Origin of the sequence: Parafrankia soli (genome assembly GCF_001854695.1) — a bacterium.
Taxonomy (GTDB): domain Bacteria; phylum Actinomycetota; class Actinomycetes; order Frankiales; family Frankiaceae; genus Parafrankia; species Parafrankia soli.
In genome coordinates, this window is sequence record NZ_MAXA01000036.1 from 57672 (window position 1) to 115342 (window position 57671).

General features: G+C 73.2%; 41 protein-coding genes (1 of these 41 only partly in view). 17 read left to right on the plus strand and 24 right to left on the minus strand.

Annotated features, from left to right (window positions below; genetic code table 11):
• The 3 genes from BBK14_RS05060 to BBK14_RS05070 all read right to left on the minus strand — a co-directional run.
• A protein-coding gene (locus BBK14_RS05060; protein ID WP_071060034.1) for an MMPL family transporter crosses the window boundary here: on the minus strand, positions 1-1531 show its 5' portion. The gene continues 1058 nt to the left of window position 1, outside the view; 1531 of the gene's 2589 nt are visible here — the first part of the coding sequence; it begins with the start codon at positions 1529-1531; the stop codon falls past the left edge of the window.
• A 446-nt stretch (positions 1532-1977) separates the two neighbouring features.
• Positions 1978-3678, minus strand: a complete 1701-nt coding sequence (locus BBK14_RS05065) for a GGDEF domain-containing protein (RefSeq protein WP_071060077.1) — start codon at positions 3676-3678, stop codon at positions 1978-1980.
• Positions 3679-4080: 402 nt separating this feature from the next.
• Positions 4081-5217 carry a cysteine--tRNA ligase gene (locus BBK14_RS05070; RefSeq protein ID WP_241831146.1) on the minus strand — a complete coding sequence of 379 codons (1137 nt, stop codon included), beginning with the start codon at positions 5215-5217 and terminating at the stop codon, positions 4081-4083.
• 457 nt (positions 5218-5674) lie between these two features.
• On the opposite strand from BBK14_RS05070, the gene BBK14_RS05075 reads away from it, so the two are divergent.
• Positions 5675-6745 carry a glycosyltransferase family protein gene (locus tag BBK14_RS05075; protein ID WP_041253654.1) on the plus strand — a complete coding sequence of 357 codons (1071 nt, stop codon included), beginning with the start codon at positions 5675-5677 and terminating at the stop codon, positions 6743-6745.
• 96 nt (positions 6746-6841) lie between these two features.
• Here the strand turns inward: BBK14_RS05075 and BBK14_RS05080 are convergent, their stop codons facing one another.
• Positions 6842-7606 carry a TetR/AcrR family transcriptional regulator gene (locus BBK14_RS05080; protein WP_071060035.1) on the minus strand — a complete coding sequence of 255 codons (765 nt, stop codon included), beginning with the start codon at positions 7604-7606 and terminating at the stop codon, positions 6842-6844.
• Positions 7607-7723: 117 nt separating this feature from the next.
• Between BBK14_RS05080 and BBK14_RS05085 the strand changes: the two genes are divergently transcribed.
• Positions 7724-10114 carry an MMPL family transporter gene (locus BBK14_RS05085; RefSeq protein ID WP_071060036.1) on the plus strand — a complete coding sequence of 797 codons (2391 nt, stop codon included), beginning with the start codon at positions 7724-7726 and terminating at the stop codon, positions 10112-10114.
• Here BBK14_RS05085 and BBK14_RS05090 read toward each other — a convergent pair.
• The 6 genes from BBK14_RS05090 to BBK14_RS05115 form a co-directional block, all read right to left on the minus strand.
• Positions 10074-11507, minus strand: a complete 1434-nt coding sequence (locus BBK14_RS05090) for a glutamine synthetase family protein (RefSeq protein WP_071060037.1) — start codon at positions 11505-11507, stop codon at positions 10074-10076. The genes BBK14_RS05085 and BBK14_RS05090 overlap by 41 nt on opposite strands.
• Positions 11504-13354, minus strand: coding sequence for an IucA/IucC family protein (locus BBK14_RS05095; RefSeq protein ID WP_071060038.1), 1851 nt, complete (start codon positions 13352-13354; stop codon positions 11504-11506). Before BBK14_RS05095 ends, BBK14_RS05090 begins: the two co-directional genes overlap by 4 nt.
• Complete coding sequence (locus BBK14_RS05100; RefSeq protein ID WP_071060039.1) at positions 13351-14766, minus strand: lysine N(6)-hydroxylase/L-ornithine N(5)-oxygenase family protein; 1416 nt, start codon at positions 14764-14766, stop codon at positions 13351-13353. Before BBK14_RS05100 ends, BBK14_RS05095 begins: the two co-directional genes overlap by 4 nt.
• The gene (locus BBK14_RS05105; RefSeq protein WP_338045422.1) at positions 14766-16430 is read right to left on the minus strand and encodes an IucA/IucC family protein; all 1665 of its coding nucleotides are present in this window, start codon (positions 16428-16430) and stop codon (positions 14766-14768) included. The genes BBK14_RS05100 and BBK14_RS05105 overlap by 1 nt, the downstream gene beginning before the upstream one ends.
• Before the next feature lie 116 nt (positions 16431-16546).
• The gene (locus BBK14_RS05110) at positions 16547-18013 is read right to left on the minus strand and encodes a pyridoxal phosphate-dependent decarboxylase family protein (RefSeq protein WP_071060040.1); all 1467 of its coding nucleotides are present in this window, start codon (positions 18011-18013) and stop codon (positions 16547-16549) included.
• Complete coding sequence (locus BBK14_RS05115) at positions 18010-19428, minus strand: diaminobutyrate--2-oxoglutarate transaminase family protein (protein WP_071060041.1); 1419 nt, start codon at positions 19426-19428, stop codon at positions 18010-18012. The genes BBK14_RS05110 and BBK14_RS05115 overlap by 4 nt, the downstream gene beginning before the upstream one ends.
• Positions 19429-19795: 367 nt before the next feature.
• Between BBK14_RS05115 and BBK14_RS05120 the strand changes: the two genes are divergently transcribed.
• Positions 19796-21133: a type III PLP-dependent enzyme gene (locus BBK14_RS05120; protein ID WP_071060042.1), complete on the plus strand. Its 1338-nt coding sequence runs from the start codon at positions 19796-19798 to the stop codon at positions 21131-21133.
• A gap of 558 nt (positions 21134-21691) precedes the next feature.
• Here the strand turns inward: BBK14_RS05120 and BBK14_RS05125 are convergent.
• The 4 genes from BBK14_RS05125 to BBK14_RS05145 form a co-directional block, all read right to left on the minus strand.
• Complete coding sequence (locus BBK14_RS05125; protein ID WP_071060043.1) at positions 21692-23356, minus strand: TAXI family TRAP transporter solute-binding subunit; 1665 nt, start codon at positions 23354-23356, stop codon at positions 21692-21694.
• A gap of 206 nt (positions 23357-23562) precedes the next feature.
• Complete coding sequence (locus BBK14_RS34640) at positions 23563-24144, minus strand: class I SAM-dependent methyltransferase (protein WP_241831147.1); 582 nt, start codon at positions 24142-24144, stop codon at positions 23563-23565.
• 613 nt (positions 24145-24757) lie between these two features.
• Positions 24758-25201 (minus strand): ATP-binding protein, encoded by a 444-nt coding sequence (locus tag BBK14_RS05140; protein ID WP_071060046.1) that lies wholly within the window; start codon positions 25199-25201, stop codon positions 24758-24760.
• Positions 25202-25466: 265 nt separating this feature from the next.
• Complete coding sequence (locus tag BBK14_RS05145) at positions 25467-27893, minus strand: SpoIIE family protein phosphatase (protein ID WP_071060047.1); 2427 nt, start codon at positions 27891-27893, stop codon at positions 25467-25469.
• A gap of 557 nt (positions 27894-28450) precedes the next feature.
• Here BBK14_RS05145 and BBK14_RS05150 point away from each other — a divergent pair.
• The 5 genes from BBK14_RS05150 to BBK14_RS05170 all read left to right on the plus strand — a co-directional run bounded on the left by BBK14_RS05150 (position 28451) and on the right by BBK14_RS05170 (position 39191).
• Positions 28451-32665 carry a HAMP domain-containing protein gene (locus tag BBK14_RS05150; protein ID WP_071060048.1) on the plus strand — a complete coding sequence of 1405 codons (4215 nt, stop codon included), beginning with the start codon at positions 28451-28453 and terminating at the stop codon, positions 32663-32665.
• A 139-nt stretch (positions 32666-32804) separates the two neighbouring features.
• The gene (locus tag BBK14_RS05155) at positions 32805-33449 is read left to right on the plus strand and encodes a response regulator (protein ID WP_071060049.1); all 645 of its coding nucleotides are present in this window, start codon (positions 32805-32807) and stop codon (positions 33447-33449) included.
• 140 nt (positions 33450-33589) lie between these two features.
• Positions 33590-34429: a hypothetical protein gene (locus BBK14_RS05160; RefSeq protein ID WP_071060050.1), complete on the plus strand. Its 840-nt coding sequence runs from the start codon at positions 33590-33592 to the stop codon at positions 34427-34429.
• A 106-nt stretch (positions 34430-34535) separates the two neighbouring features.
• The gene (locus BBK14_RS05165) at positions 34536-37532 is read left to right on the plus strand and encodes a protein kinase domain-containing protein (protein WP_083390725.1); all 2997 of its coding nucleotides are present in this window, start codon (positions 34536-34538) and stop codon (positions 37530-37532) included.
• 204 nt (positions 37533-37736) lie between these two features.
• Entirely contained in the window at positions 37737-39191 is a 1455-nt protein-coding gene (locus tag BBK14_RS05170; RefSeq protein WP_071060052.1) for an MFS transporter, read from the plus strand.
• Here the strand turns inward: BBK14_RS05170 and BBK14_RS05175 are convergent.
• Positions 39161-39844 carry an alpha-ketoglutarate-dependent dioxygenase AlkB gene (locus BBK14_RS05175; protein WP_071060053.1) on the minus strand — a complete coding sequence of 228 codons (684 nt, stop codon included), beginning with the start codon at positions 39842-39844 and terminating at the stop codon, positions 39161-39163. The genes BBK14_RS05170 and BBK14_RS05175 overlap by 31 nt on opposite strands.
• Before the next feature lie 103 nt (positions 39845-39947).
• Here BBK14_RS05175 and BBK14_RS05180 point away from each other — a divergent pair, with 103 nt between their 5' ends.
• On the plus strand, positions 39948-40415 hold the full coding sequence (locus BBK14_RS05180) for a MarR family winged helix-turn-helix transcriptional regulator (protein WP_071060054.1): 468 nt from the start codon (positions 39948-39950) through the stop codon (positions 40413-40415).
• A 48-nt stretch (positions 40416-40463) separates the two neighbouring features.
• Here the strand turns inward: BBK14_RS05180 and BBK14_RS42005 are convergent, their stop codons facing one another.
• From BBK14_RS42005 to BBK14_RS05205, 5 genes are all read right to left on the minus strand, one after another.
• On the minus strand, positions 40464-40904 hold the full coding sequence (locus BBK14_RS42005) for a metal-sensitive transcriptional regulator (RefSeq protein WP_275078445.1): 441 nt from the start codon (positions 40902-40904) through the stop codon (positions 40464-40466).
• Between the two features lie 75 nt (positions 40905-40979).
• Positions 40980-41492, minus strand: coding sequence for an STAS domain-containing protein (locus BBK14_RS05190; RefSeq protein WP_071060055.1), 513 nt, complete (start codon positions 41490-41492; stop codon positions 40980-40982).
• Positions 41493-41683: 191 nt separating this feature from the next.
• Positions 41684-43285, minus strand: coding sequence for an allophanate hydrolase (locus BBK14_RS05195; RefSeq protein ID WP_071060056.1), 1602 nt, complete (start codon positions 43283-43285; stop codon positions 41684-41686).
• An 11-nt stretch (positions 43286-43296) separates the two neighbouring features.
• Positions 43297-44040 carry a biuret amidohydrolase gene (gene biuH / locus BBK14_RS05200; protein WP_020458328.1) on the minus strand — a complete coding sequence of 248 codons (744 nt, stop codon included), beginning with the start codon at positions 44038-44040 and terminating at the stop codon, positions 43297-43299.
• A 79-nt stretch (positions 44041-44119) separates the two neighbouring features.
• On the minus strand, positions 44120-44845 hold the full coding sequence (locus BBK14_RS05205; RefSeq protein ID WP_071060080.1) for a GntR family transcriptional regulator: 726 nt from the start codon (positions 44843-44845) through the stop codon (positions 44120-44122).
• Between the two features lie 338 nt (positions 44846-45183).
• Between BBK14_RS05205 and BBK14_RS05210 the strand changes: the two genes are divergently transcribed.
• Complete coding sequence (locus tag BBK14_RS05210; protein WP_083390726.1) at positions 45184-45942, plus strand: alpha/beta fold hydrolase; 759 nt, start codon at positions 45184-45186, stop codon at positions 45940-45942.
• A 79-nt stretch (positions 45943-46021) separates the two neighbouring features.
• Here the strand turns inward: BBK14_RS05210 and BBK14_RS38725 are convergent, their stop codons facing one another.
• Positions 46022-46171, minus strand: a complete 150-nt coding sequence (locus BBK14_RS38725; RefSeq protein WP_020458332.1) for a hypothetical protein — start codon at positions 46169-46171, stop codon at positions 46022-46024.
• Positions 46172-46413: 242 nt separating this feature from the next.
• On the minus strand, positions 46414-46815 hold the full coding sequence (locus BBK14_RS05215) for a hypothetical protein (protein ID WP_071060082.1): 402 nt from the start codon (positions 46813-46815) through the stop codon (positions 46414-46416).
• A 79-nt stretch (positions 46816-46894) separates the two neighbouring features.
• Here BBK14_RS05215 and BBK14_RS05220 point away from each other — a divergent pair, with 79 nt between their 5' ends.
• Positions 46895-47125: a hypothetical protein gene (locus BBK14_RS05220; protein ID WP_195905892.1), complete on the plus strand. Its 231-nt coding sequence runs from the start codon at positions 46895-46897 to the stop codon at positions 47123-47125.
• A gap of 1031 nt (positions 47126-48156) precedes the next feature.
• Here the strand turns inward: BBK14_RS05220 and BBK14_RS34655 are convergent.
• Complete coding sequence (locus tag BBK14_RS34655; RefSeq protein WP_241831148.1) at positions 48157-48585, minus strand: FmdB family zinc ribbon protein; 429 nt, start codon at positions 48583-48585, stop codon at positions 48157-48159.
• A gap of 49 nt (positions 48586-48634) precedes the next feature.
• The gene (locus BBK14_RS05230; RefSeq protein ID WP_241831149.1) at positions 48635-49426 is read right to left on the minus strand and encodes a 5-formyltetrahydrofolate cyclo-ligase; all 792 of its coding nucleotides are present in this window, start codon (positions 49424-49426) and stop codon (positions 48635-48637) included.
• A 456-nt stretch (positions 49427-49882) separates the two neighbouring features.
• Between BBK14_RS05230 and BBK14_RS05235 the strand changes: the two genes are divergently transcribed.
• The 6 genes from BBK14_RS05235 to BBK14_RS36665 all read left to right on the plus strand — a co-directional run bounded on the left by BBK14_RS05235 (position 49883) and on the right by BBK14_RS36665 (position 57047).
• Entirely contained in the window at positions 49883-50887 is a 1005-nt protein-coding gene (locus BBK14_RS05235) for a UTP--glucose-1-phosphate uridylyltransferase (protein WP_071060058.1), read from the plus strand.
• Positions 50888-51341: 454 nt separating this feature from the next.
• Positions 51342-52616 carry a molybdotransferase-like divisome protein Glp gene (gene glp, locus BBK14_RS05240; RefSeq protein ID WP_071060059.1) on the plus strand — a complete coding sequence of 425 codons (1275 nt, stop codon included), beginning with the start codon at positions 51342-51344 and terminating at the stop codon, positions 52614-52616.
• Positions 52613-53149 (plus strand): cyclic pyranopterin monophosphate synthase MoaC, encoded by a 537-nt coding sequence (moaC, locus tag BBK14_RS05245; RefSeq protein ID WP_071060060.1) that lies wholly within the window; start codon positions 52613-52615, stop codon positions 53147-53149. Before glp ends, moaC begins: the two co-directional genes overlap by 4 nt.
• Positions 53146-53799 carry a MogA/MoaB family molybdenum cofactor biosynthesis protein gene (locus BBK14_RS05250; protein WP_071060061.1) on the plus strand — a complete coding sequence of 218 codons (654 nt, stop codon included), beginning with the start codon at positions 53146-53148 and terminating at the stop codon, positions 53797-53799. Before moaC ends, BBK14_RS05250 begins: the two co-directional genes overlap by 4 nt.
• Positions 53796-54428, plus strand: coding sequence for a GNAT family N-acetyltransferase (locus tag BBK14_RS05255; RefSeq protein WP_071060062.1), 633 nt, complete (start codon positions 53796-53798; stop codon positions 54426-54428). The genes BBK14_RS05250 and BBK14_RS05255 overlap by 4 nt, the downstream gene beginning before the upstream one ends.
• Before the next feature lie 675 nt (positions 54429-55103).
• Positions 55104-57047: a gephyrin-like molybdotransferase receptor GlpR gene (locus BBK14_RS36665; protein ID WP_071060063.1), complete on the plus strand. Its 1944-nt coding sequence runs from the start codon at positions 55104-55106 to the stop codon at positions 57045-57047.
• The last annotated feature ends 624 nt before the right edge of the window (positions 57048-57671 follow it).

A 57671-nucleotide genomic window follows, 5' to 3' on the forward strand; every position in this document is an offset into this window, starting at 1 on the left:
TGGACACGCCGGGCGGCAGCACGTCCGCGCGAAGTCGGGCGACCAGATCGGACGCGGCCTTGTCGCTCGGGCCGGTCGTCGGGACCACGCTGATCACCGCGGCCTCCCCGGACGGGGCGATCACCGGCGGCTCGACGGCCGTGACGCCCGGGACCGCGGCGACCTTCGCGACCAGGCCCGGCAGCTCCGGCGCCGGCAGCTGCCGCAGGTCGACGGCCAGCAGCAGCGGGCCGTTCTCGCCTGGTCCGTACTCGGCGGAGATCAGGTCGTAGGCGCGCCGCTGGGTGACGTCGGTCGGCGCGCTGCCGGCGTCCTGGGGCCAGGTGCGCATGGTCAGGACGGGTGCGCCGAGGGCCAGCAGGAAGATCAGTGCGGCGAGCGCCCACGGGCGGGGACGAGCGCCGATGCTCGCGGCCCACCGCGCGGTCAGGGTCCGCTTCGGCTTCGCCGGCGTCGCGTCCGAGCCGGTGCCGGAGTCAGCACCGGGGGCCGAGCCGATGCCCGCCGGCCTCGTGGAACGGGCGACGAACAACTCGGCGTGCGCCCGGCGGCGCAGCACCCGCAGGTCCGCGAGACCGCACAATGCCGGAACAAGGGTGACCGCGACTGCGACGACCGCGATGACAACGGACGCCGTCGTGAAGGCTGTCGTTACGTATGTGTTGAGACCGACCAGTCGCAGGCCCGTCAGCGAGACGATCACGGTGAGGCCGGCGAAGACGACCGACATACCGGCCGTCGCGTTCGCCCGCCCCGCCGCCTCCGCCACAGACAGGCCGGACCGCAGCCCCTCGACATGCCGGGTGACCAGGAGCAACGCATAGTCGATGCCGACGCCGATCCCCACCATCGACGCGAGGGTCGGGGCGATCGTGCTGACGGTCGTCGTCGCCGCGATCAGGGTGATGCCGGAGGCCCCGACCCCCAGCCCGATCATCGCCACCGCGATCGGCACCCCGGCGGCGATCACCGAGCCGAAGGCGATCAGGAGAATGAGCAGCGCGACCCCCACGCCGATCGCCTCGGCCCGGCCGTCGACCGACTGGAGGTTCTCCGAGATCTGGCCGCCGATCTCGACCTGCAACCCGGCGTCACTCGCCGGGGCGGCCGCCGCGTAGACGGCGTCCAGGGCATCGCGCCCGCCGAGCTGGGTGACCGGCTTCGAATAGTGCACAGTGAACAGCGCGGTGTCACCGTCACGGGACAGTTCCGGCGGGCTCGCGACAATGGCGGACGGCACCTTGCCGAGCCGGGCACCGACGCTGGCCAGGATGGCCGGGTCGAGCTGGGCCTTGTTCGTGCCGTGCAGCACGACGCGCGCGTCGGCGCCGGCCAGGGTCGGGAAGCTCTGGCGCAGCAGGTCGGTGCCGACCTGCGAGGCGGTACCCGGGGCGTCGTAGTCGTCGCGCGGCTGACCCCCCGAGCCCGCGGCCAGCCCCAGGGCCGCGACCAGCACGGCAAGCCATATCCCGACAACCCGCCACGGCCGGGTGGCCGCGGCCGCGCCGATCCGGTACAGCAACCGGGACATCCGTCCTCCTCGACTCCGCTGGGCCCGTCGTCTCCGCTCGGCCGTCGCCCCTGCTGGGCCGTCGTCTCCGCCGAGTCGCCAGGTCTCCGCCGGCCGGGATACGCGACGGCCGGGGTGGGCGATGGCCGAGATGGTGATAGATGAGGGGGGTGGTGCACGGCGGTCGCGTGCACCAGTGGGAAGATAGGCGGGGTTTCCATGGCACGGTGGGCAGGAACCCTGCGCGAACACTATGTCGCCGAATGCGCCGTAATCGGGCGAATCGCCCACATCGGCTCGCCCGCTGGGAGGCGGGACGCATGCGGGCACGTCGCGCGCTCGCGATGTCATGAACACGACGCCCGCCAGTGCCTCCCGGCCTCTTGCGGTGCGGCGGCTTCTGCCGCCACCCGGTAGGCGCTCTGCGGTTCCGCGGAACCCCAGGATCGACCGTGGCCCGAGTCGGGTCACAGTGCTTCGGAGGCTCCGCTCACCGCCAACTGGTCGTCGCCGCCGGCCGGGGGGAGGGCACGGCCGCTGACGGCCACCCGGTCGCGCCCGGCGCTCTTCGCCGCGTACAGCGCGTCGTCGGCGGCGCCGAACAGGTGGAACGGGTCGGCGGCGTGGGTGGGCACGGCGGCCGCGCCGACCGAGACGGTCACCGCGATCACCTGCTCCCCGCGTACCTCGGACTCGTCCGTGTCCACACCGTCGGCGTTCCCGCCACCGGCCGGCCCGCTCCGGGCCGACCCGGCCAGCCCGCCGCCTTCCAGCCCGCCGCTGCCCGTAGACGCACTGCTCGGCGGACCGCCGTCCGGCGGCGTGGGATGGTCTGTGGTGGTGCGGGTGCTGATTCGGATCGGCTCGCTGCCGACCTGGCGGCGCAGGCGCTCCCCGACGGTGGCGAGGTCGGTCTCGCGCAGGTTCGTGACCAGCACGGCGAACTCCTCGCCGCCGTAGCGACCCAGGACGTCACCGGGCCGGGTCGCCGCCTGTAGCCGGTGGGCGACCTCGACGAGCACGCCGTCCCCGACGAGATGACCGTACCGGTCGTTGATCGCCTTGAAGTGGTCGACGTCGACCAGGAACAGGCCGAGCCGGGTGCCGTCGCGCAGTGCGCGGTCCACCGCCGCGGACAGCTCGCCTTCCAGGTGCCGGCGGGTGTGCAGCCCGGTCAGGACGTCGGTGATCGCGGCTCGATGCTGGTCGGCTACCAGACCCGCCATCCGGAAGATGATCAGAATGAACATCGCCGCGCTGGCCACCGCCACGACGACCAGCCCGCTGGTCTCCCCGCGCACGCACTGCACCGCGAGCACGACCGGGGCCACCAGCGCCGCGGCGGTCAGTGCGAGCAGACGCGGCACGGAGAGCACGGCGCCGGGGCGGGTGCCACCCACCTCGAGGCGGCTCATGCTCGGGTGTAGCGCGGCCGCGCCGAGGAACAGTGCGGTGGCCAACCAGAGGACGTCCAGCTCACCGCCGACCCGGTAGTCGCCGTCGAGCTGGCGCGGCACATAGCGGGCGTCGGTGGCGAGGACCGCGGCGAGGTGGGCGGCGAGCAGGTAGAAGGCCGGTGGGCGTCGGCCGCCGTCGAAGAACAGGCGCAGGCTCGCCGCGAAGAGGGCGAGATCGCCCACCGGGTAGGCCACCGAGGCCAGGCTGACCAGCGGGGACTGATCAAGCGCCAGTCGCGGGGCGACCAGGTAGACCCAGGAGACCAGCGCTCCGGCGACGGCCATCATCAGGCTGTCCAGGACGCCGGCCACGCCGCCCGGCCGTCCCCGCCGCCGGGCGAGGATCATCAGGCCGGCCATCAGCAGGGGATAGCGGGCCAGGTGGCAGGCGTCCCCGATGCCGGGGAAGCCGTCGGCGCCGGGTCCGTCGCGGGAGCCGGCGAGGATCGCGTCGCCGAGCACGGAGATCGCCTGGGCGGCGGCGAACAACCACCAGGGCAGGCTGCCCGCCGGCCCGTGGCGCCGCCTGCCCACGGCGACCGCCACCACCGCCGAGCCGCTGACCAGCAGGTAGAGCGCCACGCGCGGCCCGGACGTCCCGCCGGCGGCCGGGAGCGCGCACGAGGCGGCCACGAGGACCAGCCCGCCGGCCAGGTACCAGACCCAGCCACGGTCGGCCGGCGCACCCGCCGTGGGTCGGGCCGCCGTCACCGAGGACCTGGTGTCGCCGGCCACCGCGCGCCGGACGGGAGTGACCGGGCCATGTTCAGCGTCTCCGATACGAATGCCGGATCTGTGCGGGGCGCCGGTTTCCAGGGGCGCCGAGCCCGCGGGTGCGGGGTCCGTGCGTGGCGGGTGCGCGGGGTGCCGGCCCGGGTCGGGGGCGGGCTTCTCCCGTCGATGGCGATGCGGACGCGCGCCGCGCCGTCGCTCCGCGTGTCGGGTCAGCCGGCAGGGAGGTTCGACTTGGCGGGTCCGGACCCGTGACCCGTTTCGGAACCGTATCGAATGGTAGCTCTTCGTACACGCTCGTTTGACGGGCGGTGTGAGCTTTTGTCTGATTCTTGTTCCTGTGAGTTCGTTTCCGGCCGGGCCTGGTAGGCCCGGCTCCCCTCAGGCGAGCCCGAGGACGGAGATGAACCGCCGGGCCGCGGCACCGCCGGAGTCCAGAGCGATGGCCTGGGCCCGGACGGTGTCGAGATCGTCGAGCAGTGCGGCGTCGACCTCGTCCGTGGCGGAGGCGTCCCGGACGGCACCGGGGCGGCTGGCTGCGGAGTAGAGGAGGTCCAGGCCGGCCTCGGCCTCGTCGAACGCCGCCTCGTCGAAGTCCCAGTCGTCGTCCCGGGGGCGCACCAGGCAGAGCAGCCGCACCGCGGCCGGGCTGTGCCTGGTCAGCAGGTCGTCGACGAAGGTCAGGTTGCCCAGCGACTTGGACATCTTGACCCCGCCCGAACGGACGGTCCCCGGCCGCAGCCAGGCCCGCGCGAACGGTTGCACGCCGGTGGCGCGCTCGGCGAGCAGCGCCTCCACGGCGTGATGGGGGTAGCGCAGGTCGGCGCCGCCGGCGTGCAGGTCCACGCTGGAGCCGAAGGTCGACAGGACCATCGCCGCGCACTCGGCGTGCCAGCCGGGCCGGCCGGGGCCCCACGGGCTGGGCCAGCTCGGGTACCCGCCGTCCGGCCGGGCGGCGCGCCAGACGGCGACGTCGAGTGGGTCGTCCCGTTCGGGGTCGTGCGGGTCGTCGTTGTACTCGGCGGCGAGGGCGATCGCGGCCGCCCGGTCGAGGCCGGCGCGTTCGGCGGCCTCGGCTGTCCGGGCGTAGACGCTGCCGCCGCGCTCGTAGGCGTGGCCGGCGCGCAGCAGCGCCGTCGCCAGCTCGATCACCCGGGTCACGGCCGCGCGCGCGGTCGGCTCGTGGTCGGGTGGGCGGATGCCGAGTGAGGTCATCGTGCGGTCGAAGGCGAACCGCTGCAGCGACGCGATCTGGTCGAAGGGCAGGCCGGTCCGGCGTGCCTCGTCGAACATCGCGTCGTCGACGTCAGTGATGTTGCGGGCCAGCTCGACCGGGACCCCGACGTTGCGCCACACCCGGATCGCCAGGTCCGTCCACAGATAGGTGGCCGCGTGGCCGAGGTGGGTGACGGCGTACGGGGTGATGCCGCACACGTAGACCCGGGCTCGGCCCACCACCGGCAGCGGCGCCCCGCCGAGCCGCAGCACGGGGCGCATCGGGTTCAGTGCGACATCCATCGCCTCAGCATGCCACCGCGGTGCCGGGCGGACACAGGCGTCGTCCGGACCGCCCCCGGGTAGACCTGTCGGTATCCGCCCTGGGCGGACCCGGCCGGCGTTCCGTACCCCCCGTGGATGGCGGGAACACGGGCCAACCCGCAGGAGCGTGACGAGGATGACCAAGGGGACTCGTCCGGGGGAGTGACGATTCGTCGCGCAACATCCATACTTTGGGGCTCGCCGTTCGGTTGGTCTGGGGGCCGGTCGATCCCGCGGTGGGCGGCCGAGGAAAGTCGTAACGACCCAGGGCCTGGAAGGACGCCCTGTTGACCCGGGGACGTCTGCCCGGAAAGCTTCGCCCAGGTGGTTCGTGCTGTATGGGAACCACCATGTGTTCCGCCGCTCACGTCTGCGCGGGCGTGACCGGCCTGGGGGGTTGGTCGTAACCAAGAAAGGCCTCGAGAGAGGGGCGTCCGTGCGAACGCTCGAACCCACCACCCTCGACCTCGACGCGATCGAGGTGGACAAGCTCAACAAAGGCGTCACGCTCAGTCTGCTGATACCCGCTCGCGGGCCTGAGGCGGCGCGGACGCTGGGAACCATCGTCGCGCTCAACCGGCAACGCTGGATGCAGGAACGCAGTGTCCTCGACGAGATCGGGGTCATAGTGGACCCCTCCTCGGACGGAGACGAGCACGATCTCGTCCGGATCGCGACCGAGGCGGGCGCGAGCTGGGTCGTGCGCGGCCAGTCCGTCCTGGAGCTCCACGCGGGGCGGGAGGCGGCCACGACCGGAGGCAAGGCGGGTGCGATGCGCAGTCTCGCCTACCTTGCGTTCGGAAATCGCCTCATATTTCATGACGCGGACCTCGAAAGCTACGATCCCGCCACCGTAGGTGTTCTCGCCGCCGCCGCGACGGCTGGCAACGCCCCGCTTTTCGTGAACGGAAGCTCGCGCAGGGTCACCGGGGACGGTCAACCCGGCGGACGTACGACCGAGATGCTGCGCTCGCTGCTCTCGAAACAACTCGCGCGCTATGTGCCGTCCATCACGCGGGCAATCCAGCCGTTGATCGGGGAGTTCGTCATCGACGCCGACGTCTTTGCGGCGCTCGCGTTCTCCCGCGGCTACGGGGTGGAGACCTCGCTGAAGGTTCTGGCTCTCGACCTTCTCGACTACTCGGACTGTCTCCAGGTTGAGCTGCCGATCAAGTATCAGGTTGGTCAGCACTACCACAACCTGGTCAAGCAGTTCCATGAGATCAGTTTCACAATCGACGTTCTCGAGGCGTACTTCCAACGCCGCCGGGTCGATCCGCACGTCGCCATCTGGCAGATTGCCGACAACTACGACCTCCTATTCCCGGGGCGTACGTACGCCCTGCACCGACCGCCGGGTTACGACGACATCGACTTCGTCCCGCGGCTGGGCTTCTACCAGCCGCTCGCGACGTCGTCGGCCTACCAGGCCCGGCTGCCCGAGATCAAGAGTGCTCGCCGTGTCGCACTGGACACGCTGAGCAGGCGGATGCGGGCCTCCGCCTGACCCCTCCAGCCTGAGCACGCCCGCGTGAACCCGCGGGCCTGAGCGGGCTGGCCTGAGTACGCCGGCCTCGGTGCCGGCCTGGTCGCCTCCCGGCGGTCAGGCCCGCACCGGGGTGGCCGGCCCGGCGGCACCGTCCGCGCGGGCGATCACGGCGTGGTGGTCGATCGGGGCCCGGTGGCCGGCCCGGTCCAGCGCGCCGAGCATCTGCTGGTCGAAGAGCTCCTGGCTGCCGGCCAGCGGTTCCGGCATGTGCCCGAACAGCTCCAGCGCGATCAGCCCGTGCAACTGGGTCCACACCGACATGCAGGCCGCCGTCCCGGCCGGGGAGAGATCGGCGCAGTCCCAGGCCAGCAACTGCTCGCGCAGGCCGGGCGACAGCTCGACCTCCAGCACGGACGGGTCGATGTCGCCGGCCGCGATCGCCTCCGCCATGCACCGGAACATCACCGCGACGGACCGCTCGAGCTCGTTGATGAGCGCCTCGCTGTGGTCGGTGAGGTCGGTCGGCTGCGGGCCGAAGATCAGCGTGTACTCGGTGGGGCTGTCCTTCGCCCACTGGCGGTGGGCCCGGGCGACGAGGAGCCAGCGCACCGCCTGGTCGTCAGTGGGCGCCGTGGCGAAGGCGGCTTCGAGCGCGTCGGCGAGCGAGGCGTACGCGTCCTGGGCGAGCACGGAGATCAGCGCGGCGCGGCTGTCGAAGTACCGGTAGAGCGCCGAGGGTGTCATCCCCATCGCGCGGGCGACGGCTCGCAGTGAGAGGGCGGCGGTGCCGTGCTCGGCGAGCTGGGCGTGGGCGGCCGCCTTGATCTCCTGGATCGTCGCCTGGCGGACTCGTTCGCGGCGGGGGGCTGTGCTCGTCACAGCGCCATGCTGGGCTCAGTGGTGAGCGGTGTCAACTTTCGAGAACAGGGGTCTTGACGGTGACCGGTGTTTGCGAACACTGTTCTCTCAAGCGATCGGTTCTCTCGGGAGGGTTCCGTGTTCACGGCAGTAGCCAAGCTAGTCACCCGCCGGCCACGACTCGTGCTTCTGGTAACCCTTGCCGCGCTCCTGGGCGCCGGGGTGCTGGGAATGGGCGCGTTCGGCAAGCTCGAGTCGGCGGGGTTCGACGACCCCGCCTCCGACTCCAGCCGGGCCGCCGACCTCGTCGACACGAAGTTCGGTGGGGAGCCGAACCTCGTCCTGCTCGTCACGGCCCGCGCCGGGGCCCCGGGTACGGACCCCCCGGCCGTCGACACCCCCGCGGTGGCCGACGCCGGCCGTCGCCTCGCCACCGAGCTGGCCACCCAGCCCGGGGTGACCAACGTGTCGTCCTACTGGACGGGGGCCTCGCCGCTGGTCTCCGACGACGGCCGGGCCGCGCTGGTCCTGGCCAGCGTGGACGACGACCACGAGTCCGACCTCGTCGCGAAGTACGAGGACCTCTTCGAGGCCGGCCGGCCCGGCGGGCCCGACGCCGACTCCCCGGTCACCGTCCGCCCCGGCGGCGCGGCGACCGTCGGAGAGGACATCAACGGCCAGGTGGGCGCGGACCTGGCCGTGGCCGAGTCCATCGCGATACCGATCACGATGGTGCTGCTGGTGATCGCCTTCGGCGGTCTGCTCGCCGCGCTGCTGCCGCTGGGGATCGGGCTGGTCGGCATCCTGGGCGGCTTCGCGTTCCTGTCGGTCGTCGGTGGTCTGACCGACGTGTCGATCTTCGCCGTGAACCTGACCACGGCACTCGGTCTCGGCCTCGGTATCGACTACGCGCTGCTCATGGTCAGCCGGTTCCGGGAGGAGCTCGCCGCGGGCCACGACCGGGCCACGGCGGTGTCGACCACGGTGCGCACGGCCGGCCGCACGATTCTGTTCAGCGGCGCGACGGTGATCGTCGCGCTCGCGGTGATGCTGGTCTTCCCGCCGTACTTCCTGAAGTCGATGGCGTACGCGGGCATCGCCGTCACCGCGGTCGCCGTGATCACCGCCGTGACGGCGCTGCCCGCCGTGCTCATGCTGCTCGGCCCGCGGGTGAACGCGCTGCGCGTCGGCGGCCTGATCGGACGGCTGCGCCGCCGCCGGGGTGAGTCCTCGGCCGTTGCGGGAGTCCCGACCGCCACGAGCGCCGCGGCGGGTGGGGGAGCGCCCGGGGCGGAGCGGGAGGTGCCGCGGGAGGCCGTCGAGTCGCCGTTCTGGCGGCGGGTGGCCACCACCGTCATGCGCCGCCCGCTGCTGACCGGGCTGCCCGTCGTCGCCCTGCTCCTCGCGCTCGGCGCGCCGTTCCTGCACGTCGAGTTCGGCACCCCGGACGACCGGGTCCTGCGCGAGGACGCCTCCAGCCGGGCCGTCGGGGACGTCCTGCGCGACGACTTCTCCTCCAACGACGCCGGGGCGATCGTCGTCGTCCTCACCGGCCCGACCGAGCGGCTCGGTGCGCCGGGCATCGCCGACTACGCCACGGAGCTGTCCGGGCTCGACGGCGTGGCCCGGGTCGACAGCTCCGCGGGCATCGTGCTCGACGGGCGGGTCGTCGTGCCACCGGGCCCGACCACCGAGCGGTACGCGGCCGAGAACGCCGCCTACCTGCGGGTGGTGCCCTCGGTGGAGCCGCACTCCGACGAGGCCCAGGCGCTGGTCGGCGTGATCCGGCACACCGCCACCCCGGCGGGCACCCAGGCGCTGGTCGGCGGTCCGCCGGCGGTGCTCGTCGACGGCAAGGCGACCATCGGCGACCGGCTCCCGCTGGCCATCGGCCTGATCGCGCTGGCCACGTTCGTCCTGCTGTTCCTGTTCACCGGCAGCGTGCTGCTGCCGCTGAAGGCGATCGTGATGAACGGGCTGACGCTGACCGCCGTCTTCGGTGTGGCTGTCTGGATCTTCCAGGACGGTCATCTCTCCGGGGCGCTCGGCTTCACCCCGGGCCCGCTGGACACGTCCATGCCGGTGCTGCTGTTCTGCATCGCGTTCGGCCTGAGCATGGACTACGAGGTCTTCCTGCTCTCCCGGATCAAGGAGGAGCACGACGCGGGCGCGTCGAACACCGAGGCGGTCGCCGCCGGCCTCGCCCGCACCGGTCACCTCGTGACGACCGCCGCGGCGCTGCTCGCGGTCACCTTCCTCGCCTTCGGGACGTCCTCGGTGCGGTTCATGCAGATGTTCGGCCTGGGCACGGCGCTGGCGATCCTGCTGGACGCCTCGCTGATCCGCGGGGTGCTGGTGCCGGCGTTCATGCGGGTCGCCGGGGAGGTCAACTGGTGGGCGCCGAAGCCGCTGCGGGCGCTGCACGCCCGGATCGGCCTCAGTGAGGGCTCCGGCGAGGGCTCCGGCGCTGGGCCCACCGCCGAGGGAGTCAGTAGCGTTCGAAGCCCCGCCGGCGCTCCCAGTCGGTGACCGTCCGCTCGTAGCCGGCCAGCTCGACGTCGGCGGCGTGCGCCAGATGGTCGACGACCCGCTCGCCGAACGCGGCCCGGGCCGTGGCGCTCTCCCGCCACGCCCGGGCCGCGTCGCGTAGCGAGGCGGGCAGCCGCGGCACGTCCGGCGCGGCGAAGACGTTTCCCGCACGCGGCGGCGGCAGCGGCAGCCGGTTCTCGATGCCGTGCAGCCCGGCGGCGAGCATGCCCGCGATCGCCAGGTAGGGGTTGGCGTCGCCGCCGGGCACCCGGTGCTCGATGCGCAGCGACCGGCCGCGCCCGACGACCCGGATCGCGCAGGTGCGGTTGTCCAGGCCCCAGGAGATCCCGGTCGGCGCGAAGCCGCCTGGCGCCAGCCGCTTGTAGGAGTTCACGGTGGGCGCGTAGAGCAGGGTGAGCTCGGCCATGCAGGCGAGCTGCCCGGCCACGAACCACCGCATCAGCTCCGACATCCCGGCGTCCGGGCCGGCGCTGTCAGCGGGCGCGCCGGCGGCGAGGACGAAGCCGCCGTCGGCGGCGCGCAGTGAGAGGTGGACGTGGCAGGAGTTGCCCTCACCCTGGTCGTACTTGGCCATGAAGGTCAGGGCACGCCCGGCCGCGCCCGCGATCTTCTTCGCGGTCGTCTTGTAGAGCGCGTGCCGGTCGCAGGTGCGCAGCGCCTCGTCGTACCGGAAGACGATCTCGTACTGGCCCGGGTGGACCTCGGCCCGCGCCGACTCGACCGGTGCGCCCGCCGCGGCCATCGCCCGGCGGATCGACCGGACGAGATCGTCCATCCGTTCGGTGCCGGCGAGCGCGTAGTCGACGTTGTAGGAGCTGGCCGGGGTGAGCCGGGCGTAGTCGCGCCGGGCGGCCTTGCGGTAGGCCTCCTCGAACACGAGGAACTCCAGCTCGGTGCCGGCCAGCGCGCGCAGCCCCAGTGCCGCCAGCCGGTCCAGCTGCCGGCGCAGGACGGTCCGCGGCGCCACGTCCACCGGCGTCCCGTCGGGCCAGACCGCGTCCGCGATCACGATCGCGGACTCCGGGTGCCACGGCGCGTGCCCCAGCGTCGACAGGTCCGGGACGAGCCGCAGATCCCCGAAGCCGCCCTCCCACGGGTCGTAGGCGTAGCCGGGGCCGGTCTCCATCTCCACGTCGACGGCGTGCAGGTACGCGCACGCCCCCAGGCCGTCGCCGCCCAGCACCTCCTCGCGGAAGTACTCCGGTGACAGCCCGGTCCCCACCAGCCGGCCCTGCAGGTCGGGCACGGCGACGATCACCTCGTCCACGTCACCGAGCAGCGTCGCCAGGCCCGGGTGCTCCGCCGTGTCGTCCGCCGCCGTGTGGTCCGCCCGCGTGCCGTCGGCCCGGGTGTGGTCCGGTTCGGGGGTCACCCGTGGCTCCGCCGCGGTGGGGCGAGCACCAGCGGGTTCGCCACCGTGCCGTGCAGGACGTCGAACTGGGCGTCCCGCCCGGAGCGGTCGTGGAAACCCGCCCCGGCGAACTGCTCCCGGTTGAGGCAGACCCGCTCGAAGGACGGGGCCAGCAGGTCGACCACGGCGAACCGCTCGGCGTACTCCGGGTGGGCCTCCTGGTAGTCCTCCACGGCGCCGCGGACGAGCGACCAGAACTCCTCCTCGGGTACGCCGAGATGGTCGGCGGCGATCACCGAGAAGTAGCGGAAGTGGCCGGCGAACACCGCCGAGAGCACCGAGTGGGCGAGCATCCGGCCCGGCCAGTGGCGGCACAGCGCGCCGGCGCCGCCGTCCGTCGCCGCCCGCTCGGGGAACTCTCCCTCGACGAGGTCGATATCCGCGCCGAAGTCCTTCACCGCGATCCGCCGCGGGATCCCACCGGCGTCGAACACGCAGATCACGTTCTCGCCGTGCGGGGTGAACGCCACCCCGTACACGTACAGGTAGTGCAGCAGCGGCGGGAGCAGCGCGTCCAGCAGCGCGGCGAGCCACCGCGCCGGCTCGAGCCCGGAGCGGCGGACGAGCTCGGCGGCCAGCGACTCGCCGTCCGCGCCGACGGTGAGCAGGCAGGCCATCGTCCGGGCCCGCTCGTCGGGGGCCAGGAAGGACGCGACCGGCTCCCGCCAGAGCACCCCGAGCAGCTCGTGCAGCCGGTAGGGGGCGTCCGGCACCGCGTCGAAGGCGGGATGCGCGACGGTGGCTCCGGCGATCTCGGGCAGCACGACGACGCCGGTGGCCCGCAGCACCGGATCACCGTGGGCGAGCGACACCAGCCACGCCGAGACGGCCGGTCCGGCGGTGGCGTCCGCGGCGGACATCCCGCGCCACACCAGCGTGTTCCGGATCATCAGCGCGAGCTTGACGTCGCGCCGGCCCGGGGTGTCGATGTTCGCCACCGTGCGCACGGACTGCAACGGCAGGTAGCGGTCGGGCGCCTCGCCGAGGTCGACCAGCTGCCCGGTGGCGAGCGGGCCGGCGAACATCGGCGCGACCACGTTCTCCCACTGCCACGGGTGCACCGGCAGCCACACGTACCGCTCGGCCAACGCGGCGGCGTCCGCCCCGGCGGTGGGCTCGAGCGCGGCGCGCAGGACCGCGCCGAACTCGGCTCTGGTGGCGGCGGAGAGCTCGGCCTCACGCAGCCCGGTGGCGCCCAGCCCGGGGCCGGTGACGAGCCGCGCCAGCTCGGCGTGGGCGGCCACCCAGCGCAGCCGGAACGGGCGGCGCGACTCCGGGACGTACCGCGCCGCGTCGGCCGCGTCGAACCCGAGCCGCCCCTTGTTCGCGATCATGCAGGGATGACCGGTCTGGTGCCCCTCCAGCTCAAGGTGGGAGAGGTCGGCGAGCGCGCGGGCCGGCAGGGCCGTCCGCAGGATCTCGGCGTCGGCGCGCTGGGTGGCCGTCACCTCGCGCACGACATCGGTCAGGACGTCCCCGGACCAGCCCAGGCCCTGCCGGGTGTCGAGCAGGAACCGGGCCGGGTCCCAGGCCGGCTCGCCGTCGCGGCGCAGCGTCGCCGGGTCGGGCCACCAGGTGCCGAACGTGCCGCGCCGGGCGGTGAACGTGTACGTGACGGGGCCGCACTCGATCCGGTACGGCGCCGGCGCGCCGCGCCCGACCGGCGGCGGGGTGCGCGGCGGGGACGCCGGCTCGGCCCGCGGGACGAGCAGCTCCTCGTAGGCGAGCTCCGCGATCAGTCGGGTGAGCAGCGCCAGCCCGGCAGCGCGCCACCGCCCCGCGGCGGCTGTGGGAAGCCCGGTGGTCAACGGCCCGCTCCGCCGACCTCGACGGGCCGGGCCGGGGCGGTGCCCGCGGCGGGCCCGCCGGGCGACTGGGGCCGGGCCGGGGCGCCGAAGGTGGTGAACGCGGCCGGGCGGGGCAGGCGGTGCGCCCGGCCACCGGTGAGATCGTCGAGGATGACCGCCGCCCGCCAGGCCCCCAGCCCGAGGTCGGGCGCGCCCACACCGTGCGTGTGCAGCTCGGCGTTCTGGACGTAGATCCGCCCGCTCACCTCCGGCTCGGTCGCGACCCGGTACCGCTCGTCGACCTTGAACCGGCCGCCGGCGTCGAGGTCGAGCAGCCCGGCCACCGGGTCGAGCAGCGCCGGCCGGCGGGCCGCGTAGCCGGTGGCCAGCACGACCGCGTCGGTGTCGACGGCGAACTCCCGGTGCTGGTCCCGGTGCCGGCAGCGCAGGCGGTAGCTGAGCTCTCCGCCGCCGTGGGTCACCCCTTTCACCGACACGTTCGGCAGCAGCAGGGCGTCCGCCTCGGCGCCGCCGATGCTGCGTTCGTAGAGCAGGTCGTAGATCTCGGCGATGGTCTGCGCGTCGACGCCCTTGTACAGCTGCCACTGGCCGGGGACGACGGCGTCCTTCGTCTCCTGGTCGAGTCCGTGAAAGTAGCGGACGTGGTCAGGAGTGAACTGTTCCAGGCCCAGCTTGGAGTACTCCATGGGGGCGAAGGCCCTGGTCCGGGTGATCCAGGCCAGCGAGTGCCCCGTCCCGGGCTGCGAGCGGAGCAGGTCGAGGAACACCTCGGCGCCGGACTGCCCGGAGCCGACGACGGTGACGTGCCGGGCGCCGTCGAGCTGGTCGCGACGTCCCAGGTAGTCGGCCGAGTGGAACACCCGGGGGTCGGCCACGGTGGCGAAGGCCTCCGGGACGGTCGGCTCGGTGCCCACGCCGAGCACCAGGTTGCGCGCTGTCACGGTCACCGGGGCCGGCTCGCCGGCGTGGCTGACCGTCACCCGGAACAGGGCGGCGTCGGGATGCCAGCGCACCGCGTCGACCCGGGAGCCGAACCGCGTCGACCCCAGGGCGTGCGCCACCCAGCGGCAGTAGTCGTCGTACTCGCGGCGCGGCAGGTGGAAGCGTTCGTAGAGGTAGAACCGGAACAGCCGGTCGTGCTCGCGCAGGTAGGACAGGAACGACCAGCGGCTGGTCGGGTCGATCAGCGTGACCAGGTCGGCCAGGAACGGCACCTGCAGCGACGTGCCCTCGAGCAGCAGCCCGGGATGCCAGCGGAACGCGTCCTGCCGCTCGAAGAAGGCCGTTCGCAGCCCCGGCACGCCGTCGGCGAGCGCCGCCAGCGACAGGTTGAACGGGCCCAGCCCCACGCCGAGCAGGTCGTAGGGCGCGCCGGCGGACGCCTCAGGCCCGGCGGCGGGGGAGGGTGACATCACGGACGGACCTCCACTAGCGGATTGGGAATCTCCACGTAGACGGACTGGCTCGCCACCGGCCCCACCAACTCGTCCCGGCCGTCCACGCACATCCGCAGGTTGGCCTTGCAGGGCAGGGTGGGCGCGTCCAGCAGCCGTTCCAGCAGGCCGTGCCGGGGCAGCTCCGAGCGCAGCGCGAGGAGCGCGTCCCGCAGGCCGCGCAGCAGGTCGGGCTCGTCGGCGATCCCCGCCGCGCCCAGCGCCCCGATGACAGCGAGGGCGTTGTTCACGACGGCGTAGTAGACGACCCGCTGCTCGACCAACTCGTCGTCGAACACCGCGGGCAGGCCGTCGCCGAGGCCGGGGACCTCGCGCCGCGCGGCGTCGGCGTGCGAGGCGGCCAGGTAGTAACCCTGGCTGTCGCGGTACCACCCGGCGATCGGCCAGCCCCGCTCGTCCAGCGAGACGAGGGTGTTCTGCAGGTGGGCCTCCAGTCCGACGCCGCGGCGCAGGCAGAGGTCGAGCACCGGGATGACGAGCACCCGCAGGTAGCGGGCGAACCACTCGCGGGCCACCGGCCCGGTGGGCGCTGATCCGGCCAGGCGGCTGATCAGCCCGGCGAGCATCGACCGCCGCGAGCGCCCGGGAGCCCCCGGCTCCAGATCCGGCCGGTCGGCCACCAGCGCCGCGGCGCACGCGACGCGGTCACCCGCGCTGAACGGGTTCGTCCGCAGAGTGCACTCCAGGCCCTCGGCCCGCACCCCGGCCCAGGACGGCTCCGGGACGAGCCGGAAGGCCGGGTGGCGGGCCCGCAGCCACCCGTCGAGGGCCAGCCGGGCGTACCTGGCCATCTCGGCGCCCAGATCGAGCTCGTCGCGGTGCAGCTCGCGCCGCGAGTTGGTGATCCGCATGCCCAGCGAGAGCTTGAGCATGACCGGCGCGTCCGGCCGCCAGACGGTGCGCAGGGACGCGGTCGGGAACCAGGGCGGGCCGGTCGGGCCGAGGTCCACCAGCTGGCCGTCCGCGAGCAGGCCGGCGACCTCCGGGCGGGCGGGGACGGCCCGCGCCTGCCAGGGATGGGCCGGCAGCGCCCGGTACCCCGGCGGTAGCGCCGGGCCGCCGCCGCCGCGCAGCGACGCGAGCAGCGCGGACGGGTCCGGGCCGCCGTGCCGGACGATGTCGGGATGCGCGGCGAACCAGTGCAGCGGGAAGGAGCCGTCCAGCTCGGGTGAGTACCGGGCGCACTCGGCCTCGGGCGCCTCCCCCCGGTTCTTGGCGGCGGGGTGGAACGGGTGCCCGGTGACGAGGGCGCGTTCCGCGGCGAGGAAGGGCTCGGCGGGCGCGCGGCGGGGGAACGCGATGATGCGCGCGATCCACTCGGCCGAGTCGAGGACGCGCGCCAGCGCCGTCCGCGTGGCCGCGGCCGGCGACCCGTCCCCGGCTCCAGCTCCGGTCGCGGCTGCGGCCTCGCGGATCAGGAGCGCGGCGAGCAGGCTGGCGTCGAGCGGGGCGCCGCCCAGCCGCGGCCGGCCGAAACGGTGCCAGCCGGTGGCGGAGCGGTAGGTCAGCGCGACGTCGACAGTGAGCCCGGTGGACGGCAGCGCCAGCCGCAGCTCCCCACCACCGGGGACCGGCGGCGGCCCGAACTCCCGGGTCCAGCAGCGCAGCAGCACCTCGGTCACGACCTCGTCCGCAGCATCCGCCGGAGCCCACGTGCCTACCGGAGTCCTCATGCCTGCCGGAGCCGTCGCGGACGTCGTGGACGTCGTGGACGTCTCGGCGGGACCGCTCGGGCCGGTCACGCCGCCGGCTCGGCGGCCAGCCGGTCGCCGGTCGCGGCGACGAGGGCGAGCAGGGCGGTGACGTCGGCCGGCGTCGCGGCCGGGTTCAGCAGCGTCAGCTTGAGGTGGACTGCGCCGTCCACCCCGGCCGTGGTCCGCCCGACGACCGCCGCGCCCTCGGCGAGCAGCCGGAGCCGGATCGCCGCGTTCAGCCGGTCCAGCGCCTCCTGGCTTCCCGTCTCCCGGTCGTGGACGTCGTGGACGTAGCGGAAGAGCACGGTGCTGAGGGTCACCGGTGCCGAGAGCGCGAGCCGCTGGTCCGCCTCGATGACGGCCGCGGCGTGCCGGGCGAGGCGGTGGCAGGCGTCCACCAGGGCGCCGAGCCTGTCCCGGCCCAGCGCGCGCAGGGTCACGGCGATCTTGAACGCGTCCGGCCGGCGGGTGGTGCGAAGCGACCGGCCCAGCAGGCTCGGGTAGCCGGCGGCGGTCTCGTCGGCGGGGTTGAGGTAGGCGGCCTCGGTCTCCAGCCGCTCCCACCCGCGGCCGGACGGGGTGAGGAAGATCCCCGCGGGGGCCGGTTGCCATCCCAGCTTGTGCAGGTCGAGGGCGATCGAGTCGGCCTCGGCCAGTCCGGCGAGCAGCCCGGACAGCCGGTGGGAGAACAGGGCGCCGCCGCCGTGGGCCGCGTCCACGTGCAGCCAGCCGGGTGCAGGGTGCGCACGCACCGCCGCGGCGATCTCGCCCAGCGGGTCGATGGCGCCCGCGTCCGTCGTGCCCGCCGTCGCGACGACGAGGGCGGGCCCGCCGTGGCCGGCCAGCGCCGCCCGCAGCGCGCCGACGTCCATCCGGTGCGCGCCGTCGACCGGGACGGTGACCACCTCGCCGAGCCCCAGCAGCTCGGCGCCGCGGCGCACCGAATGGTGGCCGGCCGCCGAGCAGAGGACGGCGACCCGCGGCCCGCCGCCGCTACCACCACCACCGCCACCGGGGCCCTGGGCGCCGATCAGCAGCCCCATCAGGTTGGACTCGGTGCCGCCGGTGGTCACCGTGCCCACCGCGCGCGCCGGGTCCAGGCCGGCCAGCTCGGCCAGCGCGGCGACGACCTCCGTCTCGACCGTCGTCGCGGCCGGGGCCTGGTCCCAGGAGTCCAGCGACGGGTTGAGCGCGCTGACCGCGAGATCGGCGGCTACGGCGACGGGCAGCGGCGGGCAGTGCAGGTGCGCCGCGCAGAACGGGTCGGCGGGGTCGGCTGAGCCCGCCGAGAGCATGCGGGTGAGGGCGTCGAGAGCCGCGGCCTCGCCGCTGCCCGCCGCGGTGAGCAGCCGCCCCCCGCCGAGCGCGGCCAGCGCCACCCGCCGGACGGCCACCGGCCCGCCGGCCGGCAGCGGGCCGACCCGGTCGCGGCGGCCCGCGTCGAGCGCGCCCAGGGCGACGCCGAGCAGGTCCCGCAACTCGTCGGCCGGGCGGTGACCCGGCCTGGTCATCCCGCCTGCTCGGTCGCCGCGGTTGCAGTCGCTGCGGTGACAGTCGCCGCGGAAACGGACTCCGCGAGGATCTCCAACGCGAGGTCGGCCTCCTCGTCGGTGACGGTCAGCGGCGGCAGCAGCCGCAGGACGGCGTCGTCCCGGCCGCCGAGCTCGATGATCAGACCACGGGCGAGGCACTCGGACCGGATCGCCGCGGCGAGGCGGGGGTCCGCCGGGCGCGCGCCGATCTCGTCCGGCGCCGCCTCGGCCGAGACGACCTCCAGCCCGAGCATCAGGCCCCGCCCGCGCACGTCGCCGATGAACGGCTTGCCCCGGGCGATGCTCTCCAGGCCGGTCAGCAGCCGCTCGCCGGCCGCGGCCGCGCGCTCGGCCAAGGCCTGCGTCCGCACGAGCTCGAGTGTGGCGCGCCCGGCGGCCATGGCGAGCTGGTTGCCGCGGAACGTGCCGGCGTGCGCGCCCGGAGCCCAGGTGTCCAGCTCGGCGCGGTAGGCGACGACCGCCAGCGGCAGGCCGCCACCGATCGCCTTGGACATGACGAGCATGTCGGGCACCACCCCGGCGCGCTCACAGGCCCAGAACGTGCCGGTGCGCCCGACCCCGGTCTGCACCTCGTCCAGGATGAGCGGGATGCCGCGGCGAGTGGTGAGCTCGCGCATCGCGCGCAGCCAGGTGTCCGGCGCCGGGATCACGCCGCCCTCGCCCTGCACCGGCTCGAGGATCATCGCCGCCGGGCTGGTGATCCCGCCGCACGAGTCGTCGAGCAGCCGCTCGACGTAGCTGGCCGAGATCTCCGCGCTCGCCGCGCCGCCGACCCCGAACGGGCAGCGGTAGGGGTAGGGGAACGGCAGCCGGACGACCGCCCCGGCGACCGGCAGCGGCTCCTTCGCGGCGACCTTGCCGGTCACGGCGAGGGCTCCGGACGTCATCCCGTGGTAGGCGCCGGTGAAGGCGAGCACGTTGTGGTGCCCGGTGACCGTCTGCGCCAGCTTCAGCGCCGCCTCGACGGCGTCCGCGCCGGTCGGCCCGCAGAACAGCAGCTTCGGGTCCTCCCGCAGCCCGGGCGGCAGGTCGCCCACCAGCTCCTCGGTGAACGCGTCCTTCTCCGGGGTGGCGATGTCGAGGGCGTGCAGCGGGGCACCCGAGCGCAGGACCCGCTCGATCTCCTCGACGACCACCGGGTGGTTGTGGCCGACGGCCAGGGTGCCGGCACCGGCGAGGAAGTCCAGGTAGCGTCGTCCGTCGGCACCCACGATCCAACAGCCCGCCGCCTCGACCGGCACGATCGGCAGGGAGCGGGCGTAGGTGCGGGCGGCCGATTCGCGGGCCTCCTGCCGGGCCAGGATCGCCGGCGCCACGGCGGGATCCGCGCCGTCGGGGCCGACGCCGACATCGGCTGGCGAGATCGTCGTCACGGGCGATTCCCCTTCGAACGGGCCGGGTCAAGGAAGGTTAACTTAATTCATTCCCGATCCCCGGCCTGTGAACGAGCAGAGGTCTTCCTCTCGTGGCTGCCCTCGTGGCCGCGGTTACCCGTACGAAAATGTTGCCCTTCGTAAGGTTACGGTCGCCCAGGGCTGGAAACGGCTCGTTTCCGGTGACCTCCGGTTGGTCGTACGTCACCCTCGGCGGCCCGTGGCAGCTGCTCGTAACGTCGCCGGGCTTGCGCGTTGCGCATCAACCCCGTCATCGTCACATGTCGGGACGTCGGACGTCGCGCGGGAACCGGGCCGAGCGGGTGCGGTCCTGGTCACGGGCGCACGGGCGCCGGAAGGGTGCGCCGTGCTGGATCTCCCCATCTCCGCCGCGCCGCTGCGCGCGCTCGGCCCCGATCGGCTGCCGGCGGCGGTGCTCGCGTGCCTGCGGGAGTGGCCCGCGCGGCGCGGAGAGATCGGCGGCTACCTCTACTCGCCGGCGGTGGCCGCGGCACGGGCCGCCGAGCTGCGCCGACACCTGCCCGACTGGGCGGAGCTGCTCTTCGCGGTCAAGGCGAACGCCTTCCCCCCGATCCTCGACGCCCTGCTCGCCGGAACCGCGAACACCGACGCCGGGGCCGGGATCGACGGGTTCGAGGTCTCCTCCGCGCACGAGCTCGCCCTGGCCACCGAGGCCGTGGAGCGCGCCCGGCGGCGGGGCGCGCTGCGGGCGGCCGGGCAGCACCCGTCCGGCGGGGCGCGGCTGGTGGCGTCCGGGCCGGGCAAGTCGGGGAGCCTGCTGCGCGCGCTCCTCGGCGCGGAGCCGGCGGGGGGCGCCTCGGTCGACGTCGTCAACGCCGAGAGCCCGCTGGAACTGCGGCGGATCGACGCCGTGGCGGCGGAGACGGGGCGGCGGGCCGCCGTCGCGCTGCGGGTGAACCCGGCCCGCGTCGGCCTCCCCGGCTCGCTGCGGATGGGCGGGCGCCCGACCGCCTTCGGAATCCAGGAGCGGGACGTGCCCGCAGCGGTGGAGCTCGCCCGCTCGCTGCCGTGGATCGACCTGGTCGGCTTCCACGTTCACGCGGTGTCGGGGAACCTCGACGCCGCCGCCCACCTGGACTATGTGCGGTGGTGCCTGGACTTCGCCGTCCGGCAGGCCCGCCTGGGCGGGGTCGACCTGCGGGTGGTGGACGTCGGCGGCGGCTTCGGAGTGCCCTTCGAGCCCGATCGGCTCGGCGAGCGCCCCTTCGACCTGGGCGTCTTCGGCGCCGGCCTGGACCGGCTGCACCCCCCGGCCGGCGTCCAGGTGGTCTTCGAGCCCGGCCGGGCGCTGGTGGCCGACTGCGGCTGGTACGCGGCCGAGGTGACCGACGTCAAGGTGGTCCACGGCGGCGCCTTCGCGGTTCTGCGTGGCGGCATCCACCACTTCCAGCTCCCGACCTCCTGGGAGATCGTCCACAACTTCGCCGTCGTCCCGCGGGGCGACTGGCCGCGCGGCTGGCCCCGGCCGGAGGTGACCGCGGGCCGGGTGACCGTGGTGGGGGAGCTGTGCACTCCCGAGGACACCCTCGCCCGCGACGTGACCGTCGACCGGCTGCGCGCCGGGGATGTCGTCGTCTTCCCGATGGCCGGCGCCTACGGCTACGAGTTCGCGATGCACGAGTTCCTCGGCCACCCGCGCGCCCACCGCATCGTCGTGGACTAGACGGGTACGGGAACCGGACTTGTACAGGTCAGGCCGCGGCGCCCGGTGATGCGTGGCGGCTGGGTGAGTCCTGGCTGTCACTCAACCGCCGCGGTTGCTCGGCATCGTGCTAGCGGCGATCTTCAGATCTGCCGGCACGGCCAGCACAGGCCCTATCGCTGTTTTCGGTTCCGATGTTCCTCAGACCCCGAGAACGCGAACCCGACCTACCAGGGTGGGGTCGGGTTCGCGCCGAACCTGGTGACGACGCCTACCCCGTCACTGTGAAGACCTTCGAGAACGACAGCGAGCACCCGCCCGCATCCTCGGTGACGAGGACTTCGTATAGGCCGGGTGGCGTACTGCTGTGGGCGAAGAAGCTGGTCGTCCAGGTACCCGCGTCCGAGACGATTGGATCTTCTATCGGGTTGTCCCCGGGCCCGCGGAAGATAGTGCCTGGGGGGCGGAGGGCGAGGTGCCCACACCGGCTACCAGACTCGCTGTGCCCACCTGCCCCGATACGGCGACGCCGGCGGACCTGACGCTGATCGTCCCCCGAGGCGGGCGCTTCGTCGTTGATCAGGAGGTCGGGCAGCGCGGGCTGATGCCTGCGGACTGGTAGTACTTCTTGGCTCCGGGATGCAGGGATACGAGGCAGTAGAAGGGGCTGGTTCCTACCGTCTGGGCGCCGGTCCGGAAGCCCTGGCCTCCGCCGTCGGGCCACAACACGCGTTCGAAGGCGGTGCGCTGCTCGATCAGCGCTTGTGCGACGTATCTGACCAGGTCCGGGTCCGCGGCCTCGTTCGCCACGATCCCGTTGGGCACGGCGACCGTGGACGTCGTCCTGATACCCGGATAGTCCTGTGGTCGGATGGTTTCGATGTCGTACACCGGCCCGGCGACGAAATTGGTCCCTGCCCGGGACCCGTAGTAGATGTCCCACTCATCCTGCATGGCGTCCCGATACTCCTCGAGTGGCAGCATGCGCAGACCCACCCCGTCTATCGCCTCCCGGCGGATCTCCTCGGTCGGTACCCCGCCGGCCCACAGCACCGCGTCGACACGCCCGGCACGGAGCTCGGCCAACCCGTCAGCCAGTTTCGTTGGCTTGGTCGCGATCGAGCAGCCAGCCGCAGTCTCGATCTGACGGAAGAGAACCTGCCCGATCTGCTCGGTCCCGGAGTCCAGAAGCCCGCTGGCCACGCCCCTCCCGGAACAGAGCTGATCCGCGGTGGTGATGTCGGAGTCCTCCCGCACGACCAGCTGCAGCAGGTCGAACCACAGCGGTCCGACCGAACGCAGCCCCTCGATCGGTGAGCCGGCGAACTGCGACGCCCCGTAACGCGCGTCGACCGCCGTCGTGAACTGGACGATTGACACGGTGCACCGGGCCATCTGGTGACCGACGCTGCTCAGGTTATGGGCGCTCCCACCGGTCGATATCACGTCCACGGTCGTGCCGGGATAGGCGGCGTGGACCAACCCGGCCAGCACCTCGCCGTACCTGTAGTAGGGACTGTCCACCTGACCGGTCAGCACCGAGACCTTCTCGCAGTCCCCCACCGGCGACGGACTGTCACGCAGCCATACCAGCCACACCGTGACAACGATCGCAACAACCACGACCAGCGCGAGGGCAGCCAGAGCCCACCGCGAGCGAGGATTCGGGGGAGGCGGTTCGGCCGGTGGCTTTTTCTCGCTGCCCACGCCAGTGGGAGGGGACAGCGGCGGGGACTGTCCTTTGTCCGGAGGTGTGCCGGGGAAAGGCGGCGGTGTGCCCGGGGAGGCCGGCGAGGCCAGTTGCTTCGCCGTTCCGTTCAGTGTCGTGGCGATGGTGTCGAGGAGGTGTTGACGGGCGGCGTCGGCGGGATAGCGGTCGAACAGGTCGATCGGGACGATCTGTCCGAGTAGCCCCGGACGGGGGCAGTCCTCCAGCCGGATCGGCACGAGCTTGCGGTTGAAGCCAAGGGGGTCGGCGGCGTACGCGGCTTGCCACACCGCCTGCCCGTAGACCGAGCGAAGGTAGGCGTTCGACAACAGCGCGATGGTGCGCTGCGCCTGAGCGACGCCCTGCTGCATGCGCGTTACCCAGTTCGCCCCAGGCACGAAGTCCCAGGCCTCGACCAGCACGCTGTAGCCGGCCTCCACCTCCAGCTGCCAGGCCACCCACTCCGCCCACGGCCGGTCATCCTTGGTGTACGAAACGAAGAAATCCCACTGTGCGCCTGCCCCCGTGATGGACATACTGCCTGATCCTGCCACCCACAGCGACACACCGGCCCAGCGGCTGCAACGGCAAGCGGCGGGCAGGTCCAACCCGCCGATCAAGGACGGCGCGGCCCCCAGCCGGCGAACCTGGCGAAACGATCATGCCGTGGCGAGCCGCGGGCACGCGCTCCCCCTGACAAGCAGACCGGCAGGAAAACGACCCGGCCGGCGCTGCGGGCCACCTACCCCCCGCTCGCCGTGGCCGGGGTGGTGCTGTGGCGGGGACTGTGAGCGGGCGAGGTGTGATCGACCCCGGTAAATGGCAGGGTTCCGGCCGTGCTTTCTGGCAGGTCAGTCGCTGAGACGGCGGGCCAGCAGCTGTGCCTGCCGGCCTCGTTCTCTTCCACTGGTGCTCGTACGAGCCGGGCGACCTCGACAAGCCCTGCCTGGCTCACCAGCCTGGCGGGGATGTCGGCGGGCGGGGTGTGGATGAGCGAGTAGCGGCAGAGGGCACCGCCGAGCGTGCGGTCCGGCAGGTCCAGCGCGGTCATCGTGCCCACCTCGAACCGCAGCCCTGGATGAGAGCTTCGGGCCAAGGTGACCATTGGCGCCGACAGATCCACACCGAACACGTCCAGCCCCAACGTGTGCAGGTAGGCCGTCGCATAGCCGGGCCCGCAGCCAAGGTCTGCGACCGGGCCGGCGAGATCGCGCACGATGTCGGCGAACGCAGCCAGCAGCGCACGCTCCAGCGGCTGGCGGTCGAGAACGTCAGCGCCCTGGTCGTCTCGTTGTGGGCGTCGGCATGGTCGCCGACCTCCCATACCGACCGCTCAGGCCAGGTGCAGTCCTCGGTGAGGGCGATCGCGGCCTGGCGGGCGGGGTAGCCGTGGGCGGGGCCGGGTGCCCATCGATTCCCAGCAGGAGGCGCAGTACACGGCCCGGGACTCGGGTCCATGTCACCAGACGCCAACTGGCGCGTTACCGCAGCTCAGGTCCCCTGTCGATGAAGAAGCATCCACCGAAAGGCTGGGTCTACCGGCCCGGAAGGCCCGCGAGGCGGTGGCCCGCATCCGCGAAATAGCTGGTCAGGCGCGCCCGGACCTTGCGAACCGTGACGCGTCGGGACCTACTTGGCGTCTGGTGACACGGACCCGAGTCCCGGAACCTACACGGACGTGATCATTGCCATAATTCTGCGTTCCTAGCCGCTCGGCAAGTGGATTTGCAGGGGAGATACGTTCCCGCACTTCCAGGTACCACGGATCCCCCTGTAACAGGGGCGGGAAGCGCTTTTGACCCGATCTCGCGGGGTCGATGCAAGCCGCTTTTTCCTGGTAGCTACTGGTGACGGGGGCGATCGCCCCCGCCCCAGCGATCGTCGACCGTGGTCTCTTCCCGGAGATGATCGACGATCGCCAGGGCCCGCCGCCTCGGCTAGGCCGTCCGGATGACCGGGAGGTCGAACCAGAGGTACTTGCCGGACTCCACCGACACCGCGCCCCAGCTGCCGGCCAGGGCGTCCAGGACGAGCAGGCCGCGGCCGCCCTCGGCGTCCGGGTCGGCCTCGCGGCGCTGCGGCAGGGTGGTCGACGTGTCCGAGACCGAGGCGTGGACGAGGCCCGGCCGCAGCTCGACCAGCAGCCACACCGGTGGCCGCCCGTACTTGACCGCGTTGGTGACGAGTTCACTGACCAGCAGCTCGGCGGTGCACTGCGTGTCGTCGGGCAGGCCGGTCAGAACCAGGCACTCACGGAGGACCCGCCGCGCCTGCGGGACGGCGGACGGCAGGTAGGGCAGCTCGGCGAGGATGTGCGTGGCCGGTGGGCGACACGAACTCGCCTGCCGCACCACGTTCATCGGAACCGACGTAGGACTCATCGATCACCATGTCTGAACGGGGACATCCCGGACCGCCTACCCATCGGATCGCCTGAGCAATCTCCTACGCGGTGTTGTGTGACGAACGTCCGGCAATGGCGTTGGGGCCATTGGCGGGTGTTGTGTCATCGGTGCTCCAACCAGTTCACCACACCGGCGAACCGCCTTCACTCCGGGGCGTCGCCGGGCGGTGAGCGACCGGTCCGCGACGGGCCGGCGAGCGGCCGGCCCGCGAGCGGCCGGCGAGGGCCGGCCGGGACCGAGGTCAGTCCGCGACCCGGGTGACCAGGATCGCGACGTCGTCGCGCAGGTTGCCACCGGCGAAACGCTCGGCGGCCGTGAGCAGCCGGTCGGCCACCCCCTGCGCGGACAGGCCCGCGCAGCCGGCGACCGCGTCGACCAGCCGCTGGTCGCCGAACAGCTCGCGCCCGCGGCGCGCCTCCACCACCCCGTCGGTGTAGAGCACCAGGGACTCCCCGGCGTGCAGGTGCAGGTCCAGGCCGGGGAAGGACGTCTCGCCGTCGTCGAGCACGCCCAGCAGCGTGCCTGTCCGGCCGACGAGTGAGGCCGTGCCGTCCTTGTGCAGGACGACCGGCTGCGGGTGCCCGGCGAGGTGCAGGCGCAGCCGGGCGCCGTCGGTCTCGGACGGCAGCAGCGACGCGGCGGCCAGTGTGCAGAACCGGCCATGCCCGTTCGGGTGCGAGGTGGCGGTGTCCCGCAGTGCCCGGTTCAGCTCGACCAGCAGCTCCTCGAGGTCCGCGCCCCGCCCGGTGAGCAGGCGGAGCACGGCACGGGCCACACCGGTGACGGTGGCGGCCTCCGCGCCCTTGCCGCAGACGTCGCCGATGGCCACCGTCCAGCCGGTCGGGCCGGAGATCAGGTCGAAGAAGTCCCCGCCGACGTCCAGACCGGCGGACTGCGCGGCGCCGTAGGCGGAGCCGAGATCCATCCCGGGGATGCGGGGCAGCGCCGGCGGGCGCAGGCCGGCCTGCAGGGTGCCGGCGAGCTCCACCTGGCGGCTGTAGAGCCGGGCRTTGTCCACGGCGAACGACGCGCGCCGGGCCAGGTCCGCGAGCAGGTCGATCTCGTCCGCGAGGAAGGTGTGCCCGGCCGAGCGGCCGAGCGCGAGCACGCCGAGCACCCGCCGGCGCGCCTGCAGGACGACGACGAGTGCCGGCCCGCCGAACGCCGTGACGGTCTGCACCTGGTCCCCACGGGCGGCGCGTACGGCGRCCATGAGCGCGCCGTCCGGGTCGACGGCGGCCTCGTTCAGCGCCGCGGTCTCCGACTCCTCGGCATGCCCGACCGCCTGGAGCTTCGGGCCGGCGTCGTCCCGGTTGAGGTACACCGCGCACCACTGCGCGAGGCGGGGGACCGGCAGCCGGGCGAGCAGCGTCAGCGAGTGGGTGAGATCCAGGCTGCCCGCGAGCAGGTCGGACGCCTCGGCGAGGAAGGACAGCATCCCGATGCGGCGCTCCTCCGCGCGCCGCATGTCGCCGCCGCCGAGCGCCAGCGCCATCCACCGCGAGACGAGCTGGATCCGCTCGATGTCGAACGGGTCGCGGTCGAATTCGGCGTGGTGGACGGCGGCGTGGTGGGCGCCGTTGCCAGGCTCGTGGCCCGCGTCGGGCTCGCCAGGCTCGTCGGGCTCGTCGGGCTCGCCGGGCTCGCCGGGCTCGCCGGGCACGCCGGCCGGGCGGTCGTCCGCGGCGCGGTACGGCCACAGCAGGAGCTCGCCGAGGCTGTCCTGCGTCGGGTCCAGGGCGAACACCCGTGCGTCGGCGCTCGGCCCGGTACGCCCGAGCGTGGCCACCGTCTCGGTGCGCACACCGTCCTGCGAGGGGCGCTGTACCCGGCCACCGACGGCCGGGACGGCGTCCAGCAGCTGGGCGAGCAGTTCGGAGACCTCGCCCTCGGCGGTCAGCGCCCGCGCGGTGTCGCGGGCCAGCAGCCGGGGCATCCGGGTCGACATCGCCGTTGGCGCCCGGGCCGTCACCGTGGTGGTACCGGCGCCGGCGGTGGTCATCAGGAGATCGTCGACAGGCGACGCGCCGAGCGGGCCCGGAGGAGGGCCCGAAGGCGTGGGCTGTGGGGGTACCGGATCGTGGGTGATGCTCGGCGCGGAATGGACGTCGTCCAGCGAGGCCGACCGCCGCGGGTCCTCCCGCCGCCGGGATTCCAGCCGGAACCAGACCGTCTTCCCCCCGGCCACGTGCTCCGTTCCCCAGGAGCCGGCGAGCGCGTCTACGAGGGCCAGCCCGCGTCCGTCCTCACGCAGGCCGTCGATGCCGGCCGTGCCGCCGCCGATCGTCTCGAACCCTTCAAGTCCTTCCAGGCTCTCCAGGCTTTCGATGTCCTCGTCGGGGTCGGTGGGCTGCGGCCGGCGCACGGCCGTCTCGCGCCGGCCGACGCCGATGCGCACGGGATGGCGGTCGCCCACGGCCACCCGCACGCTGCCGTGCTCCTCGGCGACGTCGACCGTCGCGACCGTGCCGGCGTGCACGACCACGTTGGTGACCAGCTCGGTGACCAGCAGCAGCGCCGAATCCAGCGTGTCCTCGTCCAGCCTGCCGCGCAGCGTCTCCTGCACGAACCGCCGCGCCGACCGGGGTGAGTCGGCGGTCGGCGGGAGGGCGACCGAACGCGGTGGAGTGCGCCGGTCTCCGGCCTGTGCCGCGGGGTCGGCGTTCATGTGGCTCAGTCTCTCCTGCGTTGTCCTCGGTAAGGCGGATACTGGCGGCTGGTGCGTTCGGTCCGAGCGCTCTTGTCATGAAGTTGTGCAGCGTGAAGTTGCTCAGCTGGGGGCAAAAGTCCACGGCAGAACCACAGTCCGGATCGACCGCACGACACCATCACACCTCCCCTCCACGGATGCATTCCGCACCACTGACCGCCCCACGCCCGTCCGCCGCCGGATCTGGACCACACTGCCGACGGCCCCCCGCGGGCCGGCGCCCCACAAGCCGGACCACCAGCGACCCGACGACCAGCAGCCCGACCACCAGCGACCGAACCCGCACAGGCCAGTCCCGTCCGATCCCCAGGAGCCAGCCGAACGGATGCGAGCCGCATGTACACCGACCCGACAGCCGCCGACCCGACAGCTGCCCGCCCTCCGCCGGCAGCGGCCCGGGCCTGGTCGCGCACCCCACGGGGTGGTCACCGAACCCACCGACGTCGGTGCCGGAGTCGTTTTGAAGCGGTTCGCAGCCCCGATAATTCCACCGTCACAGGCAAGGTAGGAGACTGATGAGCGCCGACGCGAGCCCCGACCGCCAGCAGTTCCCCGCGAGTGCCGGGGATTCCGGTGGCCCGCCCGCGGGCGCCACGGCCACCCTGCCGGTGAACGCCGCGGTGAACAGCACGGGCACGGGCGCCGCCACGGGGCCCGGCGGTGGCACGGACGCCCTGCTCTCCAGCCTGCTCACCGGGCTCGACCGGCTCGTCGACGGCGAGTTCGGCGTCCGGCTGCCGATCGGTGACGGCGTCGGCGGGGACGTCGCCCGCCGGTTCAACGAGCTCGCCGGGATGCAGGAGCGGCACGCCCGCGAGGTTTCCAGGGTGAGCAAGGTAATTCGACGTGACGGTCGTCTCACCCTGCGAATGGACGACCTTGGTGGCAGTGGCGGCTGGGACGAGCTCACGCTCTCGGTGAACTCGCTCATCGACGACCTGGCCCGGCCCACCCACGAGGTCGCCAGGGTCATCGCCGCGGTGGCGGAGGGTGACCTCTCCCAGCAGATGGCGCTGGAGATCGCCGGGCAGCCGGTGCGTGGCGAGTTCCTCCGGATCGGCACAACCGTCAACACGATGGTGGACCAGCTCTCGTCGTTCGCCGACGAGGTGACCCGGGTGGCGAAGGAGGTCGGTACCGAGGGCAACCTCGGTGGCCAGGCCAAGGTCATGGGGGTCTCCGGGGTCTGGCGGGACCTGACCGAGTCAGTGAACTCGATGGCCGGCAACCTGACCAGCCAGGTCCGCAACATCGCCCAGGTGACCACGGCGGTGGCGCAGGGTGACCTGTCGCAGAAGATCACGGTCGACGCGCGCGGTGAGATCCACGAGCTGAAGTCGACCGTCAACACGATGGTGGACCAGCTCTCCGCGTTCGCCGACGAGGTCACCCGAATGGCCAAGGAGGTCGGCACCGAGGGCAAGCTCGGCGGCCAGGCCCAGGTCAAGGGTGTCTCCGGGGTGTGGCGTGATCTCACCGACTCGGTGAACGTCATGGCCGGCAACCTCACCACCCAGGTGCGCAGCATCGCCGAGGTCGCCGCCGCGGTGGCCCGCGGTGACCTGACCCGCCAGATCACCGTCGACGCCCGCGGCGAGGTGGCGGGTCTCGCGCACACCCTGAACACGATGGTCGACCAGCTCTCGTCGTTCGCCGACGAGGTGACCCGGGTGGCCTGGGAGGTCGGTACCGAGGGCAACCTGGGTGGTCAGGCGCACGTTCGGGGGGTCTCCGGGGTGTGGCGGGATCTCACCGAGTCGGTGAACTCGATGGCCGGCAACCTGACCAGCCAGGTCCGCAACATCGCCCTGGTCGCGACGGCGGTGGCCCGCGGTGACCTCTCGCAGAAGATCACCGTCACCGCGCAGGGTGAGATCCTCGAGCTCAAGGAAACCCTGAACACCATGGTCGACCAGCTCTCGTCGTTCGCCGACGAGGTGACCCGGGTGGCCTGGGAGGTCGGTACCGAGGGCAACCTGGGTGGTCAGGCGCACGTTCGGGGGGTCTCCGGGGTGTGGCGGGATCTCACCGAGTCGGTGAACTCGATGGCCGGCAACCTCACCGGCCAGGTCCGCAACATCTCCGCGGTGACCAGGGCGGTGGCCCGCGGTGACCTCTCGCAGAAGATCACCGTCACCGCGCAGGGCGAGATCGCCGAGCTGAAGGACACCGTCAACACGATGGTCGACCAGCTCTCGTCCTTCGCGGCCGAGATCACCCGGGTCGGCCGCGAGGTGGGCGTCGAGGGCAAGCTGGGCGGCCAGGCCACGGTCGCCGGTGTCGCGGGCACCTGGAAAGACCTGACCGACAACGTCAACCAGCTCGCGTCGACGCTGACGATCCAGCTCCGCGCGATCGGCGACGTGTCCACCGCGGTGACCCGCGGTGACCTGACCCGCTCCATCACGGTGGAGGCCGAGGGCGAGGTCGCCGAGCTCAAGGACAACATCAACCAGATGATCGCCCGGCTGCGGGAGACCACCGAGGTCAACGCCCAGCAGGACTGGCTCAAGTCGAACCTGGCCCTCATCGGCAGCAAGATGCAGGGCCAGCGCGACCTCTACACCGTCTGCCAGATGATCATCAGTGAGATGACGCCGGCCGTGAACGCCCAGCAGGGTACGGTCTACCTGCTCGACTTCATCGAGGGCGACAAGCTGCGCTACGTCGCCGGCTACGGCTCGGTGCCGCGGCGCCGCTCGGACGGCACGTTCCTGTTCGGCGAGGGCCTCATCGGCCAGGCGGCGCTGGAGAAGAAGCGCATCCGGGTCGAGGACGTGCCCGCCGGCTACCTCAACATCCGCAGCGGCCTGGGCGAGGCGCCGCCGTGCGACCTGGTCGTCGTTCCGGTCATCTTCGAGAACCAGGTTCTCGGTGTGATCGAACTGGCCTCTTTCACTCCGTTCTCCGACCTGCACCTCACGCTCGTCGACCAGCTCGTCGACACCATCGGCGTCGTCCTGAACACGATCATGGCGAACGCCCGCACCGAGGAGCTGCTCGCCCAGTCGCAGCGGCTGACCCAGGAGCTGCGCTCGCAGTCCGTCGAACTCCAGCGCACGAACAACGAGCTGGAGGAGAAGGCGGCGCTGCTGGAGGAGAAGAACCAGGAGATCGAGCTGGCCCGGATCGGGCTCGAGGAGAAGGCCGAGCAGCTCGCGCTGTCCTCGCAGTACAAGTCGGAGTTCCTGGCGAACATGAGCCACGAGCTGCGCACCCCGCTGAACAGCCTGCTCATCCTCGCCAAGCTGCTGGCCGACAACCCCGACCACAACCTGAGCCAGAAGCAGATCGACTTCGCCGAGACGATCCACTCCGCCGGCTCGGAGCTGCTCGGGCTGATCAACGACATCCTCGACCTCTCCAAGGTCGAGGCCGGCAAGATGAACGTCGACGCCGGCCCGGTGCGCACCGCCGCGCTGTGCGACGCGGTGGCGGGCGTGTTCGGGCCCACCGCCGAGGAGAAGGGCCTCACCTTCGAGATCAGCGTCACCGAGGACGTGCCGGACGAGTTCGTCACCGACGAGCAGCGCATCCAGCAGGTGCTCAAGAACCTGCTGTCGAACGCGGTCAAGTTCACCGACGCCGGCACCGTCCGGCTGGACGTCGCCGTCGCCTCGCCCGACACCCCGTTCGTCGCGCCCAGCCTGCGCTCGGCGCCGATGGTGCTGTCCTTCGCCGTCACCGACACCGGCATCGGGGTCGCGGCCGAGAAACTCAGGATGATCTTCGAGGCCTTCCAGCAGGCGGACGGCACGACCTCGCGCCGCTACGGCGGTACCGGCCTGGGGCTGTCGATCAGCAAGGAGATCGCCCGCCTGCTGGGCGGGTCGATCGCCGTCTCCAGTCAGATCGGGCAGGGCAGCACGTTCACCCTGTTCGTCCCGTCGGTGATGCCTCCGGAGGCACCCGCGGGCCCCCACCCCGGCGAGCCCGACGGCGTCCTCATGATCGTGGACGGTGCCGTCCAGCCGCGGTCACGGGCCGACGGCGGGGACGACGGTCGTGGGCCGGTGCTGGCCGGCGTCGAGCGGGCCGCGCTCGTCCCGGCGGAGCGCAGGCCGGCGGCGCCGGAGTCGCCCGGTGACGCGGCGCACCGGGAGGGCGCCGGCCCGGCTCCTGCCGGCACGTCCAACGGGGCGGGCACMGGCAGGCAACGTGACGGCGAACGGGTCTACGGAGCGCCCGGCCGGCCCGTCGAGCCCAAGGTGGCCCGCCGATTGTCGCGCACCTCGTGGTCGGGCCGCGGCGGCACCGACGCAGCCGGCGACCGGACGCCCGCCGAGGGCACCCCGTTCCTCACCGACCCACAGGCGCCCGCGCGGCCGCCGACGACGAACCTGGACGGCGGCGACCCGCTCGTGGGCGCCAGCATCCTGGTGGTCGACGACGACGTCCGCAACGTGTTCGCCCTGACCAGCGCGCTGGAGATGCACGGCATGCGGGTGCTCTACGCCGACAACGGCCACGACGCCATCCGAATGCTGCAGCAGGACAACGCGCCGGTGCACCTGGTGCTGATGGACGTCATGCTCCCGGGCATGGACGGCAACGAGACCACGTCGGAGATCCGTGCGATGCCGGCCTTCGCGGCGCTGCCGATCCTCGTGCTGACCGCGAAGGCGATGCCCGGTGACCGGGAGAAGAGCATTTCCGCCGGTGCGAGCGACTACATCACCAAGCCGGTAGACCTTGATCACCTCCTCGGAGTGATGCGGTCGTATCTGTGATGATCAGATCGCGTATGGTGCGCATTCGGGTAGGTGTTGACAGGCCGGTGCTGGACCGGACATGCCGATCGGCGATGGTTGAGCAGTGGTGCCATCACCACGAACACCCAGGCCGACCGGCGAAGGAGGAGGCAGGCGGGTGACCGAGCGGACCGGCGGTCCTGTCGACACCGAGGGCGCGTCGAACACTGAGCGGCCCCGGAGCAAGATCCTCCTGGTGGACGACCGACCCGACAACCTGATGGCGCTGGAGGCGATCCTCGCCTCCCTGGACCAGGATCTGGTGACCGCGTCCTCGGGCGAGGAGGCGCTCAAGCGCCTGCTCATCGACGACTTCGCGGTCATCCTCCTCGACGTCCAGATGCCTGGAATGGACGGCTTCGAGACCGCGCACCGGATCAAGCAGCGCGGGCGGACGCGGGACACTCCGATCATCTTCCTGACGGCGATCGACCGCGAGCCGCACCACGCCTTCCGGGGTTACGCGGTCGGCGCGGTGGACTACATCGCCAAGCCGTTCGACCCCTGGCTGCTGCGGGCCAAGGTGAGCGTCTTCGTCGAGCTGTTCGAGAAGAACGAGCGGCTGGCCGAACTCGCCCACCAGCGGGTGCGCGACTTCGACCTCATCACCGAGGTCGCCGAGCGCCTGATCGCGCTCGACGTGCTCCTCGACGGCGCCGCGACGTCGAACGAGGAGACGCTCGCCGCCGCGAGCGCCGAAGTGCGCGGCCTGGTCTCGCGGCTGCGGCCCTTCGCGCGCTCGACGGGCGGCCAGGTCGAGTAGCCGCTGCCGGCGCCGGCCTGCGCCGGCAGCGGCGGGGCCGGTAGTTGCCCGCCGACTGGCGGGTTGCCGTTTCGTCCCCCTGCCGTGTGCGCCGACGGTAAGGTCCTTCGTACCGGGAGTGGTCGCGAGGGGGCGGGTCGATGGCGGGCGGCGACCCGCACGCGATCGCCGCCGAGGATCTGCCCCGGCTGCGGCTGCCCTACGCCGACGGTCTGATCACCATCGACCGGGTCCGCCGCTTACCCGACTCCCCGGTCTGCCGGGTGCGGCCCGGAGACCCGGCGGAGGGCTCGGTCGTCACGCTGGTCGACTTCGTCATGGCCGACCCCGCCCAGGCCGCCCGCACGGCCACCGCCCTGGTGCGGGCGGCCGACCTGACGGCCGTCGCCGTGCACGCGCGCTACGCGCCGACGGCCGCCGCGGCGCTCGCGGTCTGCTTCGCGGGCCGGGTCCGCGATGCCCGGGCCGGCCGCGGCCTGTCGGTGCGGATCGTCGTCGCGGACCATCGCCCGGAGCTTTCCGGCCCGCCGCCCGGCAGTGCGGGTGTCGTCGCCGTCGGTGGGGCCCGTGGCCCGGCCGGTGCCGGTGCCGCCGGTGACGCCGATGACGCCGGTACGGGGCTGATTCGGGTGCCGCACATCGTGGCCATTCATGACTGGCCGAATGGTCCGAGTGGTCCGCAGGGTGGTCCGAAGGGGCCTGTGGGGGTGACGGACCGGGTGGTGTGGGAAATCATGAGCGCGGACCAGCATCGGGCGTGGCTGGGTGGGGTTCCCGGCCCGGATCGGGATGGTCTGGAGCGTCACCTGGGCGGGCTCGTCGCGCTCGCCGGGCTGGTAAGGGCGCCAGGTGCGCAGGTCCCGCACCGCGAGGAGGTTCTCCGTGCGCTCGCTGGTGGCCCGTTGACGACCGAGGCGGTGCACCGCCACCCGGGCCCGTTACTCGCCGCCGCGGCCGTCCTCGGGAACCGCGAAGCGTAACCAGGCCGCGTAGGCGCCCGACCGCGCCGATAACATGCGGTTGCGCCCGACGCGCCTGCGACATCCCGTTACGGGGTTTCACAAATATTTCGGAGGTGTCGAATCTGTGGTCATTGCCCGGCGACACCTCGAACGTTCGCGCGGCAATCAACCGGTTTCGATCGGTCCGTATGCTGTAGAACGTCAGCTCCTCGAGGCCGGAACCGGGCCGGTCTATCTCGGGCGGGATCCCGAGGGCGGCCAGGTGGCCATCAAGGTGATCAGCGCGGCGTTCGCTCGCGACCATGATTTCCGCCGCAGGCTGCGCGCCGATCTCGAGACCGTCCGCGCACTGGCACCTCCGTGCCTGGCGGACATCATCGACGCCGACACATCCGCCCATCCGCCGTATGTCGTCACCGAGTTCGTGGACGCTCCGACCCTGGCAGCGACGGTCGCGCAGGGCGGTCCGCTGGCGGTGCCCGACGTTCGCCGGCTCGCCGTGGCGCTCGGTTCGGCGCTGACGGGGCTCCATGGTGCCGGTCTCGTCTTCGGTGACCTTAAACCGGCGAATGTGGTGCTTTTCGAGGGTGGAATCCGTCTCGTCGACTTCGGGTTGTCGCGAGTTCTGAACACCGTTGCCCTACCGGGTCGCGGCGGATCAGGGCCCGGGATGGGTACCCCCGCATTTATTACCCCGGAGCATGTCCTGGGGCAGCCGCTCACGATGGCGTCAGACGTCTTCACGTGGGGTGGAGCAGTCCTCTTCGCCGCGACCGGACGACTGCCGTTCGGTAACGGATCACCGCAGGTTCTGTTGCAACGTGCGGTCTATGCGGAACCTGACCTCACCGGTTTGGACCCGGTACTACGCGACGTAGTCAGCGCCACGATGCGTAAGGATCCCTCCCGCCGACCCGGCGCCGCGGAGCTGCTCGAGGTGCTCGGACGACTCGTCGGGGGCCTCCCGGCACCCACGGGCCTGGATCCGCTCGAGATCGCCGTCGCGGCGGCCGTAAGCGCCGCCGCCCCGCCCACCGAGACGCCCGCCGCCCCGCCTGACGAGATGTCTGCGGTCGAGGCACCTGCCGACACCGCTGGCGTCGTCCCGGCGGCCGCTGTGGCAGTCGCCGAGGCCGCCGAGCCCGCCCCGGTGCCGGCGAGCGCGCCGGACGCGGTTGTCGCTCCGGATCCGACGCCCGACTCCGATGCCGAGCCCGCGCCCGCGTCTGCGGCCCCGGCGGAGTCTGAGACGGAGGTCGAACCCGAGGCCACGGCCGAGTCCGAGCCCACGGCGGAGTCTGAGCCCACGGCGGAGTCTGAGACGAAGCTTGAACTCGGGCCCGAGGCCTCGCTCGAACCTGAGCCCACGGCGAAGTCCGAAGCGAGGCCCGAGCCTGAGAGCGGTCCCGGGGCTGGCACCGGGGCGGCGGCCAGCGCTGCCGCCGAGCCCGGGATCGGAAGGCCGCCGGCTCAGTCTTCGGAGGTGGCCCAGTCTTCGGAGCCGGCTCAGTCTTCGGAGGCGGCCCAGCCATCGGAGCTGTCGGAGTCCACTGCGCCGGCTGCGCCGGCTGCGCCGGCTGCGCCGGCTGCGCCGGCCGACGGACGTCGACGGCCTGACGGGCACTGGTTGTTTCGGCTGTTCATGGCGGGGATCGCCAGTCTCGCCGTCCTGACCATGGCGGTCGAGATCACGGGGGCTGTTCGGGCCCAGGCCGCGGTGCAGGCGTCCAAGGCCGCCGCCGGTCAGGCGCACGCCCTGCTGGAGCGTCAGCCGGACCTCGCCGGCCAGCTCGCCGCGGCGGCCTACGAGATCGCTCCGACCGCGGCGGCCGGCGAGGCGCTCATCGCCGCGGCCGTCCGTCGGAGCGGCCACCTGCCCGGCGACGTCCGCGACCTCGCCGTGGCCCCGGATGGCAGCAGCATCGTCACCGCGGGCGACACCGGTGCCGGCCTCTGGAACCTCACCGACCCGTCCGCCAACCGTCGCATCACCGCGTTCCCCGTCGACGGGCCCGCGGTCAGCGCTGTGGGCTACGTGTCGCCCCCCGGGCGGACGGCCGCCGCCGGCCAGATCATCGTCACCGCGGCCGGCCCGGCAGGCGCGGGCGAGAGCAAGGTCCAGCTGTGGCGGGTGACGCCGGACGGCGCGGTCGAGCGGCTCGGCGTGCTCGCCGGGCACACCGGCACCGTCGGCGAGATCGCGGTGAGCCGGGCCGGCGACGCGATCGCCACCGGCTCCTCGGACGGCATGCTCCGGCTGTGGGACGTGGCCGACCCACGCGCCCCCGCCGAGCTCGCCGTCCTGCGGACACCCGGGCCGATCACCGCGTTGGCGTTCTCCCCGGGCGGGGATCAGATCCTGGTCGGCGGGGCCGCCCGCCTCTCGCTGTGGTCGCTGCATGATCCGCGTCAGCCGCGCCGGCAGGGCCTGCTGCACGGCGAGGGCGTGGTCGCCGGCGCGTCCTACTCCCCGGACGGCCGGACGCTCGCGGTAGCCACCACCGGCCTGCCGGACGCCGCGACGGAGCCCGGGGCGACCACCGGCGTTCCGATGGCGGTCGCCTCGTCCCTGGCGCCGCCGGAGAAGTCGCGGTCCGTGGTGGAGATCTACCGGCCGGGGGACCCGCGGGGGCTGCACCGGCTCACCTCCTTCGCCCCCGCGAGCGGCGCGGGAATGGTGGCCTTCTCACCGGACGGGCGGGCACTCGCGGTGGCCGCCGCGGCGGGCGGCGGCGACGTCGGCGTCTGGGACATGTCGAACCCGGCCCGGCCGCGCCCCCGGCTCATCCTGCCCACGCCCGCGGCACCCTCCGACTCCGCCGGACCCTCCGACCTCGCGGCGCTCGCGATCGCCGGGTCGGCGCCCGCCTCACCCGAACCGGCGGCGCTCGAATCGGCCACGTCCCAACCGGTCAGCCTCGCGCCGACCGCGCTCGCCTTCGCCGACGGCCCCGTCCGGACACTCGCCGTCGCCGACGGGAACGGCGCGCGCGTGTGGGATCTCGACCCGCGGACCGCGCGGGACCAGGTCTGCGGCCGGGCCCAGGCCGAGATCACGAGGCGGGACTGGCGCAGGTACATCCCCGACCGCCACTACTCGCCGCCCTGCCTCCGGAACTGACCACCGACCGGGACACCGCCCCGACCCTCCGGCCCTGCCTGGGCCGGCCCAGCGCTGCGCCCGCCCCCGCCCCCGACCCCGCCCCCGCCCGAACCTCCCTGGTCGGTCCCGCCCGCCTTCCGTGAGCGGCGCTGCCCGGTGTGTCCGTGTGACTTCGTCCGGTTGCGGTCGACAGATACCTCTGTTGCAGAGGAATATAAGGGCGTGGAGATCGCGAGCCGGCCAGGACGGATGTCCGGTGCGGCCGGTGCCCTGCTGCGGGAGCCCGCCCGGCCGGCCAGGATCCGTGAGTCGTCGCTGGCGACCGTGCTTGCGGTCGGCACCGTCTGCATCGGCAGCTTCCTGGGCCAGCTCGACGCCAGCATCGTCACGATCGCGCTCGCCGACCTGCGTGCCGACTTCGGCGTGTCGCTCGGCCTGGCGACCTGGGTCAGCCTTTCCTACCTGGTGACGCTGGTCGCGACCATCGCCGCGCTCGGCCGGCTTGCCGACATGTACGGCCGCAAGCTGCTGACCCTGTACGGATTCGCCCTGTTCACGGTGGCCTCGGCCGGCGCCGCCCTGGCCCCCGGCATCGGGGTGCTCATCGTCTGCCGGGTCGCGCAGGCCCTCGGCGCGGCCATGCTGCAGGCGAACAGCGTCGCCCTGATCGCGACGACCGTCGAGCCGAGGCGTCTCACCGCGGCGCTCGGCGCCCAGGGCGCCGCCCAGGCGTTCGGGCTCTCGCTCGGGCCGTTGGCCGGCGGTCTGCTGCTCGAGCTCGGCGGGTGGCGGTGGGTCTTCTGGGCCCACATACCTGCGGGCGTGCTCGGGTTCGTGCTCGGCGTCCTGTTGCTGCCCCGCACGAGGGCGCACGCGCCGCGGACGCCGTTCGACTGGCGGGGCCTGGCCCTCCTGATGCCCACGGTGTCGGCCGTGCTGCTCGCGCTGTCGGTCGGCGAGTCCGCCCGCTCGGTCGGCCCGCTCGCCGCCGTCGGCGGGCTGGTGCTGGTCGCGGCGCTCGGCGGGGTGCTGTTCGTCCGCCGCGAGTCGTCCGCCGCGAGCCCGATGGTCGACCTGCCGCTCGTGCTGCACCCGGCGGTCGGGCCGCGGCTGGCCGCGGGGATGCTCTCCTTCCTCGTCCTGTTCGGCCTGCTGCTCACGATTCCGCAGAACTCCGACGACGGCGCCGTGGCGGTGGGCCTGCTGCTGGCGACCCTGCCGATCGCGATCGGGGTCGCGGCGCCGGTCGCGGGCACGCTCGTCACTCGGCTCGGCGTCCGCGCGGTGACGTCCGGCGCGATGGTGTGCGTGGCCGGCGGCCTCGGCCTGCTGGCGGCGGGGGGGAGCGGCCCGGCTGTCGGCGTGCCCTCGCTGGCGCTGATCGGCTGCGGGCTCGGCCTGTTCACCCCGTCCAACAACGGCGCCGTCATGGCTGCCGTGCCGGCACAGCAGAGCGGGATGGCCAGCGGCGTGGTGAACATGACCCGAGGGCTCGGCACAGCCCTGGGTGTCTCGGTGTCGGCTCTCGCCTACGCGGCGGGTGGCTTCGTCGCGACGATGCTGCTGCTCGCCGCGATCGCGCTCGGCGGGGCACTGCTCGCCGCCACAGCCGCCGCGCCCACGGTGCCGGGCAGCGGGCTGCCGCGTCAGCGCGAGAACGACCGCGCGGCGCCGTAACCGGGCCCGATCTCCGGCTGGCCGGCGCGGGACGTCCACCGCCACTGCACCGAGATGCGCCCGCCCACGTACCCGGGGACCCGGGGCACCGCGTGCAGCCAGTCGGCCTGCGCGCGCCCGCCGAGCACGAGCAGGTCGCCGCCGGCCGGGGCGAGGTCGCGGCCACCGGGAGCCATCGGGTCGTTGAGGATGCGGCGGCCGGGCGGCAGGTGCCGGGACTTCACGAGGAACGGCCGGCGCGCGCCGAGGGTGAGGATCGCGATTACCGTGTCGTCCAGCCAGCGCATCTCGCGGTCGCGGTGGAAGGCGACGGCGTCGTTCCCGTCGCGGTACCAGGACATCCCGTAGCCGTCGAAGTCGACCCCGTAACGGCGCCGCAGCGCACGGTAGGCGTCCAGCAGGGCGGGGAAGGGCACCGGGTGCCCGCTGCGGATGAAGGCGCTCAGCCGCGGCTCGGTCACGTGGCGCTCGTAGCGCCACATGGTTCCCTGCCGCCAGGAGGTGCCGTCCCGGACGGCGTCGTAGAGCTCGTCCGCCCCGGACATCCAGCCGCGGGCGACGTCCACCCAGGAGTGGTCGTCGAGGCGCACCCGCTCGAACACCGCGGACGGGTCGACGCCGGGGATGACCCGCCGGCCGTCGTCACCGGTCATCGCCCGACGCTACCTCCGTCCGCACAGGGCCCGGAGGCGGCGGGGTCGAACCGTGCGGGATGACCGGACGCCGGGCTTCCGCGGGCGTAACCTCCCGGTTGTCATGACGGTAGATCAGCATGCCAACGCCGTGGGCCTCACCGAGGTCGTCACCCGGCTGCGGCGGGTGCTGCGCAGCAGCATCCGCGCGGACATCCCGTGGGAGTCGCTGCCCATGGCACAGGTGGAGCTGCTCCAGTGTGTCGCCGAGCGGGACGGCACCCGGGTCGGTGAGCTCGCCGGGCTGCTGCGGCTCGCGCCGAACTCGGTCTCGACGCTGGTCGCCCAGCTCACCGATGCCGGCCTCGTGCGGCGCGAGCGGGATCCGGCGGACCGCCGGGCCGTGGCCCTGCGGCTCACCGAGGCGGGCGAGCAGGCGCTCACCGGATGGCTGCAGGCGCACGAGCGGCGCATCGGCACCGCCATGGAGCTCCTCGCCGACCACGACCGCGACGCGATCATCGCCGCGTTGCCGGCCCTCGGCCGCCTGGTCGAGGCGCTCGGCGACCGCCCCCGCCCGCCCAACGAGTGAGATCACCCGGGACGGCCYGGTCAGTGGGATCGGTCGATGTTCCCGGCCTCAGGACCGGACGAGGCGGGCGATGGCCGCGGTCGCCTCGCGGACCTTCTCGTCCGCCGCGGGCCCGCCCTCGGCGACGGCCTGGGCCACGCAGTGCGCGAGATGATCGGACAGCAGGCCGAGCGCCACGGACTGCAGGGCCCGGGTGGCCGCGGACACCTGGGTGAGGATGTCGATGCAGTACTTGTCCTCGGCGACCATGCGTTGCAGGCCGCGGACCTGGCCCTCGATCCGCCGCAGCCGGGCGGTGTACTCGTCCTTGCTGTTTGCGTAACCGTGTTGCGACTTTCCGTGATCAGAGTGGGGTGGGGTTGGTTGGCTCCCGTCCGGCTGGCTCTCTTCCGGCCGGCCCGCCTCCGGTTGGCTCGCCTCCGGTCGGCCCAGCTCCGGTTGGCTCTGAGCCGCCCGGTCCTGAGTCGTCTGGCTGACTTCGGCCTTCACTCGCACCGCCCGCCCCACGCCGTCACCCCGGAGATACCCCCCAACGGTACGTGCGAACAGGGGTGACCGTCGAGGTCAGCCCAGGGGGCCCAGCAGTTCGACCCGGACGCCCCGGTCGTCCAGCGCCTGGCGGACCCGCGGCCCCGCGTTGCGCAGGCGCAGCCGGGAGCCGCAGCGGGTGGCATGCCGGCTCATGGCTCCGAGCAGCACCGCTCCCAGTGGATCGGCGTCCCGCACGCCGGCGAGATCGACGATGATCTCCCGCTGCCCGAGGGTGGCCGCCCGCGCGACGGCGGACCGCGCCGCGCTCGCGGCGCTCGCCACGAGCAGCCCGGACAGGTGGATGAGGGCACCCTCCTCCCAGAGCTCGACACGGGCCGAGAGGGGACACGCCGAGGGGCGGGGCTCGACGGCGGAGAACGCGGCAGCGGCCACCACCCTGCCCCCGGAGGCGCGCAGCGGTACCGCCCCCGGTGGGGCCCCCGTCGGTGGGGCCGCCGTGACCGGCACGAGTGCCGTCGAAGGCCCTGCCGCACGGCCGGCATGGGTGGTGAGAGTGCCGGCTTCTTTGCCGATGGTGAGCGTCACGTCGTCTCCGAAGGGAGCGAGGTCGCGGTAGACGCGCGAGAGTTACCCCAGGTTCCTGCCCGGTAAGTATCGCGCCCTCTCGTGACGGAAACCAATGCCGAAAGTCACCTTGTGTTGTGCCGGCAGCACGTGTATAGCGTGTCACATTTACGAGCGTTGGCCTGGTCGGAGCTGGTAGAAGCGCCGGTGTCTCAGGCCAGGATCTCCGCCGCGACGTCGGTGGCGGCGGGGAGCAGGAGGGAATGGGAGCCCGCGCCGACCGGCAGGCCGCTGCACCGGTGCAGCAGCTCGRCCGGCGCCGCCAGCAGCTCGTCGCCCCCCGCCGGAGCCAGCAGGGTGACACCGAACGGCAGGCCCGCCGCGAATCCCACCGGAACAGCCACCGCGGCCAGGTCCAGCAGGTTCGCGAACGTCGTGTACCGGCCGAGGTTCGCGTTGAGGCGGATCGGGTCGGCGAGCATCGCGTCGATCCGGTACGTCGTCGGAACGGTCGGCACCACGACCATGTCGACGTCCACCCACGTCCGCTCCGCGCTGCGCCGTAGGGCGCGCAGCCGGGTCAGGCCGCGGAACACCTCGGCGCCGGTGATTCCCGCGCCCGGTTCGAGAACCGCCCGGATGACGGGATGCACCGGGTCCGCCGGGCCGGCGTCCGGGACCGTCTGAAGGAACGCCTCCACGGCGGCGTACCGCTCCGCCAGCCACGGGCCGCCGTAGAGCAGGGTGCCCGCCTCCAGGAACGGGCCGAGGTCGATCTCCGTCACCTCGGCGCCCCCGTCGGCGAGCAGTCCCACGCCGACACCGAACACGGCCGCGGCGCCCGCGTCGCCGAGGAAGTCGAGCTGATCGGCCCGGGGCACGCCGATCCGCGGCCGGACCGGCTCCGGCACCTCGGCCCGCGGCACCTCGGTCCGCGGCGCTCCGGTCTGCGGCGCTCCGCCCGGCGCCGGGCTTCCGAGCCCGGGGAACCGGCGGGAGTACGGGTCCTCCTCGTCGTAGCCGCTCATCACCGACAGCACGCGGTAGGCGTCGGGTACGGAGAGCGCGAAGACGCTCGGGCAGTCCAGCGAGCGGCAGGCGGGCACCACGCCCCTTGTGCTCACCAGCCCGCGGGACGGCTTGAGCCCGACGGTGTTCGTCAGCGCCGCCGGCACCCGGCCCGAGCCGGCGGTGTCCGTGCCGACCGCGAACGTGACCAGCCCGTCCGCGACGGCCACACCGGATCCCGAGCTCGACCCTCCGGCGATCATGTACGGGTCGAACGGGGACGAGGGGATCCCGTAGGGGGAGCGGGTGCCGGACAGCCCCGTGGCGAACTGGTCGAGGTTGGTCTTCCCGACGCAGACCGCGCCGGCCGCGAGCAGCCGGGCGACCGCCGGCGCGGTGCCCGCCGGGAGCCGGCTGAAATCGGGGCAGCCGGCCGTCGTGGGCAGCCCGGCGACGTCGATGTTGTCCTTCACCGTGAACGGCAGCCCGAACAGGGGGGGCAGGCTGGGCCCGGTCCCGGCCGTCGTCCCGGGCTCGGGCCCGAGCCCGTCGGGGCCGGCGTGTCCGAGGCGTGCGCTCGCCAGCAGGACGTCCAGCTCGGTGGCCCGGCGCATCGCCTCCGCGCGGGGCACCAGGGTGATCCACACTCCGTCGTCGCCGCGTGCGGCGATCCGGTCGTAGACGCCGTCCACCACCTCGCGCACGCTCAGCCGTCCCGCGAGGTAGCCGGCGCGCAGGACGTCGGCCTGCAGGTCCGGTGGGGTGGGGCGGCGCGTGCTCCGGTCGCTCACCGGGCGGTTGCTCACCGGGCGGTCGCTCAGGCCGCCGCGAGCGCGGCCGAGACCGCGTCCCGCACCGCCGCCGAGGTCGCGACGGCGCCGAACACCCCGCCCTGCATCGTCACCATGTGCAGGGCCGCCCGGTGATTGGCGGGGTCGGTCGCGCCCGTGCAGTCCGAGAGGATCAGGCACTCGTAGCCGCGGTCGTTGGCGTCGCGCATCGTCGTGTGGACGCAGACGTCCGTGGTGATGCCCGTCAGGATGATGTGGGTGATCCCGCGCCGGCGCAGCACGAGGTCGAGGTCCGTGGCGTAGAACGAGCCCTTGCCCGGCTTGTCGATGATCACCTCGCCGGGCAGTGGCGCGACCTCGGGGACGATCTCCCAGCCCGGCTCGCCGCGGGTGAGGATGCGCCCGCGCGGGCCCGCGTCGCCGATCCCGGCGCCGATCCGCTTCGAGCGCCACAGCTTGTTCGGCGGGCAGTCGGACAGGTCGGGGCGGTGCCCCTCCCGAGTGTGAATGATCATGAAGCCCAGGGGGCGCAGCACCCCGAGCAGCGCCGCCGTGGGGGCCAGGCCCGCCCGGGTGAGCTCGAGGTCGTACCCCATCGTGTCGACGTAGCCGCCATCGCCGCAGAAGTCGACCTGCCAGTCGATGTTGATGACGGCGGTGGTCGCGGGGCTGAACGAGCCGTCGTAGGGCCAGTTGTAGGGCTCGGCGGTGACGGGCCCCACGGTGAGACCACCGCTCGCGGGGGCCACGGGTTCGGTCGTGACGGTCATCTGCTCCTCCTCGGCCGTCCAGGTCTCTCGTCGGCGCAGCGTTTTCCGCCGGCGCAGCGTTTCCCGTCGGCGCACCGTGCTAGGTGGCCGAGCGGGGCGGACGTCCGCGGTTCAGCACCATCTGGGTGATGGCCCGGGCCGCCCGCCGCTCCACGACCTCCATCGACTCGCCGACGTGGCTGCGCAGCGCCCGCACACCCGCCTCCATCTCCCCGGCGAGCACCTTCTCGAGGATGTCGAGATGCTGGGTGATGGTCAGATCGATCCGGTCGGCGGTCAGGAAGTCGTACATCCGCACGGGGCGGATCCGGGCGTTCACAGCGTCGAGCATGTTCGCGAGCTCGCCATTGCCGGACGCCCGGCTGAGCGTGATGTGAAAGTTCTCGTCCAGGGCCACAAAGGCCGGGTCGGGCGTGGGGGGATCGGCGCGTAGCGCCCGCCAGTCGTCGCGCAGCGGTTCGAGCAGTGCGGCCTGGTGCGCCGCGCCGGACTCCAGCGCCCGCTGCAGCCCGCGCAGCTCCAGCGTGACCCGGATCTCGTACAGGTCGCGCAGCCCGGCGAGGTCGGGTTCGGCGGGGTAGTAGCCGCCGTCCTGCCGCTTCTCGACCAGGCCGTCCCCGGCGAGCCGGGTCAGGGCCTCGCGTACCGGTGTCCTCGACACTCCCAGCAGCGTGGCGACGCGTTCCTCTCCCAGGCGGTCCCGGAAGGAGAACTCCCCTGACATGAGCCGATGGCGCAGCGCGACGTAGACATGGTCCCRCAGGTTTCCCGAGCCGGAGGCCCGGGTGGTTGGCGACGGTGTCATGACGCCGAGCATCTGCCATGGACGGCGCGGACGTACCACCCGCCCGCCGTCCCACCGGTGACCCGCCTCGCGGGGCACGCGGCGCGGGGCCTTGCCGGGATCGCGGCACAGGCAGCAGTGCAGGTCGTGGTGCCGGCCGCGGCGGGTGTGTGGCCGGGCCCGGCCCGCGGTGGTGGGCGGAGCACCCGTCCGCGGCTTTCTGCATACCGAGCTGTATACAGTGTCGTGTACATGAAAGTGAAGGTAGAGACGAAGAATTTTCTGATCAACACTCGCGCAGTTACATTCACACGTCGACGGTTAAGTACCCGTTAATCGAGGGTGCGGAAGGTGGCCGGATGGAGCCGCGCGGTGCGCACGGGACCCGCAGCACCCCCCAGGGCGGCAGCGCGCAGGGAAGCGTCCCGCAGGGCGGCCCCGCCCAGGGTGCTGTCGCCGCCGGCCGTGGCGCCGGGACTGCCGCGGGCCCGGCCTTCCTCCTGCTGCACGGCACCGCGACGACCGGGGCGGTGTGGTCGGGTGTGCGCGCGGCACTCGCCGGCCGGGAGGTGCACGCTCCGGACCGCCCGTCCACCGGCGAGCTGGCCGCGGAGATCGCGGCACTGGCGCCGTCCGTGGCCGGCCGGGTGCTCGGGGGAGTCAGCGGCGGCGCCACCCTCGGTCTCGCGATGCTCGCGGCCGGCGTCCCCATGGTCGCCGCCGTGCTGCACGAGCCGGCGGTCGGCTCGCTCGTCCCGGGGCTGCTCACCCCGATGGCGGAGGCGTTTGCCTCGGGCGGGGTGACGGCGTTCGGGCAGCGGCTCTACGGCCCGTGCTGGCGGCCGGGGCACGCGCCGGCCGACATCGCGATGGTGGAGCGCGACCTCGAGATGTTCCTCGGCTTCGAGCCGGGCTCACCGCCAGTGGGGGCGCCACCGGTCCTGATCACCGTCGGCGCACAGTCACCGCCCGTGCGGCATCGCGCGGCCGCGGCGCTGCGGGCCCGGTTCGATCTTCCCGTCCGGGTGCTGCCGGGGTGCGGTCACGCCGTCCACCTGGAAGCGCCGGAGCTGTTCGCCGCGCTGCTCGCCGAGACCGCGGCCGGCCTCCCACACTGATCCGCCGGCGCTGAGCGGCAGGTGCTGGGCCGCCTGCGCTGATCTGCCTGCGCTGAGCGGCCTGCGCTGAGCGGCCAGGTCAGCGTTCGACGTGGTGGGGCGGCAGATCCGCCAGGAGACGGGCGAGGTCGGCGTCGGCCTCGTTCTCGTCGAGCAGGGTCTCGTCGCCCCAGCCGATCTCCCGCTCGTCGCTGGGGAGCTCGTGGTCGGGCAGCGGCGCGTCTCCCATGAGGATCTCCTCCGATCGCCATGCGGCCCGGTGGCCGCTCGGTCTGTGCGGGGCGGTCCTGCCCGGCCGGTGTCCTCGCGAGCGGCGGCACCGGCGGCGGGGCCAATCTACCGGCGCGGCCCCGCCGGACGGGGCAGACGACACGGCCCGCCACCGGTCCCGTTCCGACGCTCATCTTCGGGCCCCGGGGCCCGGGGCCCGGGGCCCGAAGCCCGGGGAACCAGGCCAGCCCCTTGGTGGCACTAGGGGTGAGCCTCGTCGCACGGGCGGGTCGGGCGGGCGGCGGCCGGCGCGCGGTCGGCTGGCGCGCGGTCGGCTGGTGCGTGGTCGGCGAGCGTCGCGGTAAGCGCCGCCGACATCGCGCCGACGATCACGCGGTGGGTGGCCTGCCCGCCCGCGCGGTAGGCGTCGCGCTCCCGCTGGGACCAGGCCCGTTCGAACAGGCCGGGCTCCGCGGGCTCGGTGGCCAGGACGGCCCGCAGCGAGGCCCGGTACCTGGCCACCAGCAGCGGCGGTTCGCCGTACGGATTCTCGTCGTAGGCCTCGTCGCGGTCTATCAGCTCACGGATCTCGTCGCCGCCGATCGGCCGTCGCGGCCGGTGCTCTGCCGACGGATGTGCTGCGGGTGGGTCTGCTGGGGGCATGGTTTCCTCCTCGGCCATTATTTGTCGACAAGCAAAAACGACCCTAGCGAGGTTCTTGGACAAGAGCAAAGTGGTTACGATGTTCGCTGTGGACGACGGTGAGCAGTTGGTGGGCATCGGGGACATCGCGTTCCAACTCAAGATCACGCGACAGGCCGTGGACTACTGGACTCGCAAGGACGCCAAGTTTCCGGAGCCTCTGCAGGTCATCAACGCGCCGGCCGGCAGTGGGGCCAAAGGAACCAGGGTTTGGCGCAAGCGTGAGGTCGACGCCTGGATCGTGGAGCACTACCGGCGGCGCAAACAGTAGTGGCATGCGCGGCCGGTATGGCTGATCGAGGTACGGCTGATCCCGGCGCGGTCGCGGTGGCCGGGATGCCGTGCGGTGTCAGGGATCCCGTACACAGGGAGCCTTGATCACAAAAACGGGCAATACGCCCGAAACGCCCACGACAAGTGTCGCCGGGTATGTGATTCGACCCGCTCAAGCGGAGCGCGGTCTCCGATCTCGTGGATCGACGGTATTCGGTACCCGAGTTCGCCGTGGTGGTCCGTTAGTGCGGCCGGGCGCCTTCCGGTAACCGGTCGCGTGACGCCGCCGCCGTCTTGAACGCGTGCGACGGAGGGCGCGCCGGCAGGGTTCCTTCCGCTGCTGCCGGTCGCAATTAGCCGGACGTCCTTGAATCCGTTTAATTGGGTACACCAATCTCTTCGGTGGTCCGCCCATGCGGCTGATTGCCTGCCAGTCCGTTGCCGCCGAGCCATCTTGTTGTCGCCACGCAAGCTGGTGCGCCACTCGGGAGTCGTGGCGGCGAACCACGAACTCGCTGGTGAGGGCACGCTGCGGGGGTGGGGGGACGGTCTGCGGGGCCCGGCGGCGTGGGCGCGTGACCAGGCCTGGGCCCATGGTTCGAGGGACGGTGGGTCGGTGGCCACCTGGCCTGGGAGGCACCCCACCGGGCGGGCCGGGCCGCGGCGGCCGGCGTCACCACGGCTCGCTCCGAGCCGGCCGGGGTCCGCCCCGAAGTGAGTTGCCGCAGCGGCGTATGGAGTGGTTGAGCCAACTCACTCCGCTGGCGACCCCACCGTGAGGAGTATCAGCTCACGTCGATGACGGCCCCACCGGACCGGGCCGCCAGGCCGAGGAAGCCGGCGCGGGGAAGAACGCGATCAGGCGGAACCGGTATGTATGGCTGACCAGCTCGCGCGGCTGACCGGCGCGTCGGTGGCCCGGGGCGGATGACGAGCTCCGGAGACGGGCATGGGGCAGCCCCCGGCAACTGCCGGGGGCTGCCCCATCTGAAAGGTGACAGGCGGGCCGGGGGCGGTTCCCGGCCCCCGTCAGGCCGCCGCGGTGCTGGAGGCCGTGCTGCTGGACGTGCTGGACGAACCGCCGTCACCCGACGAGGACCCGGCCGAGGCCGAGGACGAGCCGGTGGAGTCCGACTTGGTGGCCGAGGAGCCGCCGTCAGCGCCGCTCTTGGCGGACGAGTCGCCGTCCGACGAGCCCACGGAATCCTTGGGCCGGGCCGGGACGCCTGACGAGGACCCGGACCGGCTGTCGGTCTTGTAGAAGCCGCTGCCCTTGAAGACGAGGCCAACGGAGCTGAACACCTTCCGAAGCCGGCCCGTGCAAGCAGGACACTCGGTCAGTGCCGCGTCACTGAAGCTCTGCACGGCCTCGAGATCGTGCCCGCAGGCGGTGCAGCGGTACTGGTAGGTCGGCACGGACTCCTCCCGGAGTTGGCACTCGGTGGTAAGGACTGCCAACTCTAACGCCTCGACGGGCCCGCTGGCTTCCCGATTGCCGGAGCAGGTGTCACAGCGGTGCCGGTCGGACGATTCTGGTCGGCGTCACGATGATGGTCACCGGCCGGTCGTGCGGCTTCGCCGGGACGTCCCCGAGCAGCTCGCGGTCGTTCAGCAGCGCGATCACCGGGGTCCCGGGGGTGGCCCGGGTCAGCGCGCGGTCGTAGGAGCCGCCGCCGCGTCCGAGCCGGTTGCCGCGCTCGTCCGCCGCGAGGGCGGGCACGATCACGACGTCGGCCTTGGCGAGCTCGACGAGCGGCGCGCTCGGCGGTGGCTCCCGGGTGCCCATCGCACCGGGGATCAGTGTGCCGGCGAACTCGCGGAAGTCCAGGTCGAGGTCGGCGCGCACGACCGGCAGCAGCACCCGTACGCCCCGGGCGCGCAGCCGGGTGAGGATCTCGGCGGTGTCGGGCTCGTCGGCCATCCCCACGTAGGCGGCGACGCAGGAGGCGGCGGTGACCTCGGGCAGCGCGAGCAGCCGCTCGGTCAGCACGGTCGGGTCCGGCAGGACGCCGGCCCGGCGCAGGGCGAGCAGCCGCCTGCGCAGCTCGCTCTTGGGCTGTGGCGCTCCGGGCCGCGTGTACGCGGGCACCGGCCCGGGTCTCGTGCCGAGGCCGGAACCGGGGCCGGCCGCGATACCGGTCTCGGCACCGTCCCCGGAACCATCAGCGCCGGAACCCGAGCCGGCCGCGGAACCGGTGATCTCCAGGTCGGCGGCCGCCGACCCGGCCGGCCCCACGGGATCCCGTTCGGAGCCGGACCGGCCCACCACGCCACTGCCGGTGACGGTACCTCCGGTCACAGCCATCCCCACCCTCAGCGCACTCGGGCCCGGTTACCTGGGCGCTGGGCCCGCCACCCGACTCCTCGAGCTTTCCGCACCGGCGTGCTGTCCATGCGGCCGGTGGTGATCCGAAAGACGACACCGGCACGACATCCCGCTGGCGAAGGCCTCACGGTACCGTGATCGACCCGCACGTGGAGATCTGCCCGCTGCGGACCCGCCGGGCCCGCCCGACAGGTCGGTGAGCGTGACTTACCGGGTGCGGACGGTCGGTCCCGGAGCCGTCTTGGCCGGGCGCGGCCCGCCGTGAGCGGAGCGGGGCTGTCGGGTGCGCCGTGCCGCCGGGGACCACGATGGCCCGATGCCTCACGCGGATGCGGGTTCACGGCCAACACGGATGATCACTAGTTGTGAATGTCCTGTGTGTGTACGCCGTCGTGCCCTGAGGATGCCCGCCCGACTAAGGTTTCGCCCATGCCAGTGACGAAGGCGGTCATTCCCGCCGCGGGTCTGGGGACCCGGTTCCTGCCCGCGACGAAGTCGGTTCCCAAGGAGATGCTACCTGTCGTCGACAGGCCGGCCATCGAATACGTCGTCGAAGAGGCCTCCCGCGCGGGCCTGCGTGATGTGCTGCTCGTGACGAGCCGCACCAAGAAGGCCATCGAGGACCACTTCGACCGGGAGGGGGATGTCGAGGCCGCGCTTGAGCGCAAGGGCGACAAGGTTCGCCTCGAACGCGTCCGGGCCTCCGCCGAGCTGGCCGAGGTCCACTCCGTCCGTCAGCCCTCGCCGCGGGGGCTCGGTCACGCCGTTCTGTGCGCCTCCGCGCACGTGGGCGACGAGCCGTTCGCGGTCCTGCTCGGGGACGATCTCATCGACGAGCGTGACCCGCTGCTGGTCGAGATGCTCGCCGTCCAGGAGCGGCACGGCGGGGCGGTCGTCGCGCTGATGGAGGTGCCCGAGGAGGCCGTCTCCATGTACGGCGTGGCGACGATCGCTCCGGCGGCCGCCGCTCCCGCTTCGGTCGCTCCCGCCTCGGCGGTCTCGGCGGTCTCGGCGGCTTCGGTGGAGCGGGTCCCGGCGGGCGGGTCCGGCGGGCGCTACCGGACGGTGCGCATCACCGACCTGGTCGAGAAGCCGCCGGTGGACGAGGCGCCCAGCAACCTGGCCGTCATCGGGCGCTACGTGCTGCCTGCGGAGATCTTCGACGTCCTGCGGGCCACGCCGCCCGGCCGGGGGGACGAGATCCAGCTGACCGACGCGCTGCGGACGCTGGCGGAGCGGGCCGGCGCCGACCCGGGCGCGGAGATTCCGGTGCACGGCGTCGTGTTCACCGGGCGCCGTTATGACACCGGTGACCGGGTCGACTACCTCAAGGCGGTCGTCCGGCTCGCCTGCGAGCGGCCGGACCTCGGCCCGGAGTTCTACCCGTGGCTGGAGGAGTACGTGGCGTCCGGCGGTCCCAAGGCCGAATGCTGACCGGCGGGCGGGCTCGCCCGCGGCCGCGGTGGCCGTGGGCCTGCCTGTCCCGAGGGCGGACGCCGACGGGCTTACCTGCCGGGGCGCTCCGAGCGGGCTCAACCGACGGTGCTCCTGGATGATGCTCCTGATGGAGCGCACCTTGTCCGCCGGTGACGTGCCGCACTGACGAAAAGTGACCAGGCCTGCGCGGCGAAGGACAGGTCAGGAATTTCTCGGGGCCCTTGCTTGGGCGCATCGGCACCTTCGGGCAGACTGGACGCGCGTCTTCGCGCGGAAATGTCCAGGCTCCTGACATGTTGGCCCTGAAGTCGCCACGTCAGGCGAGGAACCGCCCGCGGGTCAACGGCTGTCGAGAGCTCACTCGCCGGCCGTCATGGCCTGCTGCCCGGCACACCGCTGACACGAAGGCTATATGGCCTGAACAGAAGTGTAAAGAACGGGACGGGTGCCTGTGAAAACGGTAGACCAGCACGCATCGGACATTATCGCCGCAATCCACCCCATGTCGCCGCGGCGGACGGCGCTGCGCGAGGCGCACGGCTGCGTGCTCGCGGCGCACGTGCGGGCGACGGTGGCCGTCCCGGGCTTCGACAACTCCGCGATGGACGGCTACGCCGCCCGCGCCGCGGACGTCGCCGAGGCCAGCGAGGACAACCCGGTGACGCTCCCCGTGGCCGGCGAGATCATGGCCGGCCCGGTGTCACCCGCGCCGCTCGCCCCGGGCACCGTCGTACGGATCATGACCGGTGCCCCGCTCCCGAAGGGCGCCGACACGATCGTCCAGCTCGAGTGGACGGACGGCGGCATCGAGACGGTTCGGATCAACCAGGCGCCGCGCCGCGGGCTGCACATCCGCCGTGCCGGGGAGGACATCGCGCCCGGCAACCTCGTGCTCGCCGCGGGCACCGTGCTCGGCGCCGCGCAGATCGGCCTGCTGGCGGCCGTCAACGTCGCCCGGCCGGCGGTCCACCCGCGTCCGCGGGTGGCGGTTCTGTCCACCGGCAGCGAGCTTGTCGAGGTCGGCACCCCGCTCGGGCCGGGCCAGATCGTCGACTCGAACAGCCACGCCATCGCCGCCGCGGCGCACGAGGCGGGGGCGCTCGTCCGCCGGGTCGACGGGGTGTCGGACGACCCCGACGAGTTCGGCGCGACCTTCGACGAGCTGCTGCGCAGCACCGACGTCCTGATCACCACCGGCGGGATCAGCGTCGGTGCGAGGGACGTCGTCAAGCAGGTCCTGAGCAAGTCCGACGAGATCCGGTTCGAGCGCATCGCCATGCAGCCCGGCAAGCCGCAGGGCTTCGGTGTCGTCGGTGGCGTGCCCGTCTTCACCCTTCCGGGTAACCCGGTGAGCGCCCTGGTGTCGTTCGAGCTGTTCGTCCGGCCGGCGCTGCGGCGGATGCGCGGCCTGCCGGCGGGCCCGGGGGGCGCGAGCTGGCGGCAGCCGGCCACCGGCACCGTCACCGTCCGGGTGAGCGAGACTATGCAGTCCGCGGCCGGAAGGCGTACCTTTCCCCGGGTCCGTCTCGAACGTGACGACACCGGGGAGCTGGTCGCGACGTCCGCCGGGGGGCAGGGCGCCCACCAGATGTCCGGGCTGGCCTCGGCCCACGCGCTGCTCGTCGTCCCCGAGGAGGTCACCGAGGTGCCCGCAGGCACGAAGCTTCCCGCGGTGCTGCTGCCCGAGCCCGAGTGGGCCGGCCCGTTCGGTGAGGCCCGCGGGTGACCGGTCCCGGGCGGTTCACCCACGTCGACGACCGGGGCGCGGCGCGGATGGTCGACGTCTCGGCGAAGGAGGTCACGGCGCGCACGGCGACCGCCGCCGGCTGCCTGCGCACCTCACCGGACGTCGTCGAGCTGCTGCGCGGCGCGGGGGTGCCCAAGGGTGACGCGCTCGCCGTGGCCCGCATCGCCGGGATCATGGGCGCCAAGCGCACCCCGGACCTGATCCCGCTCTGCCACCCGATCGCCGTCTCCGGGGTCAAGGTGGAGCTGACCGTGGTCGACCACGGGGTGGAGATCACCGCCACGGTGCGCACCGCCGACCGGACCGGGGTGGAGATGGAGGCGCTGACCGCGGTCGCGATCGCCGGGTTGACGCTGCACGACATGGTGAAGGCGGTGGACCCGCTGGCCGAGCTGACCGAGGTCCGGGTCGTCGCCAAGACCGGCGGGAAGTCCGGGGACTGGCACCGCGACGGCGCCGGGCCGCCGGGAGACGGGGCCGGGGTGCCGGGAGACGGGGCCGGGTCGTCGTGAGCGGCGCCTCCGGGCTGCCGGCAGGGGTTCGGGCGCGGGTCGTGACGGTGTCCGACCGCGCCCACCGCGGCGCCTATCCCGACCGCTCGGGCCCGCTGCTGGTCGACGCCCTGGTCGGGATGGGCTTCGACGTGCCCGCGCCGGTCGTGGTCCCAGACGAGCGGGCGGAGATAACCGCGGCCCTGCGCGCGGCCGTCGACGCCGGGATCGACCTGGTGGTGACCACCGGGGGAACCGGTCTCGGGCCGCGGGACGTCACACCGGAGGCCACAAGGGACCTGCTTGACCGAGAGGTGCCCGGGCTGGCCGAGGCGCTGCGGGCGGCCGGGCGGCTCAAGGTGCCCACCGCGGTCCTCTCCCGTGGCCTCGTCGGCACCGTCGGAACGACCCTGGTCGTGAACCTGCCCGGCTCGACCGGGGGAGTGCGCGACGGCGCCGCGGTCCTCGCCCCGGTCGTCGCGCACGCGATCGCGCAGCTGCGAGGCGACACCGACCACTCCGGCGGCACCGACCACTCCGGCGGCACCGACCACTCCGGCGGCACCGACCACTCCGGCGGCACCGACCACTCCGGCGGCACCGACCGCTCCGGCGGCCCGTCGGGTACGGCGCCCCACCCGCCCGCGTCCACCGGGAGCACACCGGCGTGAGAGCGCCCGGCTGGCCGGTCACCCTGCGCCATGATGACGTCGTCGTCCGGCCCATGCGCCTGCGTGACGCCCCGACCTGGGTCGAGGTCCGCACGCGCAACGCCGACTGGCTCGCTCCGTGGGAGGCCACCTCGCCGGGCTCGGCGTCGGTACGGGCCACCTGGAACGAGCGCCAGACCATCGGCGTCTACACGCAGATGCTCCAGCGGCTGCGGGCACAGGCCCGGGTGGGCGCGGCGCTCCCGTTCGCCATCGCCGTCGACGGACGGTTGGTGGGGCAGCTCACAGTGTCGACGATCGTGCGCGGGGCGTTCAACAACGGCCAGGTCGGCTACTGGGTGGACGGCGCGCACGCCGGCCGTGGCATCGCCCCGACAGCGCTGGCGATGGTCACCGACCACTGTTTCGGCCCGGTCGGGCTGCACCGGCTGGAGGCCAACGTCCGCCCGGAGAACGCGGCCAGCCGCCGGATGCTGGTGAAGCTGGGCTTCCGCGAGGAGGGCCTGCACTGCAGATTTCTCGCGATCGACGGCCGGTACCGCGACCATATCGGCTATGCACTGACGACCGAGGACGTCCCCGGGGGATTGCTGGCCCGCTGGAGCCGCACCCGTTCGCCCTCCTCCTGAGCAGGCTTACGGCACAGGCTTTCCCCCCGGCGTCGTCGGTGCCGGTGGTCTCTTTGTCCAGTGCCCGTTAGCGGGGTTTCCGGCGTCGCCCAGGCCCCTCTTCAGGGGGCGGTTCGCGGTCCGTTCGGACGTCCTACGCGACCTCTTCGGACGTCCAACGCGTGCCGTTCGGGTCGCCTTCGGCGTGCCCGCGCGGTGCCGCTGGTGCTCGCCGTGGCCCACTCGGGCCGCTTGGGTCGTCACTCAACCTGCTCGGCGTTACGTTGGGTGCTCGTAGTGTGACCTGCCCACCCGGACGGGGGGAGTATCACCCAGCCCACATCGGTATCACCTCGGATTGACAGTGGACGGCCACCCGGTGAACCTCGCCGACGAGTGCGACACGCGGGCTTCCGGTCGGTGACCGCGCGCATTCCGCTCACTAGCGTCGAGCACGGAATCGTAAACGACGACATCGAGAAGAGGCGTCCAGATGGTCTGCTCGCTCGCGCATGCCGCGCCTGGCGCGTCCGATCCGCGCCCGGCTCGCGGCGGGCGGGCGGGGACCAGGTCCTCTCGCCCCGGCCGCCCTGAGGGATGCCCAGCCGGCCCCGCCGGCATCGCGAACGGCTCGCGTCGGCCGAACGGCGTCAGGTCGCCGAACGACGTCCCAGGAACATTGCGGAGCGTGACCGCATGAGTGCGCTCATCTGGCTGGCGATCGTTGCCGTATGGGGCTTCGTACTCATCCCCATGTGGCTGCGTCACCATGATTCGGCGGTGGAACAGCGGTCCGCGGACCGCTTCTCCACCGCCATGCGGGTGCTCTCGCGGCGCGGCTCACCGCGCGCCGGCACGGGCCCGCTGACGCGGGCCCCGTCCGAGGGCTCGCCGGCGGTGGCACAGGAGGCGGCAGGGATGGCGCGATCGCGCTCCGGCGAAGGTCCCGGCACGGGGCAGCTCGGCGCGGCCGACCCGGCGGATACCCGGGCCGGGGTGAATTCCGCGGCCGCCCCGACCTCTCCGGAGACTTCCGGCGCGGCGGCATTTCCCGCGGGCACCGGCACGGACGCGCACCCCCGCACGGACCTGGCCGACGACCTCGACCCCATGGACGATCTCGAGCACCTGGACGGGCTCGAGCACCTCGACGGCGTTGACGGGACGGACGGCGTCCACGGCCTGGAACACGCCGACGGGATGGACCTCGACGGGATGGATGACTTCGCGGACGGCCGCTCGGCGGGGGCGCCGGGCACGCCAGGGGACGTTGATGCGCCCCCGCGGCTGTTCGGGCCGACCTCGGGTGTGCCGCGTCGTGTCCCCGCCGACCGGGCGGTCCGCGTGGCGCAGGCCGATCGCACGGCGCTCGTCCGGCAGCGGCGGCAGCGGCTCTTCGTCCTGCTCACCGCGCTGCCGATCAGCGTCATCCTCGCAGCCACGCTCGGCGGCATGTGGATGATCGTCCACCTCGCCGTCGACGTCGCCGCCGCCGGGTATGTCCTGCACCTGCGCCGGTCCGCGCAGGCGCACCGCCGGGTGGTGCGCTCCCGGGCCGCGCTCGACCGGCGGATCGCCGCCGAGCGCGCCGTCCGCGCCTACGGCGGCATCCGCGGCTGGACCGGCGGTGCGCGGGAGCACGCCCCGGGCTCCGCCTCCTGGGCGGGCGGCGCGGCACGCGGCACCGAGTACTCCCCGGTGCGGTTCTCCGCCGGAGGCCCGGCCGAGACCCTCACCGCCGACGACCTCGCGCACGCGCGGGCCGAGACCGTCGACCTCGGCTCCGTCGCCGACCAGGCGCACGCCACAGACGGGGCCGATGGCCACCGTGGCGGCGTGGGCGACGACGAGGCGGAGGGCGACGACCCGGCCCACCCCGGCGACGCCCACGACGCTTACGAGGCCCACGACGCTTACGAGGCGGACGCGGCAGCGTCCTCGTCGCCGGCGGCAGAGGGCGCCCACCCCGGCCACCAGCCCGAGTACGCCGAGTACACGGCCCGCCGCGACGCCTCCGGTGACGTCGAGTACGTCGAGTACGTCAACGCGGAGCAGCTGGGCTACGACGCCGCGGCGGCCTACCCGGCGCCCGCCGGTGACGCCGCGCGGACCGAGTACGCCCAGTACGCCGTCCAGGCCGAGTACACCGAGTACCCGGGGCACGTCGAGTACCAGGCCGGGTACGTCGAGTACGCCCAGCAGGCCGGCTACGCCGAGGAGGCCGGGTACGCGGAGCAGGCCGGCTACGCCGAGGCGGCTGGCTACGGCGAGGCTGCCGGTTAMGCCGCTCACGCCGAGGCGGCGGGCTACGCCGAGCAGGCCGGATACGCCGAGCAGGCCGGGTACGAGGCCGGCGACCAGGTCGCGCGCGGCTACGGTGGCGCCGCCGGGCCCGCGGCACCCCGCTCCGGCGGCGCGTCCCGTCCCGTCCCGCGCCCCGGGACGCGGCCGAACACCTCGCGTCCCGGACGCGTCCAGGTCAACCCGCCCGGAACGCACGGCGGCCTGATTCCGCCCGCCGCGGCGACCGCGGGCCAGAGCGAGGCGGTCGCGGCGACCGAGGCGACCGGGCCGGCGGCCGGCGCCCAGGCACCGGACGAGCTCGAGACCCTGCTCCGGCGGCACGCCGTCGGTAGCTGACCACCAGCGGCCGACAGTCGCCGGCTGGCCACCAGCGGCTGGCCGTCGGTGGCTGGACTGCCGGGCACCGGCCGGTGCCCGGCACCGCCGTGTGGGTGACTCCGGCTACAGGTTCCGGCGGCTGATCGGCCGCCGGAACCGGAGACGTCCAGGCCGGCGGTGATGGCCCGCGGCGAGCCGGCGCCGCCGGGCGTCGGCGGGCGCTGACGGGCCGGGCCGCGTCCGGCCGGGGGCCCGGTCCGCGTGCATAATGGCCTCGTGACACTCCGCTCGCAGACCACCCCCGCCACCGCTCGTCGGCGTGCCGGGGCCCTGGCTGCCTGTCCGCGGTGTTGTCCCTGCCCTCGCGCCCACTGACGCCGCGCCCGAACCTCGAACGGCCGCCCGGCGTCGCCCGATCCGGTTCCACCCGGCGGGCCGGGGCGTGAGGGGCCTCCGGATCACGTTCCTCCCGCCTGGCCGGCCAGCGGCCTGAGCCTACGCGGGGCACGTGATCACGTGCCAACCTCCCGGAGCTCACCGCGGGCCGATGCCCGCGCTCGCACTCCGGCGATGTGTCCTTCCGTGTTCGTTCATCGGTGCGTCCCGGTGTCGCGCCGTCGGTGTCTCCTTCCGCCCCGCCTG

Excerpts from the sequence above, each read along its gene's own strand:
- BBK14_RS05180 (WP_071060054.1), top strand. The coding sequence starts at position 39,948 with ATGACGGTAGATCAGCATGCCAACGCCGTGGGCCTCACCGAGGTCGTC.
- BBK14_RS38725 (WP_020458332.1), bottom strand. The coding sequence starts at position 46,171 with ATGGGAGACGCGCCGCTGCCCGACCACGAGCTCCCCAGCGACGAGCGG.
- BBK14_RS05100 (WP_071060039.1), bottom strand. The coding sequence starts at position 14,766 with ATGTCACCCTCCCCCGCCGCCGGGCCTGAGGCGTCCGCCGGCGCGCCC.
- BBK14_RS05070 (WP_241831146.1), bottom strand. The coding sequence starts at position 5,217 with ATGGATGTCGCACTGAACCCGATGCGCCCCGTGCTGCGGCTCGGCGGG.
- BBK14_RS05215 (WP_071060082.1), bottom strand. The coding sequence starts at position 46,815 with ATGCCCCCAGCAGACCCACCCGCAGCACATCCGTCGGCAGAGCACCGG.
- BBK14_RS05210 (WP_083390726.1), top strand. The coding sequence starts at position 45,184 with ATGGAGCCGCGCGGTGCGCACGGGACCCGCAGCACCCCCCAGGGCGGC.
- biuH (WP_020458328.1), bottom strand. The coding sequence starts at position 44,040 with ATGACCGTCACGACCGAACCCGTGGCCCCCGCGAGCGGTGGTCTCACC.
- BBK14_RS05220 (WP_195905892.1), top strand. The coding sequence starts at position 46,895 with ATGTTCGCTGTGGACGACGGTGAGCAGTTGGTGGGCATCGGGGACATC.
- BBK14_RS05110 (WP_071060040.1), bottom strand. The coding sequence starts at position 18,013 with ATGACCAGGCCGGGTCACCGCCCGGCCGACGAGTTGCGGGACCTGCTC.
- BBK14_RS05160 (WP_071060050.1), top strand. The coding sequence starts at position 33,590 with ATGGCGGGCGGCGACCCGCACGCGATCGCCGCCGAGGATCTGCCCCGG.
- BBK14_RS34640 (WP_241831147.1), bottom strand. The coding sequence starts at position 24,144 with ATGGGAGGTCGGCGACCATGCCGACGCCCACAACGAGACGACCAGGGC.
- BBK14_RS05235 (WP_071060058.1), top strand. The coding sequence starts at position 49,883 with ATGCCAGTGACGAAGGCGGTCATTCCCGCCGCGGGTCTGGGGACCCGG.
- BBK14_RS05125 (WP_071060043.1), bottom strand. The coding sequence starts at position 23,356 with ATGTCCATCACGGGGGCAGGCGCACAGTGGGATTTCTTCGTTTCGTAC.
- BBK14_RS05175 (WP_071060053.1), bottom strand. The coding sequence starts at position 39,844 with ATGACCGGTGACGACGGCCGGCGGGTCATCCCCGGCGTCGACCCGTCC.
- BBK14_RS05140 (WP_071060046.1), bottom strand. The coding sequence starts at position 25,201 with ATGAGTCCTACGTCGGTTCCGATGAACGTGGTGCGGCAGGCGAGTTCG.